63 protein-coding genes, 1 tRNA gene and 2 pseudogenes (2 of these 66 running past the window's edge) are annotated in these 52,030 nt (G+C 66.1%); 26 read left to right on the forward strand and 40 right to left on the reverse strand.

Annotation, left to right across the window (positions count from 1 at the left end):
- Positions 1 to 542: the 5' portion of a hypothetical protein gene (locus ACP696_RS02455; protein WP_426012600.1), read on the reverse strand. The gene continues 37 nt to the left of window position 1, outside the view; only the first 542 of its 579 coding nucleotides appear in the window; the start codon lies at positions 540 to 542; its stop codon lies beyond the left edge, outside the window.
- A gap of 257 nt (positions 543 to 799) precedes the next feature.
- Here ACP696_RS02455 and ACP696_RS02460 point away from each other — a divergent pair, with 257 nt between their 5' ends.
- From ACP696_RS02460 to ACP696_RS02470, 3 genes are all read left to right on the forward strand, one after another.
- A complete protein-coding gene (locus tag ACP696_RS02460) occupies positions 800 to 2,002 on the forward strand; it encodes a pyridoxal phosphate-dependent aminotransferase (RefSeq protein WP_426012602.1) in 1,203 nt (400 codons plus the stop codon).
- A 175-nt stretch (positions 2,003 to 2,177) separates the two neighbouring features.
- Positions 2,178 to 2,324, forward strand: a complete 147-nt coding sequence (locus tag ACP696_RS02465; protein WP_426012604.1) for a hypothetical protein — start codon at positions 2,178 to 2,180, stop codon at positions 2,322 to 2,324.
- 27 nt (positions 2,325 to 2,351) lie between these two features.
- Positions 2,352 to 2,612, forward strand: a complete 261-nt coding sequence (locus ACP696_RS02470) for a hypothetical protein (RefSeq protein ID WP_426012606.1) — start codon at positions 2,352 to 2,354, stop codon at positions 2,610 to 2,612.
- 95 nt (positions 2,613 to 2,707) lie between these two features.
- On the opposite strand, the gene ACP696_RS02475 is transcribed toward ACP696_RS02470, so the two are convergent.
- Both ACP696_RS02475 and ACP696_RS02480 read right to left on the reverse strand, forming a co-directional pair.
- Positions 2,708 to 3,361, reverse strand: coding sequence for a glutathione S-transferase family protein (locus ACP696_RS02475; RefSeq protein ID WP_426012608.1), 654 nt, complete (start codon positions 3,359 to 3,361; stop codon positions 2,708 to 2,710).
- A 74-nt stretch (positions 3,362 to 3,435) separates the two neighbouring features.
- Positions 3,436 to 3,672 carry a DUF2171 domain-containing protein gene (locus ACP696_RS02480; RefSeq protein WP_426012610.1) on the reverse strand — a complete coding sequence of 79 codons (237 nt, stop codon included), beginning with the start codon at positions 3,670 to 3,672 and terminating at the stop codon, positions 3,436 to 3,438.
- A 194-nt stretch (positions 3,673 to 3,866) separates the two neighbouring features.
- Here ACP696_RS02480 and ACP696_RS02485 point away from each other — a divergent pair, with 194 nt between their 5' ends.
- From ACP696_RS02485 to ACP696_RS02495, 3 genes are all read left to right on the forward strand, one after another.
- Positions 3,867 to 4,826: a DUF6807 family protein gene (locus tag ACP696_RS02485; RefSeq protein ID WP_426031717.1), complete on the forward strand. Its 960-nt coding sequence runs from the start codon at positions 3,867 to 3,869 to the stop codon at positions 4,824 to 4,826.
- A gap of 3 nt (positions 4,827 to 4,829) precedes the next feature.
- The gene (locus ACP696_RS02490) at positions 4,830 to 5,018 is read left to right on the forward strand and encodes a DUF4169 family protein (RefSeq protein ID WP_426012614.1); all 189 of its coding nucleotides are present in this window, start codon (positions 4,830 to 4,832) and stop codon (positions 5,016 to 5,018) included.
- A gap of 320 nt (positions 5,019 to 5,338) precedes the next feature.
- The gene (locus ACP696_RS02495) at positions 5,339 to 6,265 is read left to right on the forward strand and encodes a LysR substrate-binding domain-containing protein (RefSeq protein WP_426012616.1); all 927 of its coding nucleotides are present in this window, start codon (positions 5,339 to 5,341) and stop codon (positions 6,263 to 6,265) included.
- Positions 6,266 to 6,283: 18 nt separating this feature from the next.
- Here the strand turns inward: ACP696_RS02495 and ACP696_RS02500 are convergent, their stop codons facing one another.
- Positions 6,284 to 7,063, reverse strand: coding sequence for a Coq4 family protein (locus ACP696_RS02500; protein ID WP_426012618.1), 780 nt, complete (start codon positions 7,061 to 7,063; stop codon positions 6,284 to 6,286).
- Positions 7,064 to 7,173: 110 nt separating this feature from the next.
- Between ACP696_RS02500 and ACP696_RS02505 the strand changes: the two genes are divergently transcribed.
- Entirely contained in the window at positions 7,174 to 7,386 is a 213-nt protein-coding gene (locus tag ACP696_RS02505; protein ID WP_426012620.1) for a ribbon-helix-helix domain-containing protein, read from the forward strand.
- 105 nt (positions 7,387 to 7,491) lie between these two features.
- Here the strand turns inward: ACP696_RS02505 and ACP696_RS02510 are convergent, their stop codons facing one another.
- Both ACP696_RS02510 and ACP696_RS02515 read right to left on the reverse strand, forming a co-directional pair.
- Positions 7,492 to 7,740, reverse strand: a complete 249-nt coding sequence (locus ACP696_RS02510) for a hypothetical protein (protein WP_426012622.1) — start codon at positions 7,738 to 7,740, stop codon at positions 7,492 to 7,494.
- A 9-nt stretch (positions 7,741 to 7,749) separates the two neighbouring features.
- Positions 7,750 to 7,899 carry a hypothetical protein gene (locus tag ACP696_RS02515; protein WP_426012624.1) on the reverse strand — a complete coding sequence of 50 codons (150 nt, stop codon included), beginning with the start codon at positions 7,897 to 7,899 and terminating at the stop codon, positions 7,750 to 7,752.
- 210 nt (positions 7,900 to 8,109) lie between these two features.
- On the opposite strand from ACP696_RS02515, the pseudogene ACP696_RS02520 reads away from it, so the two are divergent.
- The 4 genes and pseudogenes from ACP696_RS02520 to ACP696_RS02535 form a co-directional block, all read left to right on the forward strand.
- Positions 8,110 to 8,457 (forward strand): annotated as a pseudogene (locus ACP696_RS02520) (type II toxin-antitoxin system RelE/ParE family toxin); the annotation flags it as partial.
- A complete protein-coding gene (locus tag ACP696_RS02525; RefSeq protein ID WP_426012625.1) occupies positions 8,438 to 8,758 on the forward strand; it encodes a helix-turn-helix domain-containing protein in 321 nt (106 codons plus the stop codon). The pseudogene ACP696_RS02520 and the gene ACP696_RS02525, both read left to right, overlap by 20 nt.
- A 77-nt stretch (positions 8,759 to 8,835) precedes the next feature.
- Positions 8,836 to 11,253: an ATP-dependent helicase gene (locus tag ACP696_RS02530; RefSeq protein WP_426012627.1), complete on the forward strand. Its 2,418-nt coding sequence runs from the start codon at positions 8,836 to 8,838 to the stop codon at positions 11,251 to 11,253.
- A gap of 38 nt (positions 11,254 to 11,291) precedes the next feature.
- Positions 11,292 to 11,837, forward strand: a complete 546-nt coding sequence (locus ACP696_RS02535; protein ID WP_426012628.1) for an MOSC domain-containing protein — start codon at positions 11,292 to 11,294, stop codon at positions 11,835 to 11,837.
- Positions 11,838 to 11,878: 41 nt separating this feature from the next.
- On the opposite strand, the pseudogene ACP696_RS02540 reads toward ACP696_RS02535, so the two are convergent.
- Both ACP696_RS02540 and ACP696_RS02545 read right to left on the reverse strand, forming a co-directional pair.
- A pseudogene (locus tag ACP696_RS02540) lies at positions 11,879 to 12,168 on the reverse strand (DUF1330 domain-containing protein).
- A 23-nt stretch (positions 12,169 to 12,191) separates the two neighbouring features.
- The gene (locus ACP696_RS02545) at positions 12,192 to 12,746 is read right to left on the reverse strand and encodes a sugar O-acetyltransferase (RefSeq protein WP_426012629.1); all 555 of its coding nucleotides are present in this window, start codon (positions 12,744 to 12,746) and stop codon (positions 12,192 to 12,194) included.
- Positions 12,747 to 13,056: 310 nt separating this feature from the next.
- Here ACP696_RS02545 and clpS point away from each other — a divergent pair, with 310 nt between their 5' ends.
- The 3 genes from clpS (at position 13,057) to ACP696_RS02560 (ending at position 16,346) form a co-directional block, all read left to right on the forward strand.
- Positions 13,057 to 13,386 (forward strand): ATP-dependent Clp protease adapter ClpS, encoded by a 330-nt coding sequence (gene clpS / locus ACP696_RS02550; RefSeq protein WP_426012631.1) that lies wholly within the window; start codon positions 13,057 to 13,059, stop codon positions 13,384 to 13,386.
- 12 nt (positions 13,387 to 13,398) lie between these two features.
- On the forward strand, positions 13,399 to 15,729 hold the full coding sequence (gene clpA, locus ACP696_RS02555) for an ATP-dependent Clp protease ATP-binding subunit ClpA (protein WP_426012633.1): 2,331 nt from the start codon (positions 13,399 to 13,401) through the stop codon (positions 15,727 to 15,729).
- A gap of 101 nt (positions 15,730 to 15,830) precedes the next feature.
- Positions 15,831 to 16,346, forward strand: a complete 516-nt coding sequence (locus tag ACP696_RS02560) for a hypothetical protein (RefSeq protein ID WP_426012634.1) — start codon at positions 15,831 to 15,833, stop codon at positions 16,344 to 16,346.
- Positions 16,347 to 16,363: 17 nt separating this feature from the next.
- Here ACP696_RS02560 and ACP696_RS02565 read toward each other — a convergent pair whose 3' ends face one another.
- Positions 16,364 to 16,795, reverse strand: coding sequence for an HIT family protein (locus ACP696_RS02565; protein ID WP_426012635.1), 432 nt, complete (start codon positions 16,793 to 16,795; stop codon positions 16,364 to 16,366).
- Positions 16,796 to 16,855: 60 nt separating this feature from the next.
- Here ACP696_RS02565 and ACP696_RS02570 point away from each other — a divergent pair, with 60 nt between their 5' ends.
- Together ACP696_RS02570 and ACP696_RS02575 are read left to right on the forward strand one after the other, a co-directional pair.
- The gene (locus ACP696_RS02570) at positions 16,856 to 17,431 is read left to right on the forward strand and encodes a DUF5655 domain-containing protein (protein WP_426012636.1); all 576 of its coding nucleotides are present in this window, start codon (positions 16,856 to 16,858) and stop codon (positions 17,429 to 17,431) included.
- A gap of 58 nt (positions 17,432 to 17,489) precedes the next feature.
- On the forward strand, positions 17,490 to 17,975 hold the full coding sequence (locus tag ACP696_RS02575) for a pyridoxamine 5'-phosphate oxidase family protein (RefSeq protein WP_426012638.1): 486 nt from the start codon (positions 17,490 to 17,492) through the stop codon (positions 17,973 to 17,975).
- A gap of 100 nt (positions 17,976 to 18,075) precedes the next feature.
- Here the strand turns inward: ACP696_RS02575 and ACP696_RS02580 are convergent, their stop codons facing one another.
- The 4 genes from ACP696_RS02580 to ACP696_RS02595 form a co-directional block, all read right to left on the reverse strand.
- Entirely contained in the window at positions 18,076 to 19,236 is a 1,161-nt protein-coding gene (locus ACP696_RS02580) for a GNAT family N-acetyltransferase (RefSeq protein WP_426043429.1), read from the reverse strand.
- Positions 19,233 to 20,006 (reverse strand): glycerophosphodiester phosphodiesterase, encoded by a 774-nt coding sequence (locus ACP696_RS02585; RefSeq protein ID WP_426043430.1) that lies wholly within the window; start codon positions 20,004 to 20,006, stop codon positions 19,233 to 19,235. The genes ACP696_RS02580 and ACP696_RS02585 overlap by 4 nt, the downstream gene beginning before the upstream one ends.
- Positions 20,006 to 20,464 (reverse strand): RidA family protein, encoded by a 459-nt coding sequence (locus ACP696_RS02590; protein ID WP_426043431.1) that lies wholly within the window; start codon positions 20,462 to 20,464, stop codon positions 20,006 to 20,008. The genes ACP696_RS02585 and ACP696_RS02590 overlap by 1 nt, the downstream gene beginning before the upstream one ends.
- Before the next feature lie 125 nt (positions 20,465 to 20,589).
- Positions 20,590 to 21,024: a phasin family protein gene (locus ACP696_RS02595; RefSeq protein WP_426031752.1), complete on the reverse strand. Its 435-nt coding sequence runs from the start codon at positions 21,022 to 21,024 to the stop codon at positions 20,590 to 20,592.
- A 296-nt stretch (positions 21,025 to 21,320) separates the two neighbouring features.
- Here ACP696_RS02595 and ACP696_RS02600 point away from each other — a divergent pair, with 296 nt between their 5' ends.
- Complete coding sequence (locus tag ACP696_RS02600) at positions 21,321 to 22,634, forward strand: serine hydrolase (RefSeq protein ID WP_426012647.1); 1,314 nt, start codon at positions 21,321 to 21,323, stop codon at positions 22,632 to 22,634.
- A gap of 109 nt (positions 22,635 to 22,743) precedes the next feature.
- Here the strand turns inward: ACP696_RS02600 and ACP696_RS02605 are convergent, their stop codons facing one another.
- Positions 22,744 to 23,166 carry a molecular chaperone DnaJ gene (locus ACP696_RS02605; protein ID WP_426012649.1) on the reverse strand — a complete coding sequence of 141 codons (423 nt, stop codon included), beginning with the start codon at positions 23,164 to 23,166 and terminating at the stop codon, positions 22,744 to 22,746.
- A 28-nt stretch (positions 23,167 to 23,194) separates the two neighbouring features.
- Positions 23,195 to 24,031, reverse strand: coding sequence for a division plane positioning ATPase MipZ (locus ACP696_RS02610; protein ID WP_426012650.1), 837 nt, complete (start codon positions 24,029 to 24,031; stop codon positions 23,195 to 23,197).
- Positions 24,032 to 24,212: 181 nt separating this feature from the next.
- On the opposite strand from ACP696_RS02610, the gene panC reads away from it, so the two are divergent.
- Entirely contained in the window at positions 24,213 to 25,073 is an 861-nt protein-coding gene (gene panC, locus ACP696_RS02615) for a pantoate--beta-alanine ligase (RefSeq protein ID WP_426012652.1), read from the forward strand.
- Between the two features lie 108 nt (positions 25,074 to 25,181).
- Here panC and ACP696_RS02620 read toward each other — a convergent pair whose 3' ends face one another.
- The 5 genes from ACP696_RS02620 to ACP696_RS02640 form a co-directional block, all read right to left on the reverse strand.
- On the reverse strand, positions 25,182 to 25,583 hold the full coding sequence (locus ACP696_RS02620; RefSeq protein WP_426012654.1) for a DUF1489 family protein: 402 nt from the start codon (positions 25,581 to 25,583) through the stop codon (positions 25,182 to 25,184).
- An 89-nt stretch (positions 25,584 to 25,672) separates the two neighbouring features.
- Complete coding sequence (locus ACP696_RS02625; RefSeq protein ID WP_426043432.1) at positions 25,673 to 27,646, reverse strand: biotin carboxylase N-terminal domain-containing protein; 1,974 nt, start codon at positions 27,644 to 27,646, stop codon at positions 25,673 to 25,675.
- Positions 27,647 to 27,694: 48 nt separating this feature from the next.
- Positions 27,695 to 28,534, reverse strand: coding sequence for an enoyl-CoA hydratase-related protein (locus ACP696_RS02630; protein WP_426012658.1), 840 nt, complete (start codon positions 28,532 to 28,534; stop codon positions 27,695 to 27,697).
- On the reverse strand, positions 28,531 to 29,073 hold the full coding sequence (locus ACP696_RS02635; RefSeq protein WP_426043433.1) for a GNAT family N-acetyltransferase: 543 nt from the start codon (positions 29,071 to 29,073) through the stop codon (positions 28,531 to 28,533). The genes ACP696_RS02630 and ACP696_RS02635 overlap by 4 nt, the downstream gene beginning before the upstream one ends.
- Before the next feature lie 2 nt (positions 29,074 to 29,075).
- Complete coding sequence (locus ACP696_RS02640) at positions 29,076 to 30,683, reverse strand: carboxyl transferase domain-containing protein (RefSeq protein WP_426043434.1); 1,608 nt, start codon at positions 30,681 to 30,683, stop codon at positions 29,076 to 29,078.
- Between the two features lie 112 nt (positions 30,684 to 30,795).
- On the opposite strand from ACP696_RS02640, the gene ACP696_RS02645 reads away from it, so the two are divergent.
- Positions 30,796 to 32,556, forward strand: coding sequence for a patatin-like phospholipase family protein (locus ACP696_RS02645; protein WP_426043505.1), 1,761 nt, complete (start codon positions 30,796 to 30,798; stop codon positions 32,554 to 32,556).
- Here the strand turns inward: ACP696_RS02645 and ACP696_RS02650 are convergent.
- Positions 32,537 to 33,313: a methyltransferase domain-containing protein gene (locus tag ACP696_RS02650; protein ID WP_426043435.1), complete on the reverse strand. Its 777-nt coding sequence runs from the start codon at positions 33,311 to 33,313 to the stop codon at positions 32,537 to 32,539. The two genes, ACP696_RS02645 and ACP696_RS02650, sit on opposite strands and share 20 nt — an antisense overlap.
- A gap of 139 nt (positions 33,314 to 33,452) precedes the next feature.
- On the opposite strand from ACP696_RS02650, the gene ACP696_RS02655 reads away from it, so the two are divergent.
- A complete protein-coding gene (locus tag ACP696_RS02655) occupies positions 33,453 to 33,578 on the forward strand; it encodes a hypothetical protein (protein WP_426012664.1) in 126 nt (41 codons plus the stop codon).
- A gap of 371 nt (positions 33,579 to 33,949) precedes the next feature.
- On the opposite strand, the gene ACP696_RS02660 is transcribed toward ACP696_RS02655, so the two are convergent.
- The 5 genes from ACP696_RS02660 to ACP696_RS02680 form a co-directional block, all read right to left on the reverse strand.
- Entirely contained in the window at positions 33,950 to 35,119 is a 1,170-nt protein-coding gene (locus ACP696_RS02660) for an isovaleryl-CoA dehydrogenase (protein ID WP_426012666.1), read from the reverse strand.
- Between the two features lie 80 nt (positions 35,120 to 35,199).
- Entirely contained in the window at positions 35,200 to 36,474 is a 1,275-nt protein-coding gene (gene spmX, locus ACP696_RS02665) for a lysozyme-family localization factor SpmX (protein ID WP_426012668.1), read from the reverse strand.
- A 139-nt stretch (positions 36,475 to 36,613) separates the two neighbouring features.
- Positions 36,614 to 38,068, reverse strand: coding sequence for a magnesium transporter (mgtE, locus tag ACP696_RS02670; protein ID WP_426012670.1), 1,455 nt, complete (start codon positions 38,066 to 38,068; stop codon positions 36,614 to 36,616).
- Positions 38,069 to 38,213: 145 nt separating this feature from the next.
- A tRNA-Leu gene (locus ACP696_RS02675) sits at positions 38,214 to 38,300 on the reverse strand.
- Positions 38,301 to 38,396: 96 nt separating this feature from the next.
- On the reverse strand, positions 38,397 to 38,702 hold the full coding sequence (locus ACP696_RS02680) for a FliM/FliN family flagellar motor switch protein (protein ID WP_426013252.1): 306 nt from the start codon (positions 38,700 to 38,702) through the stop codon (positions 38,397 to 38,399).
- A 16-nt stretch (positions 38,703 to 38,718) separates the two neighbouring features.
- Here ACP696_RS02680 and lipB point away from each other — a divergent pair, with 16 nt between their 5' ends.
- The gene (gene lipB / locus ACP696_RS02685) at positions 38,719 to 39,474 is read left to right on the forward strand and encodes a lipoyl(octanoyl) transferase LipB (protein ID WP_426012672.1); all 756 of its coding nucleotides are present in this window, start codon (positions 38,719 to 38,721) and stop codon (positions 39,472 to 39,474) included.
- Between the two features lie 99 nt (positions 39,475 to 39,573).
- Here the strand turns inward: lipB and ACP696_RS02690 are convergent, their stop codons facing one another.
- Genes ACP696_RS02690 through ACP696_RS02700 form a run of 3 tightly spaced genes read right to left on the reverse strand, consistent with a single transcriptional unit; the run spans position 39,574 to position 42,484 of the window.
- Entirely contained in the window at positions 39,574 to 39,978 is a 405-nt protein-coding gene (locus ACP696_RS02690) for a DUF805 domain-containing protein (protein WP_426012674.1), read from the reverse strand.
- 60 nt (positions 39,979 to 40,038) lie between these two features.
- A complete protein-coding gene (locus tag ACP696_RS02695) occupies positions 40,039 to 40,443 on the reverse strand; it encodes a DUF805 domain-containing protein (protein WP_426043436.1) in 405 nt (134 codons plus the stop codon).
- A 43-nt stretch (positions 40,444 to 40,486) separates the two neighbouring features.
- Positions 40,487 to 42,484, reverse strand: coding sequence for an acetyl-CoA carboxylase biotin carboxylase subunit (locus ACP696_RS02700; RefSeq protein ID WP_426012677.1), 1,998 nt, complete (start codon positions 42,482 to 42,484; stop codon positions 40,487 to 40,489).
- 216 nt (positions 42,485 to 42,700) lie between these two features.
- Here ACP696_RS02700 and ACP696_RS02705 point away from each other — a divergent pair, with 216 nt between their 5' ends.
- Complete coding sequence (locus ACP696_RS02705) at positions 42,701 to 43,204, forward strand: GlcG/HbpS family heme-binding protein (RefSeq protein WP_426012679.1); 504 nt, start codon at positions 42,701 to 42,703, stop codon at positions 43,202 to 43,204.
- A 6-nt stretch (positions 43,205 to 43,210) separates the two neighbouring features.
- Here ACP696_RS02705 and ACP696_RS02710 read toward each other — a convergent pair whose 3' ends face one another.
- Positions 43,211 to 43,786, reverse strand: a complete 576-nt coding sequence (locus tag ACP696_RS02710) for a DJ-1/PfpI family protein (protein ID WP_426012680.1) — start codon at positions 43,784 to 43,786, stop codon at positions 43,211 to 43,213.
- A gap of 97 nt (positions 43,787 to 43,883) precedes the next feature.
- Here ACP696_RS02710 and msrB point away from each other — a divergent pair, with 97 nt between their 5' ends.
- Positions 43,884 to 44,366: a peptide-methionine (R)-S-oxide reductase MsrB gene (gene msrB, locus ACP696_RS02715; RefSeq protein ID WP_426012682.1), complete on the forward strand. Its 483-nt coding sequence runs from the start codon at positions 43,884 to 43,886 to the stop codon at positions 44,364 to 44,366.
- Positions 44,367 to 44,466: 100 nt separating this feature from the next.
- Here the strand turns inward: msrB and ACP696_RS02720 are convergent, their stop codons facing one another.
- Both ACP696_RS02720 and ACP696_RS02725 read right to left on the reverse strand, forming a co-directional pair.
- Entirely contained in the window at positions 44,467 to 44,883 is a 417-nt protein-coding gene (locus ACP696_RS02720) for a hypothetical protein (protein WP_426012684.1), read from the reverse strand.
- 103 nt (positions 44,884 to 44,986) lie between these two features.
- The gene (locus tag ACP696_RS02725) at positions 44,987 to 45,373 is read right to left on the reverse strand and encodes a hypothetical protein (RefSeq protein WP_426012686.1); all 387 of its coding nucleotides are present in this window, start codon (positions 45,371 to 45,373) and stop codon (positions 44,987 to 44,989) included.
- 231 nt (positions 45,374 to 45,604) lie between these two features.
- On the opposite strand from ACP696_RS02725, the gene ACP696_RS02730 reads away from it, so the two are divergent.
- Positions 45,605 to 46,093 carry a hypothetical protein gene (locus ACP696_RS02730; RefSeq protein ID WP_426012688.1) on the forward strand — a complete coding sequence of 163 codons (489 nt, stop codon included), beginning with the start codon at positions 45,605 to 45,607 and terminating at the stop codon, positions 46,091 to 46,093.
- Here the strand turns inward: ACP696_RS02730 and ACP696_RS02735 are convergent.
- Positions 46,040 to 46,411: a (2Fe-2S) ferredoxin domain-containing protein gene (locus ACP696_RS02735; RefSeq protein ID WP_426012689.1), complete on the reverse strand. Its 372-nt coding sequence runs from the start codon at positions 46,409 to 46,411 to the stop codon at positions 46,040 to 46,042. The genes ACP696_RS02730 and ACP696_RS02735 overlap by 54 nt on opposite strands.
- Before the next feature lie 114 nt (positions 46,412 to 46,525).
- On the opposite strand from ACP696_RS02735, the gene ACP696_RS02740 reads away from it, so the two are divergent.
- Complete coding sequence (locus ACP696_RS02740; protein ID WP_426012691.1) at positions 46,526 to 46,858, forward strand: hypothetical protein; 333 nt, start codon at positions 46,526 to 46,528, stop codon at positions 46,856 to 46,858.
- Here ACP696_RS02740 and ACP696_RS02745 read toward each other — a convergent pair.
- On the reverse strand, positions 46,855 to 47,301 hold the full coding sequence (locus ACP696_RS02745) for an NUDIX domain-containing protein (protein WP_426012692.1): 447 nt from the start codon (positions 47,299 to 47,301) through the stop codon (positions 46,855 to 46,857). The two genes, ACP696_RS02740 and ACP696_RS02745, sit on opposite strands and share 4 nt — an antisense overlap.
- 4 nt (positions 47,302 to 47,305) lie before the next feature.
- Positions 47,306 to 48,337, reverse strand: coding sequence for a S1/P1 Nuclease (locus ACP696_RS02750; protein ID WP_426012693.1), 1,032 nt, complete (start codon positions 48,335 to 48,337; stop codon positions 47,306 to 47,308).
- Between the two features lie 369 nt (positions 48,338 to 48,706).
- On the opposite strand from ACP696_RS02750, the gene ACP696_RS02755 reads away from it, so the two are divergent.
- A complete protein-coding gene (locus ACP696_RS02755; protein ID WP_426043437.1) occupies positions 48,707 to 49,201 on the forward strand; it encodes a 3D domain-containing protein in 495 nt (164 codons plus the stop codon).
- 10 nt (positions 49,202 to 49,211) lie between these two features.
- Here ACP696_RS02755 and ACP696_RS02760 read toward each other — a convergent pair whose 3' ends face one another.
- The 5 genes from ACP696_RS02760 to ACP696_RS02780 all read right to left on the reverse strand — a co-directional run.
- On the reverse strand, positions 49,212 to 49,655 hold the full coding sequence (locus ACP696_RS02760) for a response regulator (RefSeq protein WP_426012696.1): 444 nt from the start codon (positions 49,653 to 49,655) through the stop codon (positions 49,212 to 49,214).
- Positions 49,655 to 50,038: a hypothetical protein gene (locus tag ACP696_RS02765; RefSeq protein ID WP_426012697.1), complete on the reverse strand. Its 384-nt coding sequence runs from the start codon at positions 50,036 to 50,038 to the stop codon at positions 49,655 to 49,657. Before ACP696_RS02765 ends, ACP696_RS02760 begins: the two co-directional genes overlap by 1 nt.
- Positions 50,039 to 50,157: 119 nt before the next feature.
- Complete coding sequence (locus ACP696_RS02770) at positions 50,158 to 50,916, reverse strand: phosphoadenylyl-sulfate reductase (RefSeq protein ID WP_426012699.1); 759 nt, start codon at positions 50,914 to 50,916, stop codon at positions 50,158 to 50,160.
- Complete coding sequence (locus ACP696_RS02775; protein WP_426012701.1) at positions 50,916 to 51,416, reverse strand: DUF934 domain-containing protein; 501 nt, start codon at positions 51,414 to 51,416, stop codon at positions 50,916 to 50,918. The genes ACP696_RS02770 and ACP696_RS02775 overlap by 1 nt, the downstream gene beginning before the upstream one ends.
- Positions 51,400 to 52,030 carry the final stretch of a nitrite/sulfite reductase gene (locus ACP696_RS02780; RefSeq protein ID WP_426012703.1) on the reverse strand. The gene runs 1,028 nt beyond the window's last position, so 631 of the gene's 1,659 nt are visible here — the last part of the coding sequence; its start codon lies beyond the right edge, outside the window — the gene reads right to left on this strand; the stop codon is at positions 51,400 to 51,402. Before ACP696_RS02780 ends, ACP696_RS02775 begins: the two co-directional genes overlap by 17 nt.

Raw genomic sequence — 52,030 nt, forward strand, 5'->3', positions numbered from 1 at the left:
TCCAGCACGAACAGCGGCCCCAGCACCAGGGTCTGTCTGGCGCCGGCCAGCTGTAGCGAGACGCTGGCCTGGCCCTTGTCGGCGTCGATCGTCGCTCGGCCGCGCGAGGTGTAGATCTTCCATTCGGAGCCGGTGATGGCGATCGGCGTGCCCTCGACGATGCCGCCCCAGGGCTCGGCCGCCTGCTGGATCCGCACCGCGCTGACCGTGCCCGAGGCCGGGCCGCCATCGACAGGTTCGGCCTTGGCGTAGAAGGCCACCATCAGCACGTCACCCTTGGTGATCTTGCCCTGCACCGCCTGGCTAGCCCCGATGGTCCAGGGCTTGTCCGGCGCTGCCGTGGCCACCTGCACCCGCAGGCCGCCGCCGCCCGCCACGGCCTTGTCCTTGACGTAGCTGTTCGTCTGGCCCGGACCGTAAAGGGTCCAGGACGTCGATGGCTTGTTGATCGCGTATTTCATGATGTCTTCGGCCGACGAGGCCGGCCGGACGGTCGCCAGGCCCAGGGCCGCGACGGCGGCCAGCAGTACGATCTTGCTCATGGTGTTTCCCCCTTCTGCGACGTCATGCGCCGCGTGGCCGCCCGTGGTCGGGCGATAGGTCGTTTGCTCCCCCGGGCCGCCCGCCATGCGCGACGGCCTCGTTATGATGATAGCGGTACCGCTAGTGTCCTGCCGACGCAAGAACCCCGGTTTTCGGCGTCATGCCGCGTTGCGCCGCGGCAAGCGGGGGCGTAAAGACCGCCGCAATCCTGAAACCGGTCTTTCGAGTCCACGTCCTCCCAGGGGAGTCCTGAACTATGTCGCTCGAGTCCGCCGCCCTGCGGCGCATCGCCCCTTCGGCCACCATCGCCATCAGCGCCAAGGCGCGCGCCCTGAAGGCCGCCGGTCGCGACATCATCGCCCTATCGGCGGGCGAGCCGGACTTCGACACCCCCGATAACATCAAGGAAGCCGGAATCGCGGCGATCCGCGCCGGCAAAACCAAGTACACCGACCCCGACGGCATGCCCGAGCTGAAGGCCGCGATCTGCGCCAAGTTCAAGCGCGAGAACGGCCTGGACTACAAGCCAAGCCAGGTTCACGTCGCGCCGGGTGGCAAGCCGGTGATCTACAACGCCCTGGTCGCCACTCTGGACCCGGGCGACGAGGTGATCATCCCCGCCCCCTACTGGGTGTCTTATCCCGACATGACCCTGCTGGCCGGCGGCACGCCGGTGGCCGTGGAGACTACCGCCGAGAGCGGCTTCAAGATCACGCCGTCCGCCCTGGAAGCGGCGATCACGCCCCGCTCCAAGTGGCTGATCATCAACAGCCCGTCCAACCCCTCGGGCGGCGCCTATACTCGCGCCGAGCTGCAGGCCATCGCCGACGTACTGCTGCGCCATCCGCAGGTCTGGGTGCTGACCGACGACATGTACGAGCACCTGGTGTTCGACGACTTCGAATTCACCACCATCGCCCAGGTTGAGCCCAGGCTCTATGACCGCACCCTGACGATGAACGGTGTGTCCAAGGCCTATGCCATGACCGGTTGGCGGATCGGCTATGCGGCCGGTCCCGAGCCGTTGATCAAGGCCATGGCCAAGATGATCAGCCAGACGACCTCGAACCCCTCGTCCATATCGCAATGGGCGGCGCTGGAGGCCCTGAACGGCACGCAGGACTTCATCAAGCCGCACGCCAAGCTGTTCCAGGAACGTCGCGACCTGGTGGTGTCGATGCTGAACCAGGCGGCCGGTTTGCACTGCCCGACCCCGGAAGGCGCGTTCTACGTCTATCCGTCCTGCGCCGGCCTGATCGGCAAGACCGCGCCCAACGGCAAGGTTATCGAGAGCGACGAGGACTTCGCCGTCGAACTGCTGGAGACCGAAGGCGTGGCCGTGGTCCACGGCGCGGCGTTCGGCCTGTCGCCGTTTTTCCGCATCAGCTACGCCACCGCCAACGACGTTCTGGAAGACGCCTGCACGCGCATCCAGCGCTTCTGCGGCAATCTGAAATAGGCTCCAGGCGATTTGGGGATGCACACCCACCGCGCTGCGCAAGCGGTCGGCTAAACGCCTTGTTATGAGCGTGCATCCCCGCCTGTTCCACGTCATCGCGTAAAAATCGCAACCCTTTGCTCGCGAACCGCGCTAACGGTCCGCGTCGCACGTCTGTGACAAAGGAGGTCGCCGCATGGCCCGTACGCCTAACTATTCTTTCGAACGTCAAGAGCGCGAGCGCCTGAAGGCCAAGAAGGCCGCCGAAAAGGCCGCTCAGAAGGCCGCCGAGAAGGCCGCGCAAAATCCCGACGAGTCCCCTCGGACCCCGACTGACGACTAATGTCCGACGACCAGTGAAAGACGGCCTATGCCCAGTTCTACCGCGTTCAACCATGAAACCGTCGTCCTCGACGGCGAGCACTTCAGCGACTGCGAATTCCGCGACTGCCGTCTGACCTTCGCTGGCGGCAAGGCCCCGGTGTTCGACAACTGCAAGATCGTGGACTGCGAGTGGAAGTTCGAGGGCGCGGCCGAACATACCCTGGCGCACCTCAAGGCCGTCTGGAACGCCGGCGGCAAGGCCCCGGTGCAGGCGATGATCAAGGACATCACCGGCGGCGGGCGCTGATCACCGCCGCTTGTTCTTGGAGGACCTGAATGCCAGGGGCGGTCCAGCGGGACCGCCCTTTCTTGTCGACAGGTCCGCAAAGCCAAGGCCGACGGTTATTCCCTAGGCTCATCGTCGATCCAGTCCGTCAGTCCTTCACGCGCGTGCACCTCGCGCAGGGACGGCATGGCGCGCATCCCCGCCAGGTAGCGGGCGATGTTGGGCCACATGGTCGCGGGCCTGGGCATGTTGCGCGACCAGCGCATCAGCATGGTCGCCAGGAAGTCGACGGTCGATAGCCGCTCGCCCAACATGTAGGGGCCTGGCTGGGCCGCCAGGTGGGCGTCGATGCGGTCCCAGATCGCCGCCAGTCGCGCTGCGGCATTGGCCGTCACCGCTTCCGTCGCAGCCTCTCCAGCCGGCTCATGCGGATAGAACCAGGCCCGGAAGCCCGGCATCGCGGTATTGGCCAGATACACCATCCACTGCAGCCAGGCCGCGCGCTCTGGCGCGCCCACCGCCGGGGCCAGGCCCCGATCGGGATGACGCTCGGCCAGGAGCATCAGGATCGCCGCCACCTCGCAGACCGGCGCGCCATCGACGATCAGGGTCGGCACCACGCCGCTGGGATTGAGCTTCAAATAGTCGGGGCTTTTCTGCACGCCCGTGGCCGTGTCGATCAGCGTCAGCTCAAACGACACGGCCATCTCGATCAGCATCCAGTGCGCCGCCAAGCTGGCCGTGCTGGGACAGTAGTAGAGCCGATACATGCGAAAATCCCTCACCCGAGACGGGCGAGGGATCGTTCAGAGCAGCCGAGCTGTCAATCGCCGTGCGATGAACGTCAGTGCTTCTCGCGCCACTGGGCCTTGGCGTCGTCCTGGGTCAGCGAAAGATGCACGGCGTCTTCGTCGATATGGTCGATCCAGCTGATCGGGATCAGGTGGTGCTTGAACCCGCCGCCAAGATCCAGCTTGGCCAGCTCGATCTCGTCGCCGAGCACATGGTCCACGCGACCGACATGCCCGCCGTCCGAGCCGACGACTTCCAGATGTTCGCGGATTTGCGAGATGTCGATCATGGTGGTTCTCCGATGGATGAAAACGTTCGGAGAGCCAACGGGCCAACGGGCCACGGGGTTTCACGAAGCTCTTGCGAGGCGCGAATGTTCTTTACATGTTCTGCTCAAGGGTGAGGTTGGCTGTTCAGCGTGAAGCTTTGCGACCGTGGCTATCCTTGGCTATCAGTCGTCACCCGTCCGATGAGGAATGACAGATGATCAGACCGCTCGCCGCCGCGTTGCTGCTGATACTGACTGGCGCGGCGACTGCCTCGGCCCAGACGGCGTCGGAGGCCGTCGCGAGCGCTCCTGCCCCCGTCGCCGCTGCGTCGGTCGCGCCCCTGCCCCGAGTCGACGCGGTGTTCGCCCCCGACGGCGTCACCCTGACGGACGGCGGCAAGAGCGTGCTGTTCTACCGCACCGCGCCCGCCGATCCGCACGAGTCGGGCCGCTTGAACTATGTCCACCCGATCTGGGCGCCCGACGGAGCCGTGCTGACGGAGGATCGGCCCGCCGACCACCTGCACCAGCGCGGCGCCTTCTGGAGTTGGCATCAGGTCATCGTCGACGGCAAGAATGTCGCCGACGGCTGGTTCATGAAAGGGCTGACCTTCAATGTCCGCGAAAAGCGTTTCAAGGGCGACAGCGCGGGTGGCGGGACGCTGCTGGTCAATGCCGACTGGATCGTCAGTTCCGGACCCGAGGTGGCCTATGTGGCGCGCGAGACCACCAAGGTACGGGTGTATCCGCTGAAGAGCGGCGCTCGGCGCATCGATTTCGACACGGTGATCACCGCGCGGTCCAAAACCCTGGCCTTGGGCGGCAGCGACGACGACAAGGGCTATGGCGGGTTCTCGATCCGGTTGGTCAAGCCCGACCGCTTGGCCTTCGGCTCGAACGGCAAGGCCGTGGCGCCGGCGGTCGGGCCCGTCGAGGCCGGCAAGGCCATGGGCTTCGCCTGGACGCCGGGCGGCGGGGCTCCGGCCTGGACCGTGGGCCTGGCCTGCAAAGCCAACGGCGCGCCGATCACCCGCTGGATCCTTCGCAAGGAGCTGTCGATGCAGAACTGCGTCTTCCCCGGTCGCGCGCCCTTCGTCCTCAAGCAGGGCCAGACCTTGCGCCTGCAATCTACCCTCATCCTGCGGCCAGCGACGCCTCCCAAGAAGAAGGGCTGAGCCTTGGCCGAGATCCTCAACCTCAATCAGGCCCGCAAGGTCAGGGCCAAGACAAACGCCAAGACCCAGGCCGTCGAGAACCGCGCCAAGTTCGGCCGCACCAAGGGCGAAAAGGTCGCCGAGGCGGCGCTAGCCGAGAAGCTCAGGCGTGATTTGGACGGGGCCAAGCGGGACGGCCAAGACGAGGACTGAGGGGTCGCCGGGGAGACGGGGAAGCGAGCCGTCTCAGGGACCAGTTCCTTAGCGAGGAGCCAGATACCGCATGGGCTTGGGCGGCGTCGGGTTCTGAACGGCGCTTTCCGCGGAGCCGGCCATCCGCCGCGACGTCCTGGCTCGCCGAAATGCCGCCGCTAGATGCTGCAGCGCCAGCACCCAACCAAAGCTAGTTTCCTTATGGGTCTTGATCGCTTCGTCCATCATCGTCGCCTTCCCTGCGCTGCGATGACTGGAAAATCGCGTTTTTGCCATTGGATGACAAACGGGGCCTCCTTGGGTAAACATAAGCCTTACTTATGTCAGACATCCTCGCCACCTTGCCGCTCAGCGCGATCCGGATCTTCGAAGCGGCCGCGCGCCTGAAGAGCTTTACCAAGGCCGCCGACGAGTTGGGCGTCAGCCAGGCCGCCGTCAGCTGGCAGGTCAAGGCGCTGGAGCAGCGCCTGGATCAGTTGCTGTTCACCCGCCTACCCCGCGAGGTCTTGCTGACCCCCGCCGGCGAGCGACTGTCGCGGGCCGCGACCGAGGCCATGGCGATCCTGCGCATGGCGCTGTCGGACCTGATCGATACGGGCGAGGGCGTGCTGTCGATCACCACCGTCCAGAGCCTGGGCGCCCAATGGCTCGCCCCACGCCTGGGCGGCTTCCAGGTGGCCCACGCCAAGCTGGCCGTACGGCTGGAGACCTCCAGCCGCGTCGTAGATCTGCAGCGCGAGAGCGTCGATCTGGCCCTTCGCGGCGGACGGGGTCAGTGGCCTGGCCTGGAGAGCCACTTCCTGGCGCCATCGATCCAGACCGCCCTGTGCACACCCACGTTCCTGGCGCGGATCGGCGGCCTGGCCACGCCGGCCGACCTCGTCGACGCCCCGCGCATCGGCTCGGCGGCCGAGTGGGCGACCTGGTTTGACGCGGCGGGCGTGGCCCCCTGCGACACGCGCGTCGCGCCGCGCCTGATGGCCGACGCCCAGGCGCTGGAAGTGGCCTCGGCTCTGGCCGAGCAAGGCGTGGCCCTAGGCTCGCCGATCTTCTACGCCCAGGACATCGCCCAGGGCCGCCTCGTCGCGCCCTTCGATGTCGTCGCGCAGTATGGCGGCGGCTATTGGATCACCTATCCCGCCGAACGCCGCCGGGTGCGCAAGATCGCCGCCTTCCGCGACTGGATCCTGGCCCAGGCGGCTGGGGACCCATTGATCGCGCGGTATCAACATCTAGGCGGCGCCTGAGCGCGCCCTGCCCGTCGCTTATTGCGGCGTGAAGCGATCGCGATAGTGCGCCGGGATGGCTTGATAGACCGTGTTTGGCCCGACCTTCAGCAGCTTGCGGGCCTCGTCGAGCGGCAGGGCGAAAAGAGCCGGATAGTCCACCTCCGGCAGCCACGCCGCCGCGCGGCCGTTGCGCCAGGCCTCGCGCACGGCCTTGCGATAGGGCTGACCGGTCTTCTGCTTGGTGAACTGGCGTGCGCCGGCCAGGGCGATGAGGGCGAAGCCCAGATTGCGGGTCTGGGCGTAGGAGAAGGCCACCACGCAGACCTCGCCCAGCGAGTCGGTGCCGTAGCCGGTCAGCACATGCCAGACGTCGTGCACGTCGCGCATGCGCCGGCCGTACCAGGCCAGGGGGTGCGGAGCGTCGATGTCGCCATCGACGACCTTGCGGCTCTCATTGGCCAAGCCCTCGGCGGTCAAGCCGCGCGGCGCGATGAAGTCGCGATAGCCCGCGCCCACCGTGCCGGGCCCGAACTGCGCGAGCCAGCTCTTGTCCGACAGGCGTTCGGCGAACTCTTCACGTTCATAGGCGATGCGGCCTCCCTGCGCCGTGCGCATAAGGCGCCGATAGCCCTCGACCACCGACGTGCCGGAGAGGGCGCGCATGATCTCGAACACCTGGGCGGTGTCTTCCTTGTCGGCGATCAGGCGCCGTACGGCCCTGAGCGCCCGCAAAGGCTGCACCTGGAAGGTGTCGCGTTGGCGCCGAACCGGCTGCCGAGTGTTTTGATCATCGAGGGCTTGCGTGGCGGTGATCATGAGGCATGCTCCGGCTGAACCCCATAAAGATGACATTGCGTCATTTTTAATCAAGGGGGTTCGGCGATCCCCGCTACGCGAATATTTACTGGCGAGATGGGACGGGCGAGATGGGCAGTCTGAAAAAGCGTTCGATCAACCTGGCCGGTCACGCCACCTCGCTGGCGCTGGAGCCGGAGTTCTGGGCCGTGCTGCAGAGCGCCGCGGCGGCCAACGCGACCAGTATCGCCGGCCTGATCCAGCGCATCGACGCCGGACGCGGCGAGCGGCCCCTGGCTTCGGCCTGCCGGGTCTATGCCTTGCAGTATGGGCAGGCCCACTAGGCCAGGGCATTTTTCGAGCGAAGTGGTTCCGGTTCGCGTGAAGAAAAATGCGTCAAAACGAAAGATTAGAGCTCACGGCCTGACGCAGTCAGGTCGGGAAGTGCTCTAGGTCTCTGCCTTGAGCCCAGGCCCCGGCAACGGGGAAGGCTGCGGATCGGGCATCGGTATACGCGGCAGGCGTGGCAAACCGGGCGCGGCGGGCATTCGCAGCACGATGTCGTTCGATCGAATTGCCAGCAAACCCGTGCGCCAGCTGCTCCACACCAGGGCGACGACGAAAAGCAGGACGACCACCAAGGCCAGTCCTGCCCATCCGATCAGCTGGAGTGGCTGTCCGTTGCGATGACGCGCCATGGCCTGCTTCTACTTCGGCGCGTCCGGAACCTTGGGCGCGTCCAGCTGCGGTGCGGAGACATTGATATCAACGCTCTTCTTGTGGCTCACCCCGCCCGTGAAGACGAAATAGGCGATCACCGCCACCACGACCACCAAAGCGCCGATGATGAACGCCATTCCGGCGTTGCCGCCCCCGCTCGTATTACCTTCAGCCACTTGATCTCTCCGTGAATTGTCGTCCCGCCGAACAAACGGCAGGCGCCAGTCGTGGTTCCGACACGTGGCGCGCACCGAAGGATTCCCGTTTTGGTCTCGCTTCCAACAGGTAGCACTTAGTGCTATATTTTCATGATGACTGAGACCAATTAAGTCAGGCGGGTCTTCAAGACGGCTTGGTTCACCGGGGCGGCCAAAAAGGCGCTGATCAAGGACGACGAGCTTTGCGCGGCAGCGTCAGCGGCCGAGGCGGGCCAAGCCGATGATCTGGGCGGCGGGGTGTTCAAGAAGCGCCTCGACAAGAACCGTAGCCGCAGCATCATCCTGGCCAAAGGTCGAAGGTATTGGGTTTACGCCTATCTGTTCGCCAAGAAGGACAGGGCCAATATCGACGACGACGAATTGAAGGCCTTTCGCAAGCTGGCCGACCCCCACGCCGAAAAGACCGACGTGGAGATCGACAGGGAGCTAGAGGCCAAGGTGATTGTGGAGATCTGTCATGACCAAGCGCAAGTTTAAGAGCGACGCCTTCGAGGCGATCCATGACAACGTCGCCGGGATGTATCGGGCCGGCACGATCAACAAGGCCACGATGCGCGACTTCGACGCCACCTGCCTGACCACGCCGCCGATGATCGAGCCCGCGCAGATCAAGCAGCTTCGCGAAAGCAACCATGTCAGCCAGCCGGTCTTCGCCCGCTATCTCAATACCAGCGAAAGCACGGTTGAGAAGTGGGAGGCCGGCGCCAAGAAGCCCAGCGGCGCGGCGCTCAAGTTGCTGGCGATTGTGCAAAAGCACGGGCTGCAGATTTTGGCCTAACCGGCAGACTTGGTAACCCCTGCGACATCTCCGGCCCGAGGGCTTAAGCCGGGCGAAGTTTGTGCTACATATGTTCCATGTCTTCCGTCTTCGACTCGTACCCGCCCGCCCCCCCGTCCGCCGACGACTTCCCCGGCGACCTGCCCGCCCCGCGCATCTCCGACCTGGCCCGCCCGCGCGGACCGGAGCGCCCGGTCGCGAACTATTTCGAAGGGCTGAACCCCGAACAGCGGGCCGCTGTCGAGGCCACCGAAGGCCCCGTCCTGGTGCTCGCGGGCGCTGGCACCGGCAAAACCCGGGTGCTAACCACCCGCTTGGCTCACATCCTGGCGACGGGCCGGGCGCGGCCTTGGGAGCTGCTGGTCGTCACCTTCACCAACAAGGCGGCGAAGGAGATGCGCGAGCGGATCACCCACATCATCGGCGACGAGGCCGAGGGCCTGCGCTGGCTGGGCACTTTCCACTCGGTGGCCGCCCAGATCCTGCGCCGCCACGCCGAGCTGGTGGGCATGAAGTCCAGCTACACGATCATCGACAATGACGACCAGGAACGGCTGCTCAAGCAGCTGATCGAGGCCGACAATATCGACGCCAAGCGCTGGACGCCGCGCATCCTGGCCGGACTGATCGACCAGTGGAAGAACCGCGGCTGGACCCCTGACCGCGTGCCGGCCAGCGAGGCCGGCGAGTTCGCCAACGGCAAGGGTATCGCGCTGTACCGGCAATACCAGGAGCGGCTGCGCATCCTGAACGCCTGCGACTTCGGCGACCTGCTGCTGCACAACATCACCATCTTCACTAGCCATCCCGACGTGCTGGCCGATTTCCAACGCCGCTTCCAGTACGTGATGGTCGACGAATACCAGGACACCAATGTCGCCCAATATCTGTGGCTGCGGCTGCTGGCCCAGGGCCGACAGAACGTCTGCTGCGTGGGCGATGACGACCAGTCGATCTATGGCTGGCGCGGGGCCGAGGTCGACAACATCCTGCGCTTCGAGCGCGACTTCCCGGGCGCCAAGGTGGTCAAGCTGGAGCGCAACTACCGCTCCACCGAACACATCCTGGCGGCGGCGGCCGGCCTGATCAACACCAACAAGAGCCGGCTGGGCAAGACGCTGTGGACCGAGATCCAGGGCGGCGAAAAGGTCAAGGTCAGCGGCGTCTGGGACGGCGAGGCCGAGAGCCGGATGGTCGCCGATGCGATCGAGACCGCGAAGAAGGCGGGCCGAAAATACGCCCAGATGGCCATCCTCGTGCGCGCCTCGTTCCAGATGCGGGCCTTCGAAGAGCGCTTCGTGATGCTGCAGATCCCTTACAAGGTGGTCGGCGGCCCGCGGTTCTTCGAACGGGCCGAGATCCGCGACGCCCACGCCTATCTGCGCCTGATCCAGTCTCCCGACGACGACCTGGCCTTCGAGCGAATCGTCAACACCCCCAAGCGCGGCATCGGCGACACCTCGGTGACCAAGCTGCTGCAGATCGCCCGGCGGGAGGGCATTTCGACGGTTGACGCCGCTCGGGTCATCATTGGCAGCGACGACCTGCCGGCCCGCACCCGCACGGCCCTGAGCAATTTCCTGCGCGACCTGGACCGTTGGCGCGCCCTGGCCAGCACCACGCCGCACCAGCGGGTGCTGGAGGCCGTGCTGGAGGAGAGCGGCTATACCGACGCCCTGCGGCTGGACAAGGGTCCGACCAGCCAGACGCGGTTGGAGAACCTCAAGGAGCTTGTCCAGTCGATGAGCGCCTTCGACACGCTGGAGGCCTATCTTGAGCACGTGTCGCTGGTCATGGACCTGGACAAGGGCGCTGGCGACGACGCGGTCTGGATCATGACTCTGCACTCGGCCAAGGGGCTGGAGTTCCCGCTGGTCTTCCTGCCCGGCTGGGAGGAAGGCGTTTTCCCCAGCCAGCGCAGCATGGACGACAAGGGCGAGAAGGGCCTCGAGGAAGAGCGCCGCTTGGCCTATGTGGGCATCACCCGGGCCCGCGAGGAGGCGCGGATCAGCTTCGTGGCCAACCGCCAGGTCTATGGCCGCTGGACCAGCCAACTGCCGTCGCGCTTTGTCGACGAACTGCCCCTGGCCCACGTCGATGCCGCGTCCGAGACCGGCTATTACGGCGGCGGCCCTGGCATGCAGCAGACCGTGGCCTCGCGCTGGGACGAACCTTCCAACACCTTCAGCGCCGGAAGCTATGACAGCCCCGGCTGGAAGCGGGCGCAGGAGCGCACGTCGGGCTTCGGCGAGAAGAACACGCCGACCTGGCGGGCCGGCGGCTCGGCCGCTCGCTCGGCGCCCATCGAGGGCGAGGGCCGGCTTGTGGCGGTCTCGGCCAGTTCGGCGGCCAGCGACCACAAGCGGGGAGACCGGGTGTTCCACGTCAAGTTCGGCTACGGCAAGGTGACTGCGGTCGAGGGCAACAAGCTCAGCGTGTCGTTCGACAAGGCCGGCGACAAGAAGGTGATCGACAGCTTCGTGGAGAAGGCGTGAGGACCGGGCCGTGAGGACCGGGGCGTGAGGACCGGGGCGTGAGCGGCGGCCTCAACCCCGCCTCTCCCCTCGCCCGCCTGATGGCCGGCGCGATCCGGCCCGGTCACGTGATGTGGCTCGGCGCGCGACCGGCGCGCCACGCGCCGTTGGTCGCGTTGGACGCGGCGGAGATCACCCGCGAGACAGGGTTGGTCGGCGATCACTACAACGGCCGACCGAACACCGACGGCAAGGGCGGTAAGCGCCAAGTCACCCTGATCCAGGCCGAGGACCTGGCGGCCATCGCCAGCTATCTGGATCGCGACGTCACCCCCCAGCATCTGCGGCGCAACATCGTGGTTGAGGGGATCAACCTGCGCGCCCTGAAGAACCGGCGTTTCCAGGTTGGCGAGGTCGTGCTGGAAGACACCGGCGACTGCCATCCCTGCAGCCGCATGGAAGAGATCCTCGGCCCCGGAGGCTACAACGCGGTGCGTGGACACGGTGGAATCACCGCGCGGGTGATCACCGGCGGCCTGGTGCGGCTGGGTGACCCCGTGAGGGTAGTGGAAACGCCGCTGCCTCTGTTCGACGCCGCCCCGTAATCCACGCATCCGGCGAAGCCAAGGTGTAGGAAGCCGAGACCTCAGTCACACCCATCGACCAGCACCAGCCGGCCATCGGTGGCGCCGTGGCGCAAGGCAAAGAGCGACTTGGCATCGGGGTCGTCGAGAAAGGCCTGGGCCGCCTCGCGTGAAGGGAATCGAGGATGACCATTCGCTCGGGCCTCCAGTCACCTTCGACGACCGTCGGTTCGGCGCCCTGCACGACGTATCGGCCGCCGTGCTTGTCAATGAACGCTGGGATCGCGGCGACGTAGGGCATGAACGCCGCGACGTCGCGAATGGAAAAGTCGAGCACCAGATAGGCCTTCATCGTGTCCCTCCCGCCGCGCCGTCCTACCCGCGAACCCGCGCCGGATTACCCACCACCGTCGCGCCGGTCGAAACGTCGCGGGTGACCACGCTGCCGGCGCCAATGATGGCGTCGTCGCCGATGGTCACCCCCGGCAGGATGATCGCCCCGCCCCCGATCCAGACGTTTTGGCCGATCACCACGGGTTTTGAGTACTCGATGCCCGTAAGACGCTCCACCGGATCGCGGGGGTGCTCGGCGGTGTAGATCTGGACGTTCGGCCCGATCGTTGTCCTGGCCCCGATCGTCACGGTGGTCACGTCGAGGATCACGCAGTTGAAATTGAGGAACGCGCCTTCGCCGATGCTGATGTTGCAGCCGTAGTCGCAGTGGAACGGTGGGCGGATGATGCAGTGGTCGCCGACATGGGCGAACAGTTCGCGCAACAGGGCGTGGCGTCGACCGACCGGCAGGTCCAGAGCGTTGTATCGCCCCATCCAGGCCACCGCCGTTTCGTGGTCGGCCATGATCTCCGGGTCCATCGGACTGTAGAGATCGCCGGCCAGCATCCGCTGCTTCTGAGTACGAAGATCGGTCACGCTAGGGAACTCCTGACTTCAATTCTCCATGCCAGACGATGCGGCGATCGCAAACCTTCACGTTTGGCCTTCGAGCTTCACTGAGTCGGCCTTCTCGCCCCTTGCGCACCCCAAACCCCGCCCCCATTTCGGCTCCTCGCGACCGGCGACCTTCGGGCGGGGTCGCCACTATCCCAACTGAGAAGCCGTTTTGCGCGGCGCCCCTGTGTTAAAGCGGCGCAGCCGCGCGGCAGCCCCTTCCAATGCTGCCGCGTTTCCATATCTAATCCATGTAAGGCGGGTGGTTCGGCTCGCCGGGAGAAAGCGGTCGATGGCCGAGCGAAAGCAAGGCGGACAGAACAACGGCGCGGGTTCTTCGGTAATCACGGAAGTGAAGCCGAAGACGCAGAAGCCTTCGCTGTATCGCGTATTGATCTTGAACGACGACTACACACCTATGGAGTTCGTCGTTTACGTACTTGAACGTTTTTTCAATAAGTCGCGCGAAGATGCGACCCGGATCATGCTGCATGTTCATCAGCATGGCGTCGGCGTTTGCGGCGTTTTCACTTACGAAGTTGCCGAGACCAAGGTCGCCCAGGTGATCGACTCGGCAAGCAGGCATCAGCACCCACTGCAGTGCACCATGGAAAAGGACTGAGGAGCCCTCCCCTTGCCCTCTTTTTCGCGCCCACTCGAAGAATCCCTGCATCGCGCCGTCGCTTACGCCAACCAGCGCAAGCACGAGTACGCAACGCTTGAACACCTGCTGCTGTCGCTCACCGACGACGACGACGCGGCCGGGGTCATGCGAGCCTGCGATGTCGACCTCAATGCTCTGAAGAAGAGCCTCGTCAACTATCTCGATGTCGAATTGGCCTCTCTGGTCGTCGACGACGAGGACGATGCAAAGCCCACCGCGGGTTTCCAGCGCGTGATCCAACGCGCGGTGATCCACGTCCAGTCCTCCGGTCGCGAGGAAGTCACCGGCGCCAATGTGCTGGTGGCGATCTTCTCGGAACGCGAGAGCCACGCCGCCTACTTCCTGCAAGAGCAGGACATGACCCGCTACGACGCGGTGAACTTCATCGCCCACGGCATCGCCAAGAAGGCCGGGTCGTCCGAGCCGAAGACGGCCAAGGGCGCAACGGTCGAGGAAGACGTCGAGAAGCCCAACGCCAAGACCGGCGGCGAGGCCCTCGAAGCCTATTGTGTCGACCTCAACGAAAAGGCCCGCCAAGGCAAGGTCGATCCGCTGATCGGCCGCGCCAATGAAGTCGAACGCGCGATCCAGATCCTCTGCCGGCGCACCAAGAACAACCCGCTGCTGGTGGGCGAACCCGGCGTCGGTAAGACCGCCATCGCCGAGGGCCTGGCCCGAAAGATCATCACGGGGCAGGTTCCGGAAGTCCTGGCGGGCGCCACCATCTTCTCGCTCGACATGGGCGCGCTGCTGGCCGGCACACGCTATCGCGGCGACTTCGAGGAACGCGTCAAGCAGGTGGTCAAGGAACTGGAGAACCATCCCAACGCGGTGCTGTTCATCGACGAGATCCACACGGTGATCGGCGCGGGCGCTACTTCGGGCGGGGCCATGGACGCCTCCAACCTGCTCAAGCCCGCCCTCGCCTCCGGCTCGCTGCGCTGCATGGGCTCGACCACCTACAAGGAGTTCCGCCAGCACTTTGAGAAGGATCGGGCTCTGGTTCGCCGCTTCCAGAAGATCGACGTCAACGAGCCGACGGTGGAAGACACCATCAAGATCCTCAAGGGCCTGAAGATCTACTACGAGGACTTCCACAAGCTGAAATACACCAACGAGGCCCTGAAGGTCGCGGTGGAGCTGTCGGCCAAGTATATCACCGACCGCAAGCTACCCGACAAGGCGATCGACGTGATCGACGAGGCGGGCGCCGGCCAGATGCTGCTGCCGGAGGGCCGTCGCAAGAAGGTCCTGGGCGTCAAGGAGATCGAGGCCGTCGTGGCCAAGATCGCCCGCATCCCGCCGAAATCGGTGTCCAAGTCCGACACCGAGTCGCTGCGAGAGCTGGAAACCGACCTGAAGCGCACCGTGTTCGGCCAGGACGAGGCCATCAAGCAGCTGTCGTCGGCCATGAAACTGGCTCGAGCGGGTCTGCGCGATCCCGAAAAGCCGATCGGCAGCTATCTGTTCAGTGGCCCGACCGGCGTCGGCAAGACCGAAGCGGCCAAGCAGCTCGCCCAGACGCTCGGGATCGAGATGATCCGCTTCGACATGTCGGAATATATGGAACGCCATACCGTCAGTCGGCTGATCGGGGCTCCCCCCGGCTATGTCGGCTACGATCAGGGCGGTCAGCTGACCGACGCCGTTGACCAGCACCCGCACGCCGTGGTGCTGCTGGATGAGATCGAGAAGGCGCACCAGGACGTCTACAACATCCTGCTCCAGGTCATGGACCACGGGGTGCTGACCGACAGCAACGGCAAGAAAGTCGATTTCAGGAACGTCATCCTGATCATGACCACCAATGCCGGCGCTTCGGATGCTCAGCGCCAATCGATCGGTTTCGGCCGCGACAAGGTGCAAGGCGAGGAAGAGGCTGCCCTCAAGCGCCTGTTCACCCCGGAATTCCGCAACCGCCTCGACGCCGTGGTGGCCTTCAAGCCGCTGACGCCCGAGATCATCCGGATGGTCGTGCAGAAGTTCGTCATGCAGATGGAGGCCCAACTGGCCGACCGGAACGTGACGATCTCGCTGAGCGACGACGCGGCCGACTGGCTGGCCAAGAACGGCTTCGACGAGCTCTACGGCGCCCGCCCCCTGGGCCGGGTCATCCAGGAGCACATCAAGAAGCCGCTGGCCGACGACATCCTGTTCGGGCGTCTGGTCCGAGGGGGCCATGTCAAGGTGGTGCTCAAGGACAGCAAGATCGACTTCGAGATCGAGAGCAATCCGGAGAAACCCGCCAAGGGCTCCAAGGTCGCCGACGAGGACGAGGCCGAACCGGCCCTGGCCGAATAGGCAAAACGACAGCGAGAGGCCCGGAGCGATCCGGGCCTCTTTGCTTTTGAGCTCGCGAATGAAGACTGTACAAAACAGGAACGCTCGGATAGCTTGAGTTCGTGAACCCGGCTTTCGACACGCTCACCGCCTCGGAATGCCTTCGTGACGCGGGGCTGGAAGAGCGCGCGGCGGAAGCGATCGTGGGGCTTGTGCAGTCGGCGGCGCACTTTCCAGACATTAGCTGCTTGGCGACCAAGGTCGATGTCGCGAACATGGCGACCAAAACGGACATCGCCGACATGGCGACGAAGGCTGACCTCGCGAACATCGCGACGAAGGCCGACATCGCCGACATGGCGACCAAGGCTGACCTCGCGAACATGGTGACGAAGGCTGACATCGCAGACATGGCGACGAAGGCCGACATCGTAGATATGGCGAAGAAGGGTGACGTCGCCGAATTGGCGCACACGACCAGGATGGACAGCCAAGCCTTGAAGGCGGACCTGGCCATAACCAAAAACCAGATACTGGCCGAGCTAAACGACAAGCTCCGCTTCCAAAGCTTCGCGTTGATGGGAGGCGTGACGGCGATCGTCGGCTTGGCTACGGCGATTATCAAGTTAGGCCCCTAGCCGAGCGGCCGATCCCGTCAGAGCGCCGCCGAGATCTTCTCGGCCACGGCCTTCAGGTCCTCCACATCGGCCATCCCCTCGCCGTGCCGGCCCAAAGCCTCGCCGTCGTAGCGCGGAATGATGTGGAAATGCAGGTGGAAGACGGTCTGGCCGGCCGACGCGCCGTTGAACTGGGTGACCACCACACCGTCGGGCTTCAGGGCCGTGGTCACGGCCTGGGTCACCTTCTGCACCGCGCCGATCAACCGGCCCAGGGTCTTGGTCTCGGCCTCGAGGATGTTGCGGGCCTGGCTGGTCTTGGAAATCACCAGCACATGGCCGCGCGACTGCGGAAAGACGTCCATGAAGGCCAGGACCTGGTCGTCCTCGAACACCTTGACCGCCGGGATCTCGCCCCGAACGATCTTGGCGAAAATGTTGTCTGTGTCGTAGCTTCCGTGAAGGCTCATGGCGGTCTCCTGTCTCAAGTGCAGGTCGTAGCAAACCCCGGGGGAGGCGCAAGCATGGGCATGAGCACCGAGACCCTCGCCGAGCGCCAGAAGAAGTGGTTCGCCTCGGTCAAGGAAGGCCTGGCGCGCGACACCGGCAAGAGTCTTGCCGACCGGGTGGCGGTCGCCAGAACCTGCCCGGAGACCAGCCCCCGCGCCCGCCTGGCATGGATGAAGCACCACCACGGCCTGGGCCAGAACCGGGCCAGCTTTGTGATGTCCGAAGCCTTTCCGGAGGCCAACAGGATCGGCGAGGACGTCGGCGCGCAGCGCGCGGCTCTATGGAGCGATCCCGCCTCCACCGCGATCCTCGAAGCCCTGGGAAAGGTCGTCGCCGACTTGCCAGGCCTGATCACGGGCCAGCGCGAGGCCTTCACCGCCTGGTCGCGCGGCTTCCAGTTCGCCGCGGCCAAGCCGGCCAGGGGCGGCGTGGTGATGCTGGGCCTGGCCGCAGCGCCGGATGCTTCACCTCGCCTCATCCCACCCAAGAACGAAGGCTGGTCCGAACGGTTAAAGGCCAAGCTCGTCCTCGCCGCGCCGTCCGAGGTCGATGAGGATCTTAAGGGGCTGCTGAAGGCCGCCTGGGAAAATTCCTGAAGCCTTTCGAGGAACGGTCGCCGCGCCCCTTCGTTGGCTAGCGAACGGAGGAACGTCCATGTCCAATGAAGCTGAAATCGTCACCAAGTTCTGGAAGTCGCTGAAGTCCGACAGGACGGCCATGGTCGGCCTGATGGGGGTCGAAGGCGGCCGGGCTCAGCCCATGACCGCGCAAACCGAAAGTGACGAGGGCGGTCCGATCTGGTTCTTCAGCTCGTCGGAGACCGACCTCGTCTCGGCCTTGACGACCAAGAGCCGGGCCGATCTGCATTTCGTGTCCAAGGGCCACGACCTGTTCGCCTCGGTCGAGGGCGACCTGGAGATCGACACCGATCGCGCCACCATCGACCGACTGTGGAATCCTTTCGTCGCCGCCTGGTTCGAGGGCCAGGACGATCCCAAGATCCGCCTGCTACGCTTCGACGCCGGTCAAGGTCAGATCTGGTTGAACGAGCATAGCCTGTTCGCGGGCGTCAAGATGCTGCTCGGGCGCGACCCGAAGGCCGACTACAAGGACAAGGTCGCCGCGACCAATCTGGGCTAGCGCATTTTTCGAGCGAAGTGGTTCCGGTTCGCGTGAAGAAAAATGCGTCAAAACAAAAGATTAGAGCTCACGGCCTGACGCAGTCAGGTCGGGAAATGCTCTAGCGTTCTTCGCGGAACGGCGAGAATTCTTCGGTCAGCATCTCGATCTCGGCGCTGACCGCCTCGCGCTCCCGCTCCAGATAGCGCGCCACCGGCTCGCGCAGGGCGGGGTCGGCGATCCAGTGGGCGGAATAGACCGGGCTGGGCATATAGCCCCGCGCGATCTTGTGCTGCCCCTGGGCGCCGGCCTCGACGCGCGGCAGGCCAAGGCGAATGCCGTGCTCGATGGCCTGATAGTAGCACAGCTCGAAATGCAGGAACGGCACGTCCTCGGCGCAGCCCCAGTGGCGGCCGTAGAGGCAATCGCCGCCGATCAGGTTCAAGGCGCCGGCGATCCACGGACCGCCGGGACGGCGCGCCATGATCAGTAAGACCTTGTCGGCCATTCGTTCGCCCAGCAGCGAATAGAAGGCCCGGTTCAGATAGGGCCGGCCCCACTTGCGGCCGCCGGTGTCCATGTAGAAGCCGAAGAATGCGTCCCAGTGATCCTCGGTCAGCGCGTCTCCGGTCAGAGCGACAATCTCCAGGCCGGCCTGGGCGTCACGCCGTTCGCGGCGAATGGTCTTGCGGCGATTGGACGACAATGCCGCCAGGAAGTCGTCGAAGGTGGCATAGCCGTTGTTGTACCAGTGATATTGCTGGTCCTGCCGCAGCAGCATGCCGCGCTGGCCCATCCAGGCCCACTCATCGGCCTTCGGAAACGTCACGTGCAGGGACGACGCCTCGAGCCGGTCGCATAGGGTCAGGGCCCCGCCCAGCAGGGCCGAGCGGCCATCGTCTATATCGATATCCGGCCGGACGATCAGCCGCGGCCCGGTGACCGGCGAGAACGGCGCCGAACACTGCAGTTTGGGGTAGTAGCGCCCCCCGGCCCGCTCGTAGGCGTCGGCCCAGCTGTGGTCGAAGACATATTCGCCTTGGCTGTGGGACTTCAGATAGAGCGGCATGACCGCCGCGACACGGCCGTCCTCGTCCAGCACGCTGAGATGATGCGGCGCCCAGCCGGTGCGATCGACGGCGCAGCCGCTCTCTTCCAGGGCGTGGAGGAAATCGAAGCTGACAAACGGATCGCCGCACGGCCCGGCGCAGGCGTCCCAGGCCTCGCGGCCGATCTCGACGATGCGCCGATGGATGCGCACCTCCGCCTTGACGGCTGTCACGCGGCGAAACCCTCGAAGATCATGTTGTCGCAATGGTCGCTGACGCTGTCCCACTGCTCAGCCGAGCGCACGGTCCAGGCAATGATCGGCATGCCCTTGGCCCGCAGCAGATCGGCGCGTGGACTGGGCAACATGTCCATGCCTAAGGCCAGGAAGTCGGGCCGGGCGATCTCGACATGCTCCAGCGCCGCGAGCGACTTGCGCATTTCCGGGGCCAGCCTGCGGGCGCTCTCGTCGGCCCAGCCGTAGCTGTCCAAGCCCCGCAGGATCTGCGGTTGGTGCTCGGCGAACCAGGCATGGGAATAGGGATTGAAGCCGATCACGGCTGTCGGGCCGTTGTGGTCGAGCAGGATGTCGGAGACCCGCTTTTCGAGCTCGCCTACCTCACCGAACGGGGTCTTGAGCTCGATATAGACCATGGCCCGGTGGCCTATCACCGTCAGGGCGTCCGCCAGGCTGGGAATGGTCTCATCCGTGCCCGACAGCGTCAGTCGTTCCAGGTCAGCAGCGGTATGATCCCGCAGCTTGCCCACCGCGCCTGTCAGTCGCTCCAGGTGGTCGTCATGAAAGACCACCACGTGATTGTCGGCGGTCAGTTGCACGTCCAGCTCGATGGCGTAGCCGCCGGCGCAGGCGGCCTGAAAGGCGGCTAGCGAATTTTCCGGCGAGCCGCCCGGCGTCCACAGGCCCCGATGCGCGATGGCCGGTTCGAACAGCCGCTCCCAGGCCTCGCCGAACGCCTGGGCTTCGGGTCTTGGCCGGGCGCGCATCAGAACACCTCGACCACGGCGTCAACTTCGACCGAGAAGCCCAGCGGCAACCTGTAGACCCCCACCGCCGAGCGAGCGTGGCGTCCGGCGTCGCCAAACACCTCGACCATAAGGTCCGAGCAGCCGTTGATGACCTTGGGGATGTCGGTGAAGTCCTGGCTGACCTGGACGAAGCCGCCCAGCTTGACCACTCGCTTCACTCGGTCCAGATCACCGGTGGCGAGCTTCATCTGGGCCAGCAGATTGATACCGCAAAGCCGCGCGCCTTGCTGGGCCGTTTCGAGATCGACGTCGGTCCCCACCGTGCCCTTGAGGCCGCCATTGGCGTCGAGCGAGATCTGGCCGGAGATGTGGATCAGGTTCCCGGTCTGGACGAACGGAACATAGTTGGCCACCGGAGCGACCGGTTGCGGCAGCACGATTCCCAGCTCCGCCAGACGCTCTTCGACCTTCGACATCATACGCTCCAAAGACTGGAGCCCATGCTTAGCGCCGCACGCTGACAGGACAAGAAAAAAGGCCCGAACCGTTCCCGGTCCGGGCCTCTTGAGCTGCGTTTTTAATGACCCGAAGGCCAGAAGGTTTAGCGCGCGGCTTGCAGCTTTTCGACTGTGGCGGTGACGCGTTCGTTCAGCGGCTTGACCGAGTCCTTGATCGAGGCCGAGACGATCTCCGAAGCCTTGCTCATCTGGGCGATGTAGGCTTCCAGGGCCGACTTGGCCCAAGCGGTTTGCAGCTCGACGGCTTCTTGGACGCTCTTGGCGCCGGCCAGCGACTTTGCGGCGGCCACTTGATCTTCGGCGGCCTTCTTCGAATAGGCGAAGGCTTGGGCGCCGAGGGCTTCAGCGCCCTTGGTGGCGGCGGTTACCGAGGCGACGACAGCTTCCAGGTTTTTCTTCGACTGGGTGTTGGCGTCGGCCAGGGCGGCCAGGGACTTTTCCACGCCATCCTTGAACGCTTGGTTCGAGGCGGTGCTGAATTGCTCAGCGGTGTTCTTCAAGGTTTCGGCGGCGGCCATGGGGGAGCTCCTGGCAAAGGGCGGGGCACGATCAGGACCGACGATCCCGCCCATGCATTTGGGACAACGCCGGTGTGTCATGTTGCAGTGCAGCAGTCAAGATTTTTGTGCAGCGCACCATTACGTAACGGAAACAATCGCCAGCGGGCTGAAGCTTCGCTGCAACGCCTTGAAAAGATCCATGTCCGCGGCGAAATCGCTCACCAGTTGTTTACTTTGGCGTAAGGCGGCAACGCGCATGTTAGGGTACGCGTGTGGCGGTGCGGAACCGCTCAGTTCAGACGGACGCATTGATCATGTTCGCCAAGCTTAAGTCCGCCCGTTCTGTTCTCGCCGCCGCTGGCCTTGCCAGCGCGCTGCTGTGCGGTCTGGTCGCCCCGAACACGGCTGCGGCCCAGATCCCGTATCTGCAACTCAACACCGCCGAGCCAAAATACGCGGCGATCGTGATCGACGCCAATTCCGGCGAAATGCTTTATGATAAAAGGGCTGACAGCCCCCGCTACCCCGCGTCGGTCACCAAGGTGATGACGCTTTACCTCACCTTCGAGGCGCTTAGCGAAGGCCGCCTGAAGCTCACCGACCGAGTGCCAATCTCCTCGCACGCCGCCGCTCAGGCGCCGACCAAACTGGGTCTGCCCGTCGGCGACAGTGTCAGCGTGGACGAAGCGATTCGCGCCATGGCCGTGAAGTCGGCCAACGACGTCGCCGTCGCCATGTCCGAACGAATCGGCGGCAGCGAAGGCCGCTTCGCTGCTCTGATGACCTTGCGTGGTCAGGAATTGGGAATGCGCAACAGCCGGTTCGTCAACGCCTCGGGCCTTCCCGACAGCCGCCAGATCAGCACCGCCCGTGACTTGGCGATCCTGGCCCGGGCCACGATGCGCGACTTCCCGCAGTACTATTCCTACTTCAGCATCACCGGCTTCAATTTCCGGGGGAACTACATCCGCGGCCACAACCGGCTGCTGACCAGCATGCCTGGCTTCGACGGCCTGAAGACCGGCTACACGAACGCTTCTGGTTACAACCTCGCCGGGTCGGCCGTGAAGGATGGACGGCGACTGATCGCCGTGGTCCTGGGCGGATCCTCGACCGCCTGGCGCGACAACAACATGGAAGACCTGTTGACCACGGGCTTCGACGTGATGAAGCGTCGTTCGCGCGGCGAACGCACGACCATCGCCGCCAACCTGTACGAAGACGAGCCGACCGGCCCGATCATGCGTCCCTCCTCCGAAGAGGGCGACGGCGACCAGGCCGGCCTGAAGATCGTGCTCACCGACAATCCGCGCGCCGCGCCGCCGATGAAGGTCTCGCCGACCCTGCGTCAGGCCCAGGCCAGCGCCAAACCCGCCCCCAGCAAGACCAAGGGCGGGTGGGGCGTGCAGGTTGGAGCCTTCCAATCCAAGGCCTTGGCCCGCGAGCAGATCTCGCTGGTTCGCTCGCGCTTCGCCAGGTTCGTCGCCGATGCCGAAGGCGCGGTCGAGGGCGCGGCGGGCGGGGCGTTCCGCGCTCAATTCCAGGGCCTGAGCGCGGACGCCGCCCGCGGCGCCTGTCAGGCGATCACCGCCAAGCGTCAGCCGTGCATGGTCCTGTCGCCGCGCTAGAGCATTTTCGAGCGAAGCGGTTCCGGTTCGCGTGAAGAAAAATGCGTCAAAACAGAAGATTAGAGCTCACGGCCTGACGCAGTCAGGTCGGGAAATGCTCTAGGGCGGACTATTTTCCGCCAAGCAACCGATCTCGCGCGGCGTTGAGCTGGGCGGCGAGACCCGCCGTGCCGCCCTTGTCCGGATGGGCCAAGCGCATCAGGCGGGCATATGCCGCCTGGACCTCCGCCTTGGACGCCTGGGGTCCTACGCCGAGGATCGAGCGCGCCTCGCTCAGGCTGACATCCGATTTCGCGACGACCTTGCGGATGATCGGTCGCTGCCTGGCTGTGGTCGCCGTCCAGATGCCGATCACCAGAAGGACGATGCAGACTTCCCAGGCCTGGCGGACGCCGGCATAACCCGCGCCGGCGAATGAGACGATGGCCAAGGCCCCTGCCCCCACGCGCCAACCATCCCCCTTCAAGAGGCGCGAGGCGCGACCCGACAGGATGAACAGCAACAGCAGGCCGCCTAGCAGCAGATAGAACATTCAGCGTCTGTCCCGACGCCGCCCCGACTTACTGGGCGGCGAGCAGAGTTTCCCCGGAAAAGGCCGACAGGCCAAGGGAATGCATCAGGGCCCGCAATTCCTGGCGCGCGGCCAGATGCTGCAACGACACCGGCACCGGACGCACCTGGGGCGACAGGTCGGCGATGGTCAGGCCGAACGGAAACAGTTCGCGATAGATCACCCGGTCGCGCAGACCTGGACCCATGCGGAAGCCGACGCGCTTTGAGAGCGCGGTCAGGCGATCCTCGACGCGCTTGCGGTTGCGGGCCTCGGTGGTGGCCAGGCGGTTGCGCAGCACCACCCAGTCCAGCGCCTGGCGCTGACCCGACAGGGCGCGGGCCTTGCGAGCTTCCCACACCGTCAGCGAATAGAGGCTGGGCTTTTGCAGTTCCATGGTCACCGGATCGATGTGACCCAGCATGTCGAAATCGACGAAACTGTCGTTCATCGGGGTGACGATCAGGTCGGCCAGGCCGTGGGCCATGCGCGATATGGCGGTGTCGCCGCCTGGGGTGTCGATCAGCACGAAGTCGGCGGCGTCGCGCGCGGCGACGAAGGCGGCCTCGAACTTCTCGACCTGATCGGTTTCCGGGCCGGCCGCCAGGGCGATGTCATCCTCGCTCAGGCGTTGCTGGATGGGCATGGGCAGGGTCACGCCATTGGCGGCGACCCAGGCCTGGCGATTTTCGAAAAACCGCATCGTCGAGCACTGGCGCAGGTCCAGGTCCATCAACGCCACCTTGGCGCCGCCATACAGCAAGGCAGTGGCCAGATGCACGGCGATCGTGGACTTGCCCGCCCCGCCCTTCTCGTTGCCGACGACGATGACGCGCGGCTCGGCCATGGCTGTCTTTCCTTCTTTCCGCCCGACTCGGCGACTCTTAGCGAAAGATTAACATGCAAGAGACGCCCTGAGAGGGTTGGACGTCAATCCACGGCCCGCTTCCCTGTGGACCCATTGTCGCAGGTGGACGCTTGAGGCCCTGTCCTTCATAAGCCAACGCCTGTTCGTCCAGGAGTTCGCCGTGTCTGATCCGGCCCCGAAAATCGTCCGCACCGTCGCCGACCTTCGTGCCGAGGTGCGGGGCTGGAAGACGGCCGGAGATCGCGTGGCGCTGATCCCGACCATGGGTGCGCTTCATGACGGCCACTTGTCGCTGATCAGGCTGGGCCAGCAACACGCCCAGCGGACCGTGGCCAGCGTCTTCGTCAATCCCAAGCAATTCGCGCCGCACGAAGACTTCGACTCGTACCCGCGCGGCGAGGCTCGCGACGCCGAACTGCTGGCCGCCGCTGGCTGCGACCTGCTGTTTGCGCCCGGCGTCGACGAGATGTACGCCCCAGGCTTCTCGACAACGATCAACCTGACGGGCGTCTCCGAACCCCTTGAAGGCGCTGCGAGGCCTCAGTTCTTCGGCGGCGTGGCTACGGTCGTCGCCAAGCTGCTGATCCAGAGCCAAGCCGACATCGCCCTGTTCGGCGAAAAGGACTACCAACAACTCCAGGTCATCAAGCGGGTGGTGCGCGACCTGGACCTGCCCGTCGAAATCATCGGCGCCCCGACCGCGCGGGCTGCGGACGGCCTGGCCCTCTCCTCGCGCAACGCCTATCTCAGCCCCGAGGAACGCGCCGCCGCCGTCACCCTTCCCACCGCCCTCAAGGCCGCCGCCGAGGCTGTCGCCGCCGGCGGCCGGATCGACGACGCCGAGGCCGTTGGCAAGACCGCGCTGATCAACGCCGGCTTCCGCCAGATCGACTATTTTGACGTCCGTGAGGCCAGCGGTCTGTCGCGCCTGGGTCCCGGCCCGATCGGCGACGCCCAGGGCCGCATCCTGGTCGCCGCCTGGTTAGGCAAGACCCGGCTGATCGACAACATCGCTGTCTAGAGCATTTCCCGACCTGACTGCGTCAGGCCGGGAGCTCTAATCTTTTGTTTTGACACATTTTTCTTCACGCGAACCGGAACCACTTCGCTCGAAAACTGCTCTAGAGTCCTACCAGGCGCCCAGTTCGCGCAGTTGTCGCGCCAGGTCGGCCGGCATCTCGGCTGCCTCGCCCTCAGTGAGGTCCGGCGGGATGTCGGCGTGCTGCAGGTAGCGCCAGCCCTGGAACGGCCGTCGCGGGGTCGGGGCGACGCGCACGAGGTTGCGATCGACGGTGACCTCGCAGCGCGAGGCCGGGCCTTCGCCGATCGTGTCGATGGCCAGGATCGTCTGGCGGCACAGGATCTGGCCCTTGATCACCCGGTACAGCGAACCGCCCTCCAGCACCTCGTCGACCCGCTTGGGCGTCATGCGGGTTTGCATGATCCAGGGCCTGGCGGCGTCGGTGTGCCAGGCGACGAGGTCGTCGATGGTGTCGCAACCGACGACCAGCTTGATAATGTGCAGAGGCATGGCGGGTACTTAGGGCGCGCGCCGCGCCGAGGAAAGAGCCGACGTGGATGCGATGGAGGACATGCCCATGGGCATGTCCTCGTCTGTTCCTAGGACGCTACGGCCAGCGCGGGCTCCAGTCGCGCCAGCACCACGCCCTCGCTGACCTGGCCGCCGGCGATGGCTGACAGTTCGGCCACCACCCCGTCGAACGGGGCGGCCAGGGCGTGCTCCATCTTCATGGCCTCGAGGGTCAGCAGGGTCTGGCCCTTGGTGACCGTCTGCCCGGCCTCGACGTCCACCGAGACGATCTTGCCCGGCATCGGCGACAGGATCGCGCCGTCCGAGGCCGAAACGTGAGCCGCCCCGACCTTCGGCGTGAAGTCGAACTCACGAACGTCGCCGCCTTCAAAGACATAGAGCGGGTCATCGCCGAACGCCGAAGGCAGAACGTCGACGTCGTCGAGCGGCCGGCCGTCCTCGACCGTGATGTCCCACGACCAGTCGTCGCCCGCACCACCAGCGAGGGCCACCCGCAGCGGCACGACCTTGCCGTCCACCGACATCGGCAGGTCCATGGCCGCCCGAGGCGCGTTCATACGAAAGCCCGATAGGCGCGACGGCCCTCCGTTCCAGACGTCGGCCTTGGGCGTGTCGGCCTCCATGAAGGCCTCCAGCCGTTGGCCGATCGCCGCCAGGGTCGGCGCGTCGGAGAAGTTTCGCGCCGTCAGTTCCTCCAGCCGGGCCTCGATGAAGCCGGTATCGACGTCGCCCGCGATGAAGTCGGGATGGCTGGCGCACTTGGCCAGGAAGGCGGCGTTGGTCTTGACCGGATAGACCTCGACCAGCCGGCAGGCCTCGGCCAGGCGCGCCGCGGCGTCCTCGCGATCGACACCATGGGCGATCAGCTTGGCGATCATCGGGTCGTAGAACGGCGTGACCTCGCCGCCCTCCTCCACAGCGCTGTCGACCCGCACGTCACCCTCCGGCAAGCGGAAATGGATCAGCGGACCGGTCGAGGGTAAGAAGCCCGTGGCCGGGTTTTCGGCATAGAGGCGGGCCTCCATGGCCCAGCCGTCGAGCACGATCTCGTGCTGCTCCAGCGGCAATGGCTCGCCCGAGGCTACCAGAAGCTGCCATTCTACCAAGTCCTGGCCGGTGACCATCTCGGTGACCGGGTGCTCGACCTGGAGCCGGGTGTTCATCTCCATGAACCAGATTCGGTCGGCGCGCAGGCCGTCCGAGGCGTCTGCGATGAACTCCACCGTGCCGGCTCCCACATAGCCGACGGCCTGGGCCGCCTTGACCGCCGCGTTGCAGACGGCGGCGCGGGTGGCCTCGTCCATGCCGGGGGCCGGGGCCTCCTCGATGACCTTCTGGTGGCGGCGCTGCAGCGAACAATCGCGCTCGAACAGGTGGACGACATTGCCGTGGCTGTCGCCGAACACCTGCACCTCGATGTGACGGGGCCGGGTGACGTATTTCTCCAGCAACACGCGGTCGTCGCCGAAGCTGGCCGACGCCTCGCGTTGGCAGGAGGCCAGCAGGGCGGCGAAGTCCTCGGCGCGTTCGACCTTGCGCATGCCCTTGCCGCCCCCGCCGGCGACGGCCTTGATCAGCACCGGGAAGCCAATCTTGGCCGCCTCTTCCGCCAAACGCGGGGCGGACTGGTCCTCGCCCAGATAGCCGGGCGTGGTCGGCACGCCCGCCGCGATCATCACCTTCTTGGCGGCGTCCTTCAGGCCCATGGCGCGGATGGCGTTAGGCGGCGGGCCGATCCAGATCAGGCCCGCGTCGATCACCGCCTGGGCGAAGTCGGCGTTCTCGGAGAGGAAGCCGTAGCCGGGGTGGATGGCCTCGGCGCCAGATTGCCGGGCGGCGGCCAGGATCTTTTCGGGGACCAGATAGCTTTCTCGCGCCGGCGCCGGGCCAATCAGGATCGCCATGTCGGCCTCCATTACGAATGGCGCCTCGGCGTCGGCTTCCGAATAGACCGCGATGGTCCGCACGCCCAGCTCGCGGGCGGTGCGGATGATGCGGCGGGCGATCTCGCCGCGGTTGGCGATCAGAACGGAAGAGATCAACGGTGAAATCCTAGATCTGCGCCAGGGAGGGGTCGAACAAGTTTCGGACTAGATGGTCCAGGAGGGCTTACGGCGTTCCAGAAACGCGCGCACGCCTTCTTGACCTTCGTCGGACACACGCCTCCGCGCGATGCGTTTTGCCGTCTCGTCGATCAGGCCCCGGTCGATCTTTTGGCCGACAAGGTCGTTGACCAGCGCCTTGGCGTCGGCGATCGCGCCGGGCGCGCAGGCGGCGACCTCTTCGATCAGGGCCTCCTGGGCGGCTTCCAATCCGGCGGCGTCATCAAACACTTCGTCGACCAGACCGTAGCTCCACGCGGCGTCGGCGTCGAATACCCGGCCGGTGGCGAACAGCAGCTTGGCGGTGCGCGGACCCAGGGCGGCGATCACATAGGGACTGATGGTGGCCGGGGTCAGGCCCAACTTGACCTCGGAAAAGGCGAACCGGGCGTCGGCCGTGGCCAGGGCGTGATCGCAAGCGGCGACCAAGCCCGCGCCGCCGCCGAACGCAGGCCCCTCGACCAGGGCCACGGTCAGGGCCGGGATGTCGTGCAGGGCCTTGAGCATGTGCGCCAGTTCCAGCGCGTCGGCCCGGTTGTCGTCCTCGCTCCACTCCGCGGCGGCGCGCATCCATTCCAGGTCGGCCCCGGCGCTGAACGCTCCCCCCACGCCGCGCAGGAAGACGATCCGCACCCCTTCGGCGCCGTGAAGGGTCTCGAAGGCCTCGCGCAGGGCGGCGATCGTCGCCGCGTCAAAGGCGTTCTTCTTGGCCGGCCGATTGATCCAGACGGTCACCGCCCCGCCCGCCGTCGAGTCCAGATGGACCAGCGGGCTCATGGTGTCGGTGTCGAGAACCTCGACGATCGGATCGGCGATGGGATTGGTCATAGGTCTTGGCCTTCCTGAGGTCTGGCTAAGCAATACATCACATGCGGTCGCAGCGGATGGTCGTCGGCCAGGGTCGGATGATCGAAATCCCGGCCCTCGTCGCGGGAAAAGCCCAGCCGCCGCATCACCGCCTGGGATCGAACGTTCGAGCGCGCCGTAAAGGCCACGATCTCGTCGATCGGCAGGCGCGCGAAGCCGTCGGCAAGGATTGCGGGCATCACGGTCGAAACCAGGCCACGGCCCACCGCGTCCGTCCTCAATCGCCACATCGCCTCGACGCCGTCGAACTTCCAATCGTCGTCCAGGACATGCAGCCCCGCCGCCCCCACGGCCTCGCCCGCCTCATTCAACACCGCCCAAACGCCCCAGCCTTTGTCCGCAAGCCCGGACGCCACCCGCTCGAAGGTCGCGCGGCTTTTCTCCGCGCTCATCCTGCCGCCCAGCCAATGGGCGATCAACGGATCCTGGTTCAGCGCTTCCCAAGCCGGGAACAGCGCCTCGCTCCAGGGCAGCAGGTGGGGGTGCGGGGTGTGGGCCATGGCTACATTCGGAACACGCCGAACGTCGTCTCCGGGATCGGGGCGTTCAACGAAGCCGAGATCGCCAGGCCCAGCACGTCGCGGGTCTGGGCCGGGTCGATGATGCCGTCGTCCCACAGGCGGGCGGTGGCGTGGTAGGGATCGCCCTCTTCCTCGTAGCGGGCGCGGATCGGCGCCTTGAAGGCTTCCTCGTCCTCGGCCGCCCAGGTCTCGCCCTTGGCCTCCATTCCGTCGCGCCTGATCGTGGAAAGGACGCTGGCGGCCTGCTCGCCGCCCATCACCGAGATGCGGCTGTTGGGCCAGGTGAACAGGAAGCGCGGGCTGTAGGCCCGACCACACATGCCGTAATTTCCCGCTCCGAAGGACCCGCCGATCAGGACGGTGAACTTGGGCACTTCGGCGCAGGCCACCGCCGTGACCAGCTTGGCGCCGTCCTTGGCGATGCCGCCGGCCTCGTACTTGCCGCCGACCATGAAGCCCGAGATGTTCTGCAGGAACACCAGCGGGATCTTGCGCTTGCAGGCCAGCTCGATGAAGTGCGCGCCCTTGACGGCGCTCTCACTGAACAGCACGCCGTTATTGGCCAGGATCGCCACCGGCATGCCCCAGATCCGGGCGAAGCCGCAGACCAGGGTCGTACCGTACAGCGCCTTGAACTCGTCGAACGCGCTGCCGTCGACGATGCGGGCGATCACTTCGCGCACATCGTAGGGCGCGCGAACGTCGGTCGGGACGACACCGTAGAGCTCGGCCGGGTCATGCAGCGGCGGCTTGGCGTCGTGGATCTCGGTCTCGACGCGCTTGGTGTTATTGAGGTTGGCGACGATCGAACGGACGATCTCCAGCGCGTGCTCGTCGTCATTGGCCACATGGTCCACCACGCCCGACCGACGGCCGTGGGTGTCGGCCCCGCCCAGTTCCTCGGCGCTGATGATCTCGCCCGTGGCGGCCTTCACCAGCGGCGGGCCGGCCAGGAAGATGGTGCCTTGGCCCCGAACGATCACCGTCTCGTCGCTCATGGCCGGCACATAGGCGCCGCCGGCCGTGCACGAGCCCATGACGCAGGCGATCTGGGCGATGCCCTGGGCGCTCATCCGGGCCTGGTTGAAGAAGATGCGGCCGAAGTGATCGCGATCGGGAAACACCTCGGCCTGGTGGGGCAGGTTCGCGCCGCCGCTGTCGACCAGATAGACACATGGCAGGCGGTTCTGGGCCGCGATTTCCTGGGCGCGCAGGTGCTTTTTCACGGTCATCGGGAAATAGGCGCCGCCCTTCACGGTGGCGTCATTGGCGACGATCATCACCTCGCGACCCGACACCCGGCCGATGCCGGTGATGATGCCGGCCCCGGGGGCCTCGCCATTATAGAGGTCGCAGGCCGCCAATTGGCCGATCTCCAGGAACGGCGAGCCGGGGTCCAGCAGCCGCTCGACACGCTGGCGCGGCAGCAGCTTGCCGCGCGCCGTGTGCCGGGTCCGTGCGCTTTCCGGACCGCCCAGAGCCGCGACCGCGACCCTTGCGCGCAGGGTCTGAACGAGGTCGCGGTTGTGCGCGGCGTTTTTGGCGAACAACACGCCGTTTTTGTCGATACCCGTGTTCATCTTCGGCATTAGCGAGGCATAGCCTTTTCCGTTTCCCACTGAAAGCCGCAGTTTTTGACCTTCGATGGTCAAGTTCCGCGGTTCAAGTTAGCGTCCTACCGTGGTCACCCTGCCCGACTTCATGGCCGATACGGCCCTCGCCCGGCTCTTCGCGCAAGAACATCGCGAAGGCGACGCCGCCTGGTTCTCCCTTCCAGGCGGCGCGACACTGTACGCGCCTGGCGAGGCGGCGGACTATCTCTACTTCGTGCGCACCGGCCGGCTTGGCGCGTTTCGGCGCGAGGAAGGTCAGGAGACCCAGTTCCTGGGGGTGATCCGGCCTGGCGAACCGGCCGGCGAGATGTCGATGATCGCCGGCGCGCCCCACTCGGCCAACCTGGTCGCCCTGCGCGATTCGGAGATCCTGGCCCTGCCCCGCGCCGCTTTCTTCGAGGCGGTTGAGCGCGACCCCGAGGTGATGATCGAGCTGTCGCGGCTGATGATCCGCCGGGCCCGCAACGCCGGCGCCCACGCCTCGATCGGCGATCCGTCGGTCTATGGCTTCATCGCAGTGGAGCCGGGCAAGCTGATCCGACCGATCATCGACCGCATCGCCCACGCCGTCGAGACCCTGGGCTATTCGGTCACCGTCGAAGGCGCCGAATCCTTGCTGGCCCCGACCGAGTGGTTCAGCAGCGTCGAGCGCCGGCACGACTTCGTGCTGTACGTGGCCGAGGCCCACGAGACCGCCTGGAAGCATGTGGTGGGCCGGCAGGTGGACCGCCTGTTCCGCGTCGGCCAGGGCGATCGCGCCCCGCCGCCGGTGATCCCCTCCTACGCTTCCGGCCCGCTGCAGGACCAGCGGCTGGTCGACCTGATCCTGCTTCAGCCGGCCAGCGTGACCCACCCCAAGGGCTCGGCGGAGTGGCTCGACGCCACCCAGGCCGCGCGACTGTTCCATCTGCGCGAGAACGGCATGGCCGACGTGCAGCGCCTAGCGCGGGTGCTGACCGGCCAGTCGGTGGGCCTGGTGCTGTCCGGCGGCGGCGCCCGCGCCTATGCCCATATCGGCGCCATCCAGGCTCTGCGCGAGCGCGGCGTTCCGATCGACTTTGTCGGCGGCGCGTCGATGGGGGCCGTGGTCGCCGCCGGCCTGGCCATGGGCTGGGACGACGGCGAGATGGAGACCCGCATCCGCAAGGCCTTCGTCGAGACCAGCCCGCTGGACGACATTGCCTTCCCGCTGGTGGCCATGACCCGCGGCCTGAAGGTCAAGGCGCGGCTGGGGGAGCATTTCGACGCGATCGAGATCGCCGACCTGTGGCTGCCGTTCTTTTGCGTCTCGTCGAACCTGACCTCGGGCTCCTACCACCTGCACCGCCAAGGCGTTCTGCAGGACGCCCTGCGCGCCTCGATCTCCCTCCCCGGCGTGCTTCCGCCGGTGGCCATGGGCAATTCGGTGCTGGTCGACGGGGCGGTGATGAAGAACTTCCCGGCCGACGTGATGCGGGCCTTCCATCTGGGTCCCATTGTCGGGGTCGACGTCACGCGGGGCCGCAGCATCACCGCCGAGGACGTCGATCTCCCGGCCTCGCTGTGGACCTGGTTCTGGTCGGGCGAGTGGCGCAAGGGGCCGCCGATCGTCGCCCTGCTGATGCGGGCCGCCACGGTCTCGACCGGCCGCGACCTGACCGCCAGCCGCGAGGCGTCCGACGTGCTGATCACCCCGAAGCTCGACAAGATCGACATCCGCGACTGGCGGGCCTTCGAGCCTGCGGTAACGGCCGGCAAGACCGCCGCGGCCATGGTCCTGGACAGTGTGGCCAAGCCGGTCACCGAACTGCGCCGCCGCCCCAGCCTCGCCGACTTGGCCCGCGCGCCGGTCAGTAGCGCTGGGCGATGATGAACAGTCGAGGGAACGGGAACAGGGTCACGCCGTCGTCGCGGCGCGGATAGTCGACCGCCAGCCGCGCGCGCCAAGTCGCCAGGAACGCCGCGCGCTCGGCCGGATCGCTCAGGGCCTCCAGATAGGGCTTGAGGCTGGTCCCCGACGTCCAATCGATGAGGGGGTCTTCCCCGCCCAGCGCGTGGACATAGGTGGTCACCCAGATGTCGAGGTCAGCGCTGAGCGAAGACAACCAGTCATGATAGGACCGTGGATCGGCCTCGGACCGCACCGGCGCCAGTGCACCGAGTCGATCCGCCCACGGCCCGTCTCGCGCCACCTCGCGCAGGCTGCGCCGCCAGCCGTCGTCGGCCACCACCGGGATCTGGCAGGCCAGGACGCCGCCCGGGGCCAGCAGACCCATCAGCCGTGGGAACAGCGTCTCGTGGCCCTCGAGCCATTGCAGGGCGGCGTTTGTAAAGATCAGGTCGGGCGCGACGTCGGGCGCGAAGGTGGCGATGTCGCCAAGCACCCAGTCGATGTCGCCGCGCATCGCCTGGCCGCGCGCCAGCATTTCCGGACTGGAATCCAGGCCATGCACCTTGGCCCGAGGATGCCGGGCGGCCAACAAGGTCGCGTGCTCGCCCGTGCCGCAGCCCAGGTCCCAGATCTCCTGCGGATCCAAGTCGCGCGGTATCTGCAGCATCAGGTCCAGGGCCGGACGATCGCGATAGGCCTTGTAGCGTTGATAGACGTCGGGGTCCCAGGTCGGCATCCGCGCTCCACGGTCAAGCTGCGACAATCGGTCCGCTCATTTGCACCAAATGGTCGCTTTTGTCGCATAGGTCCGGAACCTGACCGTGCCTATGTTCAGTTAAGGCGCAGATCCTGGCGCCACGGGAAGGAAAACCGAAATGAACCGCGCCGTCGCACTCGCCGCCAAAGCCCCCTCTTTGAACGTTCAGCGCGCGGGCATGCTGGTTCTCAACACCGGTTTTTGGACCTTCGTCATCCTGGTCGGGCGAGCCCTCTACGCCTGATCGGTGACGCAGACCCGGGTCGCGCATTCCCCCCTTTGCGCGACCCGGGGGTACCCTTTTCGAGCACGGCCCGCCCCCGACACGCTGTCGCGATATTCCCCCTTTGCAGGACGGCCGATCGGCGCCCATATTCCTATCGTGTTGTTCAACATCTGAAAGGAGGTGACCAGTGTCTCATTGTCTCCAACCGAGGTCGCGAGTGACCTGGAGCCTGAAGAACGAGGTTTCCAACTGAGGGCGTTGCACGCCTAAGGTTCGAGTCACGCCGCGATGCGGCTACGACGATGGAGGGCTGTCTCGAGTAATCGGGACGGCCCTTTTTCATTCCCGGATGCGGACGGGACAGGCCCATTGGCCTGTCCCGTCCGCATTCACGCCCCGACCAGTTCCCGCCCGATCAGGAACCGCCGGATCTCGTTGGTGCCCGCGCCGATGTCGTACAGCTTGGCGTCGCGCACCAGCCGCTCCACCGGCCATTCCTTGGTGTAACCCGCCCCACCCAGGGCCTGAACAGCCTCCAGCGACACCTTCACCGCGTTTTCAGACGCCATCAGGATCGCCCCCGCCGCGTCGAACCGCGTGGTCTTGCCGGCGTCGCAGGCCCGCGCCACGGCATAGACATAGGCCCGGGCCGAGTTGAGGGCCACGTACATGTCGGCCACCTTGCCCTGCATCAGCTGGAACGAGCCGATCGCCTGGCCAAACTGCTTGCGGTCGCGGACATAGGGCAGCACCACGTCCAGGCAGGCCTGCATGATGCCTAGAGGCCCGCCCGAAAGCACGGCGCGCTCGTAGTCCAGGCCGCTCATCAACACGCCGACGCCGCCGCCCACCGGGCCCATGACGTTCTCTTCCGGGACCTCGCAGTCCTCAAAGACCAACTCGGCGGTGTCGCTGCCCCGCATGCCCATCTTGTCGAGCTTATTGCTGACGCTGAAGCCCTTCATGTCCTTTTCGATCAGGAAGGCCGTGATTCGTCGCGAGCCCTCTTGTCCATTGGCGGTCTTGGCATAGACCACCAGGGTGTCGGCATGCGGGGCGTTGGTGATCCAGAATTTCGTGCCGTTCAGCACGTAGCGATCGCCGACCAACTCGGCCTTCAACTTCATCGACACCACGTCCGATCCCGAACCGGCCTCGCTCATGGCCAGCGCGCCGACATGCTCGCCGCTGATCAGCTTGGGCAGGTAGCGCGTCTTCTGCTCCGGCGTGCCCCAGCGGCGGATCTGGTTGACGCAGAGATTCGAGTGGGCGCCGTAGCTTAGCCCCACCGAGGCAGAGGCGCGGCTGACCTCCTCCATGGCGATCACGTGCTCGAGATAGCCCAGGCCCAGGCCGCCAAACTCTTCTTCAACGGTGATCCCGTGCAAGCCTAGGTCGCCCATCGGGACCCACAGTTCGCGTGGGAAGCTGTTGGTCTGGTCGATCCTGGCCGCGATCGGCGCGATGTGGTCGGCCGCGAAGCGGGCGGTGGTGTCTCGGATCGCGTCGGCCGTCTCGCCCAGCGCGAAGTCCATCGAAGGTGAGGTTTGGTTCGTCATGGGGCGAACACATAGCACAAACGCCCGCAGATCAAGCAGACCTGCGGGCGTTCATGCTCTCGGTGCGAGGGATCGAGGGTCTAGTCTTCGTTCTCGAGATCGGGATCGCCCAGGCGTCGCATCAGCAGATAGGCCGAGGTGGCGAAGCAGATCATGCCGATCACGCTGGCGGCCCAGCCGAACATCTTGATGGGCGACAGGCCCTCATTGGCCCCGACGCTGAGGTTCCACAGGATACCACCGCCAAACAGCGCCAGGCCGAGCAGGCCCAGGCTGACCAGCAGGCTAACCCCGCCAAAGGCGTGCGGCTGAGCTTCCGCGAACGGCACGTCCTGCGGTTCGAGGTCGACCTCGGCGCTGGTCGAGAAGCCGCCCAGATTGAACACCGAGCCGCCGACGCGCACCCTGGGGGGCTCGAACAGGTTTGGCTCGGCAACGAGCGGCGCCTCGGGGAGCGGCGCCTCGGGCTCCGGCGGCGGCGCAAAGACCGGCTCGGCCGCGGGCTCTTCCGATGTCAGCTGGAATGGCGCGGGCCCGGGCTCGGCCAGGAGGGGCTCTGCGGGCTTCTGATAGAGCACGGCCGACAGCTGGCCAGAGGCGGCCACAGGCGGCTCGGGCAGAACCAGGTCCTGGCTGGGCAAGGCGGCGGCGATCGCCGCGGCCTCGTCGGGCAGGATGGCTTCCAGCCGGGCGCCGACTGCGGCGGCGGCCTGCTCGCTGGCGCTGGGCCGCGACTCCTTGGTCAGCAGGACGGGCGAAGCGTCCTCGCGGTGGGCGACGGCGCGGTCGCCCTCCAGGGAGGTGGTGATAGCGGCCGGAGTTTGGGCAGGGATCAGGGCGCCGGCGTCATGGTCGACCTTGGGCCGCAGCACCGAGCTTGGCGCGGCCACCCAGTTGCCGTCGGTCGGCGTCAGGAACAGCGTCTTCTCGGCCGAGCGGCGGCGCACCAAGGCGTCGATGACGATCCGTTCGCCCTCGAAATCGGCCTTGCGCCACATCTCCATCGCGCCGGCGGCCTGCAACAGCGCGCCCTCGTTAAGCCGACGCAGCACGCCCGAATGGACGAAGTTGTCGGTGCCGATATTGAAGGCGAAACAGGCCAGGGCGTCGAACTGGTTCTGGTTCAGCGGGGTGTAGACGTTCTCGTTCACCGCATGGGCCACGGTGATCAGGTCATAAAGCAGCAGAGCTTCGGCGTCCTGTTCCGAGACAGAGGCGCCAGCTCGGGCGGTCAGGGTGTGGCCATAGCCCAGCGTCCAGCGCCCGTCGGGCAGCTGCGCGGCTTTCATCCGGTAACCCTCGAACCTCTTGATGAGATCGACGGCGGCGCGGGAGACCTGATAACGCGGTTTCATCGCCAGAGATGACCCAGTTTGAGACAGACGCGGATGCGTTCGAGAGACTCCGCGCAAGATGGGCGCCGTTCTTCAGCGCCATCCCTGCACTGCCGCTTGGGTCCCGACTTTCGTCGGTAAGAGCAGCTTGTAGGGGGCGCTAGTGCAACAACAGCGCCGCGATCAGCAGCACCGCGAAGAAGCCGGTGAAGTCGGTCAAGAAGGTGACGAAGATCGACGACGACACGGCTGGGTCGCGTCCCATCTTGGCCAGGGCCAGCGGCGCCAGGATGCCGCCGACCGCCGCGGTGAAGATATTGGTGATCAGGGCCAGGCCGACGATGATCGCTAGCTTACCGTGGTGGTCCTTCGGGCCAAAGAACAGGTAGGTCGCCCCGCCCATCACCACGGCCAGGGTAAAGCCGTTGACCAGGCCGACGCCGAGTTCCCGCAGGATGATCCGGCGAGCGTTGGCGGTGGTCAGCTCCTTGCTGGCCAGGGCCCGCACGGCCACCGCCAGGGTCTGGGTGCCGGCGTTGCCGCCGAGCGACGAGACGATCGGCATCAGGATGGCCAGGGCCACCAGCTGGGCGATCTCGTCCTGGAATACCGCCACGCCGCTGACGGCGATGGTGGCGGTGATCAGGTTGAGCAGCAACCACGGCAGGCGGGCCTTGACGATATCGACCACGGTGGCGTCACGCCCCGCGTCGCTCACGCCGGCCAGGGCCAGGATGTCTTCTTCCGCTTCTTCGCGGATGACCCCAACGATGTCATCGACGGTGATCTGGCCCACCAGCCGTCCGCCGGCCTCGACCACCGGGGCGCTGATCAGGTGGTACTTGTCGAAGATGTAGGCCACCTCCTCCTGGTCCATGTCGACGGTGATCTCGGTCACAGCCTCCATGATCTCGGCCAGGGGGGTCTCCAGCTTGCTGGTCAGCAGCAGGCTGATCGGCAGGGCGCCGACCGGGGTGAACGACGGGTCCACCACATAGACGTCGAAAAACAGCTCCGGCAGGTGGTCGCCCGACACCCGGACATGGTCGATGGTCTGGCCCACGGTCCAGAACTGCGGCGCGGCCAGGAACTCGCGCTGCATCAGGCGGCCGGCCGTTTCGTCCTCGTAGGACAGGCTGGTCTCGATGGCGGCGCGGTCGCCCTCGTCCATGGCGGCCAGCACCTGGGCGCGCTTGCCGGCGTCCAGGTCGTCGATGACGTCGGCGGCGTCGTCAGAGTCCAGCTCCTCCAGCGCCCTCGCCAGGGTCGCCGACGGCGTGGCCTCCAGCACCTCCTCGCGCAGATTGTCGTCCAGTTCGGCGATGATCTCGCCCAGCCATTCCGGGTCGAGGACCGGGATCACCTCTTCGCGGTAGGCGGCCGACAGGAAGCCCATCAGGTCGGCGACGTCGGCCGGCTCCAGCGCGTGGACCAGCTCGCGCAGACGAGCCGTGTCGCCGCGGTCGGCCGCGTCGATGACCATCTCGACATATTCGGGATTGAGGGCGTAGTCGTCGCCAAGGGCGAGGTCTTCGAGATCCTCGACCGCTTCCGGTTCTGGGATCAGCAGGTTGTGACGCGCCTCGTCGGTCAGGTCGACAGTTTCCCGGGTCATGGGCGTCTCCTGAACTGTAAGCGTTGCGTCCTGCGGGTTATTCCGAAGTTGCGAGAAGGGCAAACCCCTTCTCCAGAAATGGGTAGAGCGCGCCCAGCGAGTCGGAAACCGATTTCGCCAAGCGCGCTCTAGGCCTTTGTCCACCTGGTGCGGTCGAGAAGACTCGAACTTCCACGCCCTTTCGGGCACAGCGACCTCAACGCTGCGCGTCTACCAATTCCGCCACGACCGCTCATGGTGAGGCGCGGCAGGTAGCAAACTGAGTTTGATTTGGAAAGAGCGGAGTTTGCACATAGCGAACAAAGCGCCCTTCGCCATGGGCTGGGTCTCAGGCCCCGCCGGCCATGTAGTCGTAGACGTCGGCGGCGCGGGTCACCTGGATGGCGATGCGGTCGTCGCTGATCTGGATTTCGCCCCGGGCGATGGGGTGGTTGTTGGCCAGGATCCAGACCTCGTCATTGGTCTTGGCGTCCAGCGGGATTACCGCGCCGCGGCCCATGCGCAGCAGCTGCTGCATCGGCAGGATCGAGCGCCCCAGAAGAACCGAGATCTCGATATTGACGGCGTTGACCTGGCTCACGAAGTAAGTCCCTGGAAGACACGCGCGGCCATGGTTGGTCGCGTTGCACCTGATGCAAGTCTAAGGCCGCATGCTTGATCGCCCGTTAAGCCTTGAAAATAACGACCTTCCGCTGCTCGGCCATCCGGACGGCGTCCCTGTCGGCTGGGCGGTTTCGACCGGGTACGTGCCTTACCCGGCAGCCGTTGCCGCCATGGAGGCCCGCGCCGCCGCCATCGCCGACGGCACGGCGGGCGAACTGGTGTGGCTGCTGGAGCATCCGCCACTCTACACGGCCGGGGTTTCATCCAAGCCGGCCGACCTGATCGCCGCCGATCGCTTTCCGGTGTTCGCCAGCGGTCGGGGCGGGCAATACACCTATCACGGCCCCGGCCAGCGAGTAGCCTATGTGATGCTGGACTTGACGAAACGCGGCCGAGACGTCCGCGCCTTCGTGCAAGCTCTGGAGGCCTGGATCATCGACGCCCTGGCCGCCTTCGCCGTCACCGGCGAGATGCGCGAGGGCCGGGTCGGCGTTTGGGTCGAGCGCAAGGGTCCCGGCTGGTCGCGTGACGACAAGATCGCGGCGATCGGCGTCAAGCTGCGCAAGTGGGTCAGCTTTCACGGGATCAGCCTGAACGTCGAGCCGGACCTGGAGCATTTCTCCGGCATCGTGCCGTGCGGCCAGACCGAGCACGGGGTCACGAGCCTGGTGGATCTAGGCCTGCCTGTGACCATGGACGAGGCGGATGAAGCGCTGCGGGCCAGCTTTACGCGGGTGTTCGGGGCGGCGGAGGATTCTCCCTCTCCCCTTGCGGGAGAAGGTGGCGGCGAAGCCGACGGATGAGGGTCGCGCTGACCTGTCCGCTTGCGGCCGATCCGCCTTTCGACCCCTCATCCGACCCCGCTCCGCGAGGCCACCTTCCCCCGCAAGGGGAGCAAGGATTTAGACCGCGACCACCGGTTTCAGCGGGTTAGGTCCATACCGATTGGCGCCCTCCTCGCCGGGCATGACGCCCAGCTCGATGATGGTCCACAGCACGACGCCGGCGAACAGGAAGTCCCAGAAGTGTTTGGGCGTCGGCCAGACGGCCACCAACGAGAGCAGGACCAGCGCCGCCCACCAGCCCGACCGACCTCGGTCATGCAGCCGCTTGGAGAACACGCAGGTCGCGACGAACAGCAGCGGCGGGTAGATCAGCCACCCGGTCAAGAGGTGGGTGGTCGTGCCCGTCGCCTCATAGACGACAGCGAAGGTCAGCAGCGCCGCCGACACCATCAGGAACCGCCCGCGCGCCAGCCGGCCCGAGGCCGACAGGAAGAGGTCCCACCATTCCGCGCGATCGTTCATGCTGGTCCCAGCGACTCTCAAGGCTCCAAACCTAAGCCGCGCAATGTTCCGGCGGAAGGCCTAGGCGAAGATCTCGGCGAGTTTGCTATCGGTCTCGCCGCCAATGCCCTTGGGCGATTTTCCATAGCGGTTACGCCCTTGCGTGCCGTCCAAGAAACCCAACTCGATAAAACCCCAGATCCAACCGACGACCGGCACAAGCCAGAAAAACACCACCCAACCACCGCCCTTGTTGCGATCATGGCAGCGCTTTAGCGCTAGAGCGATGCCAATCCACAACTGCGGAATGTAGAGGACGTACTGAACGACCCTCGTAGGACCACTGCCCTTTTCGTAGTCACCAAATATCGCGAACGACACCAAGGTGATGACGACGATGATTACAGTGAACCCAATGTTGATGAGCCAGTAATCGCGGCGGCGCAATCGGCCCTCGAAGCCAAACACCTTCTGCATCATTGTCATCGAATCGCCCCCTCAAGCTCTACCTTGGCGCACACAAACACGCCTAGGCGAACTCCACCAGCACCTCATCGGCGGCCACCGGGTCGCCGCTCTTGGCGTTGACCGCCTTGACCACGCCGTCGCGCTCGGCGCGGATGATGTTCTGCATCTTCATGGCCTCCAGCACGCAGACAATCTCGCCCTCGCGGACGGTCTGGCCCAGGGCGACGTCCATGCTGACCACCAGTCCCGGCATCGGCGACAGCACCAGCTTGGAGGTGTCGGCGGCCTGCTTCTCGGGCAACTTGTCGTGCAGTTCGGCGCTGCGCGGGGTCAGGACCAGCACCTTGGCCTTGGCGGCGCGATGGCGGATCACGAAGCCCTCGGCCGCCGGCGTCACCTGGACGGTGAAGGCCTTGCCGTCGAGCTTGCCGTGGAACACCGGCTTGCCGGGACGCCAGTCGAGGGTCTCCAACACGATCGCGCGGCCCTCGTCCGGCAGCTCCACATTGAGCGACGCGCCCTCTCCCGACAGCCTGACCCGTCGCTTGGCGTGGCCCACCGCGACGATCCACTCGGTGCGGACGGGATTGCTGAGCCCGGCCCCCGTCGTGCGAGACCGGGCCGCGTAGACCCGCTGCATGGCCGCGCCGACGGCGGTCAGCACGTCAGCCTGCTCCGGCGTCGGTTCCACGCCTTTGAAGCCGTCGGGGAACTCGTCCTTGATGTAGTTGGTCGAGATGACGCCCGAGCGGTAGCGCTCCTGGTCCATCACCGCCGCCAGGAACGGGATGTTCTGCCCCAGGCCCTCGATATGGAAGTCCTCCAGCGCCCGCCCCATGCCGTCGATGGCCGCCAGGCGAGTGGGCGCCCAGGTGCAGAGCTTGGAGATCATCGGGTCGTAATACATCGAGATCTCGTCGCCCTCGCGCACCCCGCCGTCGTTTCGGACGGTGTAACCCTCATGCTCGCCCTCCTCCGGAGGGTCGTAGCGAACGAGACGGCCGATGCTGGGCAGGAACTTGCGGTAGGGGTCCTCGGCATAGATGCGGCTCTCGATGGCCCAGCCGTTGATCTTCAAATCATCCTGGGTGAAGGCCAGCGCCTCGCCCCAGGCGGAGCGGATCATTTGCTCGACCAGATCCAGGCCGGTGATCAGCTCGGTGACCGGATGCTCGACCTGCAGGCGGGTGTTCATCTCCAGGAAGTAGAAGCTCTTGTCCTGGCCCACCACGAACTCCACGGTCCCGGCGCTGTCGTAGTTCACGGCCTTGGCGAGGGCCACGGCCTGGGCGCCCATGGCGGCGCGGGTGGCTTCGTCGAGCAAGGGCGACGGCGCCTCCTCGATGACCTTCTGATTGCGCCGCTGGATCGAGCATTCGCGTTCGAACAGGTGGACCACGTGACCGTGCTTGTCGCCCAGCACCTGGATCTCGATGTGGCGCGGGCTCTCGATGAACTTCTCGATGAAGATCCGGTCGTCGCCGAAACCGGCCTTGGCTTCGGCGCGGACGGCCGGGAAGCCCTCCTCGACGTCCTGGCGGTTCCAGGCGACGCGGATGCCCTTGCCGCCGCCGCCGGCCGAGGCCTTGATCATCACGGGATAGCCGACCTGCTCGGAAATGATCACCGCATGGGTCACATCGGCGATCTCGCCGATATGGCCCGGCACGCAGGACACCCCGGCCGCCTCGGCGAACTTCTTGCTTTCGATCTTGTCGCCCATCGCCGAGATGGCGCCGGGGTTGGGACCAATGAACACCACGCCTTCGTCGGCGCAGCGCTGGGCGAAGCTGGCGTTCTCCGACAGGAAGCCAAAGCCCGGATGAACGGCCTCGGCGCCGGCCTGCTTGCAGGCGGCGATGATCTTGTCGGCCACCAGATAGGACTGGTTGGCGGGCGCGGGGCCGATGTGCACGGTCTCGTCGGCCATCTCGACGGCCAGGCTATCGGCGTCGGCGTCGGAATAGACCACCACTGTCTTGATGCCCATCCGGCGGCAGGTCTTGATCACCCGCACCGCGATCTCGCCCCGGTTGGCGATCAGCAGCTTCTTGAACATCCGGCCGTCCCCTACGCGCTTGTCATTGTCTTGTTGGACACCGGACTAGCAGGCCGCTCGCGGTTTGCAACGGCGCCGCAGCGTGACATGGTTCATGACACCGGTTTCCAATGGCGACCGCAACGAAGACCGATGCGCGGCGCCTGGACTGTTGTTCGCATTCGCAACATGAGGCCCACCGCCGCGATCGCACGCCACTTCAGAGGAAACGACCCAATGCTCCGTTCCACGCTTGCCACGCTCGCCCTGGCCGTCGCTCTGATGGCCGGGCCCGCCTTGGCCCAAACCGCGCCCGCCCCGGTTCCCGCCGCGCCGCCGGCCCCGCCCTACGGCCGGTCGGTGACCCTGGCCGAAGCCAAGGTCGCCGTGGCCGCCGCCGAGGCCGAGGCCCGCAAGCAGGGCTGGTTCATGGTCATCGTCGTGGTTGAACCCAACGGCGCCCTGGTGATGAGCGAAAAGATGGATGGGGCGCAGTACGGATCGAACGACGTCGCCCGCCGTAAGGCCGAGACCAGCGCAAACTTCCGCCGACCGACATCCTACTTCCAGGAGGCGGTGAAGGGCGGCACGCTGAACGCCATCTTCACCGGCGCCCTGGCGATCGAGGGCGGCGAACTGCTGATCGTCGATGGCAAGATCCTGGGAGCCATCGGCGCTTCGGGCGGCTCGGGCGCCCAGGACGGCCTAATCGCCAGGGCCGGCGCCGCGGCGGTCAAATAGGCCGGCCTAGTCCACGAATTCCTTGGCGAACATGGCCACATATTCGTCGTGCTTGTCCCCGGCTTCGGGGGCCACGAGGCGGGCGATCGCGGCGCTGAAGGTCACGGGCGCCAGGCCGGACGCGGTGACCAGCCGGCCGTCGGTCACGGCCTTGGCGCTGTCGACATAGCCGCCCGACCCGGCATAGTCCGGGGCCTGCTGGGCCAGCCAGTCTCCGCCGTTCGAGGTGTGCGCCTTACCGGTCAGCAGGCCCGCCCGGGCGGCGGCCACCGTGCCGGCGCAGATCGCGCCAATGATCTTGCCGTCGGCATAGGCTTGGCGCAGCAGGCTGAAGAAGGCCTCGTCGTGATATTCGACCCAGGCGTCCGAGCCGATCAGCAGCAGCACGTCGGCGTCGGCCAGCACCGGATCGGAGAACTTGTAGTCCGACGCCGCCAACACGCCGCCGATCGAGGTCTGCGGTTCGCCGTCAGGCGTGGCGACCTCGATCTGGACACCATTATATTCACGCAGAGCGGCCAGCACGGGGCCAGCCTCCCAATCGGCCCAGCCCGGTTGCAGGAATGCGACGGCGATGGTCATGGCGGAGTCCTCATCATGGTTCGAGACGAACGCGGTAGGTGATTCTGGGCTCCGTCGCCTCTATCGGACGCGCCCTCGAGCCCCTAAATTGTAGCGCATGACAGACATAGCCACCCTCTCCGCCACCGGTTTCGATCTAACTCCGCCGACCGAGCCCGAGCGCCAGCGCCTGGAGGCCGACCTGACCGCCGAGGAAGCCCGCGTCCTGCTGAACCACGGCACCGAGGCCCCGTTCTGCGGCGGCCTGCTTGGCGAGAAGAACCCCGGCGTCTATTGCTGCCGCGAGTGCGGCCTGCCGCTGTTCGAGTACAAGACCAAGTTCGAGAGCGGCACGGGCTGGCCGAGCTTCTACGCGCCGTTCGACGAAGCTCACGTCAAGGAGGTGCGCGACACCGCCTATGGCATGGTGCGGATCGAGACGCTGTGCGCCCGCTGCGACAGCCACCAGGGCCACGTCTTCCCGGACGGCCCGGCCCCCACGCGTCTGCGCTATTGCATCAATTCGGTATCGTTGCAGTTCGTGAGGAGCGGCGAGCCCCTGCCCGACCCGCTAAATCGCGGGGACAAGGTTTCAGGCTAGAGCATTTTTCGAGCGAAGTGGTTCCGGTTCGCACGAAGAAAAATGCGTCAAAACAAAAGACTAGAGCTCACGGCCTGACGCAGTCAGCTCGGGAAATGCTCTAGCGCGAAACCGCGTTGCCGCCCTCGGTGACCATGAGGACGCTGTAGGTCAGGTAGCCGCGCTCGACCATCCGCCGCATGGCTTCATAAACCTCGGCCAGTTCTTCGTAGGCGGCGCGGAGGGCCGAGAGCCGCACGGTCTGCTCGGGCGTGATCGCGACGCCGCCCTCAGTCATGGCCACCGCTTCGGCAACCCAGCGGGCACGCGCCGCGGCGGCGGCGACGGCCAGGCGCTGGAACTTGCCGGAGTCGCTCTTATCGAGCACCTGGGCGATCACCGCGCTGTTGGAGGCGAAGGCCGTGTAGTCGATCTGCTCCAGGTGGCCGCGCAGGCGGCGCTGGGTTTGGGGATCGGTATCCTGCGGTTCGAAATGGTCGTGCGAACGGCGAAAACTGTTGCTGACGGTCGAGGACATGGCGACCTCCCTGAACTGTCCGTCTTGCCCAAGGTGTTTGGGAGGCGAACCTGGACGTCAGCATGCGCGCCACGCCTTAACGCCGGATTGAAGCGGACAGCCGTCAGTCGGGCGTGAAGATGCCCTGCAGGCCGACGATCATGGCGATGACGCCGAACACCGCCAGCACCAGGCCCGATCCCTGCGATCCGCTGGCCGGCAGGTCGCGCCCCGCGAAACGTCCGGCCCGCAGGCGATCCCACAGCAGCAACACGCCCACGGCGATCGCGACGATCTCGAAGTGGAACACGTGCGGCCCGCTGATCAGGTGGACGAGCAGGAAATAGCCGCCGCAAACCAAGGCCACGATGCCGACGATCCAGCGGAAAGGCGACAGTCGGTCGGCGAACCGTCCGAAGTCGTCGCCGGCCTTGGGGATCAGCGCCAGCAGGCCGATGGCCAGCATGAAACCGCCGAGGATGTTGGAGAGGTCGAGGAGGAGCGCGATCATGGCTGTGAAATGCCCGTCCAGTTCTGGCGTTCCACGCCACGCCGACCGCCGGACCCTTGGCCGGCGATCGTCCATAATCGCGGTGTAACGTCGAGACCCACGCTAGCGCAGGAATCTTCAATACTTTTGCCTCGCGGCGCCGCAGATGCCGAATGGTCGCGAGGCTTTCCGACCCGGCGGTCGCCAACAACACTTAACGCGCCCTTCACTGGAACTGAAAAATGGCGAACCATGATCTTGGGCGTGTCTACGGCGACCTTCACCCTGATTCACGTGATCATCAGCCTGATCGGCATCGCCGCGGGCTTGGTCGCCCTGGGCGGCATGCTAATCAACCGGCGGCTGCCCGGCTGGACGACCGGCTTTCTGGCCACCACCGCCCTGACCAGCGTCACGGGCTTCTTCTTCCATTCCAAGGCCATCGGTCCGCCGCGCATCGTCGGCGTAATCTCATTGGTGGTCCTGGCGATTGCGTTCTGGGCACTCTACGGCAGCAAGCTGGTCGGCGCCTGGCGACCGATCTATGTGATCACCGCGACCATCGCCCTCTATCTCAACGTCTTCGTCGGCGTGGCTCAGTCGTTCCGGAAGATCCCGCCGCTGCACGTCCTGGCCCCGGCCGGAACCGAGCCGCCCTTCGCCATCGCCCAGGGGGCTAGCCTGATCCTACTCGGCGGGCTGGGCTTCTTGGCGGTGAAGCGCTTCCGGCCGGTCTCCTAGGGCCGCCGCGTCCAGCCCCAGTCGCTGCGCCACCACCGCCGTCGACGCCCCGCGCGGAACCACGACCCAGTCGCCCGGGTTGGAGGCTAGCACGGCCACCACGGCGTTCTTGGGACAGACGTCGAAGCAACCGACTTCGACGACGCCCGCGCGGGCCTTGCGGCCTTTGCCGGCGATGGATTTTCGCAGCGCCTTGGCCAGGCGCTGATCGCCGTTGTCGCCGAACCCGCCGTCGAGTTTCTTCGAACATTTGCGGCAGACCAGGACCACTTCGGTCCAGTCGGAACGGGCGCGCTTGAACGGCCTATCGTGGCTCACGGAGGTCCTGCCTGACTGGAGCCATGGCTCCGCTCACGCAGATGGGACGCGCCCGGCGGATGGCAAGGCCTCGCCAAGCTGCTAGAGACCGCCGCTGCAAGCAGGAGGCTCGCCATGGTCCGCACTCTGAAAGCTAAGTTGGCCGCGCCGCCATCGAAGATTGATCCCGTCGCCAAGGCCGACCAGGACTGGTTCGACGCCCACGAGGGCCGCGCGTTTCGCCTGCGCGATCCGGCCCCGCTGGAGTTCAGGGACCCGCTGGGCGAACCCGGCGAGGGCTTCTCGTGGCGCGTGCTGGTCGTGAAGCTGGCCGACGGCAATCGCCTACGCCTGCCGGTTTCGCTGGCCTGGGACCTGCACAACGATCACGCCAAGGACGTGCACTTGCGGACGATCTTCGACCAGGTGGCGCCGGAAAAGGCCAAGGCGATGCTGGCGAAAGGCTAGCCCCGCCGCAGCCAGGCCGCCACGGCCCAGGCGTGCCCGTCATGCCGCAGCGCCACCACGGCGTCGCGGGGATCAAGCCACACCAGCGTGTGGTCGTCCTCGACCTTGAGGTCCGGCCGCTCGGCCACGACCGTCACCGCGTACACCCCGCCGAAGTTGCGCAGCGGCTGGCCGTTGGACTTGATGAACGGCTGGCTGATCTCGACCACGCGGCGGCCGACCTCGACCACCAGGCCAGTCTCCTCGCCGAACTCGCGCACGATCGCGGCGGGCTCATCCTCACCGCCATCGACCGCTCCGCCGGGCAGATCGAAATAGGGCGGCTGGCCGGGCTTGCGCACCTCGACCAGGGCGATCTTGCCGTGGGCGCCCTCGGCGATGCCGAAGGCGGCCCAACGGTTCTTGTAGTCCAGCGCCGCGTCGGGCGCGTCGAACGCCAGCAAGCGATCAGTCCTTGCCGTACAGGTCGATCCAAGGATCGGCCTTGCCCGACACCACGTCGGCGACGGTGGTCTCGGGGCGATAACCGATCTTGCCATTGGCGCTGGCCTTCCAGGCATCGACGACCAGGTCGCGCAGCTCGGTGGCGCCAGCCGCCAGCCGCTCGTCGACCAGGGCCTTGGCGCGCGGGTCGGTGGCGACCATGCCGCCGGCCTTTTCTAGCTGATACAACGGCTCGACCAGACTGAAGGTCTTGGTCAGATAGGCCACGGTGCGAGTCTCGACCGCGCAGGCGCAATCGACATAGGCCGGCACCAGCTTCTTGACGTCGGCTTTGACGGCCAAGGCCTTGACCAGCGGCCCCTCGAAATCGCCATGGGTGGCCCGGCTCTGGGTGTAGCCGTTCGGGTTGGGGTAATCGCCCCAGCCGTTGTAGTGCACGCTCAGATGCAGGGGTTGGCTGCCGTCACCCACATAGTGGGCCCAGACGCCGAGGTCGCGGATCACCAACTCCTCGCGGCGCTTCAGGTCGGCGACGTAGTAGGCGCGCTTGGTCTTGTCCTTCTCGGTCTTGGAGACTGCCTTGAGGATGCGCCAGTAGGTGAAGTCCTTCGCCAGCTGCTGGTAACCGTCAATGATCGTGTAGGGCAGGTAGCCGGCGTTCCAGCTGTCGTGGCCTGCCAGGGCCAGGGCCTTCTCATAGTCGGCTCGGGTAAGCGGCAGGGTCTCGACCGAGAATTTCGGCCCGCCATACATCTTGCCTTCATCGTCAAGGTCCAGGAAATGGGCCGCGTCGCGATCTGTGTCGTGGACCTTGCCCGAGCCCTTCCAGCGGTCCGGCTCGCGGGCATACTCGCCGATGGCGGCCACGGCGGCGGGCGTGCTCAGGAACGCCGGCACGTCGCCGGGCAGGCTCTCGGCGGCGACCACCCCGACCATGCGGTGGCCCCAAGCCCCCCAGGCCAGGGCCGTTGGCGCGGGCGCGGCGATCAGGGCCACGACGGCCAGGCTGACGGACAGACGGACGGACGACTTCATGCGCGCTCCACGGAACTGACGGGCCCGACGACGCGAGGACGGGTCGATCCGAGCGACTCACTCGGCCAGAAAGCTGACCTGAGAGGCGTCTGACCGTGCCCATCCAGCGGGCGACTCGGGTTTAAGACACCCGCGCGCCCTTCGCTAGCGCCGGCTTGTCACGAACGGCAAGCGCCAGCACGAAGGCCCTTGTGAGGCCAGGCTTTGCGCGTCTTGCGGAACTGATTTCAACCCTGCGCGCTGCGCGCCGCCCCTGTCGCGAAACGTGCGCAGCGACCATCGGTCACCCCTGGATGGGTTGTCACGGGGCTGTGACCTTAGTACTTAGGCCGCCGACCGACACTCTACGCCGATAAGAGGAACTCCTCGATGCGACGCACGCTTGCGGGATTTCTGGCCGCTGCTCTGGCCATGTCCATCGCCCTCCCTGCCTCCGCCGGCGAACCCGAACAGCGCAGCGATCCGCTGGGCGACCTGATCACCGGGGCCCTGACGGGGTCCGTGCCAGGCTCGGTGGAATACCGAATGAAGGCCACGCTCTATCATGCGGGCGCCAAGGGCATCCGCGCGCTGGACAGCCTGGGCTGCAAGGTCGTGGCGATGCGCACCCTGGCGGTCGACAAGAGCGTGATCCCCCGCCGCACCGTGGTGTTCATCAAGGAAACCGTCGGCCTGCCGATGCCCAACGGCGCCAAGCATGACGGTTATTGGTACGCGTCCGACATCGGCGGCGCGATCAAGGGCAACAAGCTGGACCTGTTCAGCGGCCAGGGCGCGTCTTCGATGAAGCCCCTGATGAACCTGAACCTGGCGACCCTCTCGGTGACCAAGGTCGGCGAGTTCAAGGGCTGCCCGCCAGGATAGGCGGAGCAAATCAGTTAAAGAACTCGGTGGAGGCTGGCGCCGCTGAAACGGCCGCGCGGGTTGACGCGCTGGCTATACCGGGCGCGGGCTTCAGCATCTTGGCCACGCGATCGAGCAAATCGGCGCCACTGAACGGTTTCACCACGCAGGTGCGCACCCCCAGGGTGGCGGCGCGTCGAATATCCTCGACCCCCAGCCGCTTGCCGATCAGCAGCGTTGGACAGGGCGGTCGCAAGCGATCGTGCTGCAGGATCGTCAACAGTTTGAAAGCGTCGATATCGAGGATCCCCAAGTCGAGCACGAACGCCGCCGGCCGCATGTTGCGGATGATTTCCAAGGCCCCCGTGCCGCTGCGCGCCGACAACGGATGGTAACCCGCGACGTCCAGGCGGATTTGCAGCATCTCCGAAACCGCGCGGTCGCTGTCTGCGATGAGGATCCGGGCAACTGACATCAGAAGAGATCCAAGTCTCCGGCGTCGTCGCCGTCGTTCAATCCCGCTTCTTCCCCGCCGAACGAGGTCGTCATACGATCGGCCAAGGCGCCCAGCGTGATGCTCTTGAGCGCTGCGGTGACGCCGATCGTTTCTCGGGCCTCGACGGTCTGGCTGAGCCCCCGCGCGAAGGTCGAAAGGCCCGTCAGGTGCTGGCTGAGAAGGTCCACAGCCTGGACCCCCTCAAGCAGTTGCTCGCGGTGCTCGGGCGGAACTGTCATCAGCAACTTGCCGATCAGTGTGTCGAGAAAGATGCAGCGGGCGCCGGCCAATTCCAGCTCCCAAGACAGGACGTCGAATGTCGTGGCGACATCCGAATGAAGTTCAGTGGTCGCCGCTGACAAGATCGTTTCCCCCCAACCTTCGTGAAGGTAGGGGCACGACGGATAACGGCGGCTTAACCCTCCGCGGCTGAGCCTGCGTCCAAACTGCGCGGGGCAAGCCCGGAAGGCGCTAGAAGGCGCTAGATCCCCTCGCCCACGTTCGGCGCGGCGCCTGGGGCGCGAGCGACGTGGATACCGCACTCGGTCTTGTCCTGGCCCGCCCAGCGACCGGCGCGGACATCGGCGTTGGGGTCATCGACCGCCTTGGTGCAAGGCCAGCAGCCCACCGACGGGAAGCCCTGCGAGACCAGCGGGTGGGCCGGCAACCGATACTCGTCGACATAGGCGTCGAGCTCGGCCTTGCCCCAGTTGGCCAGGGGGTTGAACTTGATCTGGCCCTCGGCCTGCTCGACGACGGCGAGGCGCAGGCGGTCGCCGCCGTGGAAGCGCTTGCGGCCGGTGATCCAGCCGTCAAATTCGCCCAGGGCGCGGTCCAGCGGCAGCACCTTGCGGATGTGGCAGCAGGCGTCGGTATCGGTGCGCCACAGGTCGGACTTCGGATCGGTGACCGCCAGGTCGGCGAAGGCCGGGCGCAGGTCGCGCACCTGGGTCAAGCCCAGCTGAGCGGCCAGGCCCTTGCGATAGTCCAGGGTCTGGCCAAACAGCATGCCGGTGTCGAGGAACAGCACCGGGATGTCCTTGGACACCTGGCTGGCCAGGTGCAGCAGCACCGCAGACTCGGCCCCGAACGAACTGACCAGGGCCAGCCTGTCGCCGAAGGTTTCGAAGGCCTTGCGCAGGATGGTCAGCGGATGGGCGTCGCGCAGTTCGGCGTCCAGCCGTGCCACCAAGGTGGCGGTGCTGGAGGTCGGCTCGGCCACGGCTTGGTCATAGGCCATCACACACCCCGTTCCTCGAACGCCACCAGCCGGTCGTCGGCGGCGCGCTGATAGACATGGCGGAAGCGGTGGGCCGCCTTGGTCCAGGCCTCCGGCGTCGCCCCGTCATTGGGTTCGAAGGCGTCGAAGCCGCAGCGGACCATGAAGCCGGCCTGCTCCTGCAGCACGTCGCCCACGGCCCGAACCTCGCCCGTGAAGCCCAGCCGCTCGCGCAACAGGCGGGCCGAGGTATAGGCGCGGCCGTCACGGTATTTCGGAAAGGCCAGGGCCACCACCGCCAGGCGCGGCAGGTCATAGGCCAGGGCCTCGACCTCCTGGTCGGACTCGATGCGCACGCCGATCCGGCGACTATTGGACAGCAGAATCTCGCCCTCGGCCTGGAAGCGGGCCAAGGAAAGGATCACGTCGCCCTCGGGGATGGCCTCTTCGTCGGCGACGTGAGTGAAGCCGTCCTCGGCCCATTGGGCCGTGGCGCCGGCCAGCCTAATCAACCTGGGCATAGACCGCCTCCTTGAAGGGTTCGAGGCCGACGCGGCGATAGGTGTCGAGGAAGCGCTCCTCGCCGGTACGGATCGCCAGATAGACCTCGACCAGGGACTCGATGGCCGGGGCCACCTTGTCGGCCGACAGGCCGGGGCCCAGGATCTTGCCGATCGAGGCGTCCTCCGCCCCCGATCCGCCGAGCGAGAGCTGGTAGAATTCCTCGCCCTTCTTGTCGACGCCCAGGATGCCGATATGGGCCACGTGGTGATGGCCGCAGGCGTTGATGCAGCCGCTGATCTTGATCTTCAGCTCGCCGATCTTCTCGGCGCGATCGGGGTCGGCGAACTTGCGGGCTATGTCCTGGGCGATCGGGATGGCGCGGGCGTTGGCCAGGGCGCAGTAGTCCAGGCCCGGACAGGCGATGATGTCGCTGGCCAGGTCGATATTGGCCGTCGCCAGGCCGTGCTTTTCCAGCATGGCGTGGACCACGGGCAGGTCGTCCAGCCTGACGTGCGGCAAGACCAGGTTCTGGGCGTGGGTGACGCGCAGATCGTCCAGGCTGTAGCGTTCGGCCAGGTCGGCGACGACCTCCAACTGATCCGCGGTGGCGTCGCCTGGCGTCTGGCCGATG

It is taken from the genome of Caulobacter sp. DWR3-1-2 (assembly GCF_049896225.1).
Lineage (GTDB): Bacteria > Pseudomonadota > Alphaproteobacteria > Caulobacterales > Caulobacteraceae > Caulobacter.

Excerpts from the sequence above, each read along its gene's own strand:
- ACP696_RS02460 (WP_426012602.1), top strand. The coding sequence starts at position 800 with ATGTCGCTCGAGTCCGCCGCCCTGCGGCGCATCGCCCCTTCGGCCACC.
- ACP696_RS02465 (WP_426012604.1), top strand. The coding sequence starts at position 2,178 with ATGGCCCGTACGCCTAACTATTCTTTCGAACGTCAAGAGCGCGAGCGC.
- ACP696_RS02470 (WP_426012606.1), top strand. The coding sequence starts at position 2,352 with ATGCCCAGTTCTACCGCGTTCAACCATGAAACCGTCGTCCTCGACGGC.
- ACP696_RS02475 (WP_426012608.1), bottom strand. The coding sequence starts at position 3,361 with ATGTATCGGCTCTACTACTGTCCCAGCACGGCCAGCTTGGCGGCGCAC.
- ACP696_RS02480 (WP_426012610.1), bottom strand. The coding sequence starts at position 3,672 with ATGATCGACATCTCGCAAATCCGCGAACATCTGGAAGTCGTCGGCTCG.
- ACP696_RS02485 (WP_426031717.1), top strand. The coding sequence starts at position 3,867 with ATGATCAGACCGCTCGCCGCCGCGTTGCTGCTGATACTGACTGGCGCG.
- ACP696_RS02495 (WP_426012616.1), top strand. The coding sequence starts at position 5,339 with ATGTCAGACATCCTCGCCACCTTGCCGCTCAGCGCGATCCGGATCTTC.
- ACP696_RS02500 (WP_426012618.1), bottom strand. The coding sequence starts at position 7,063 with ATGATCACCGCCACGCAAGCCCTCGATGATCAAAACACTCGGCAGCCG.
- ACP696_RS02505 (WP_426012620.1), top strand. The coding sequence starts at position 7,174 with ATGGGCAGTCTGAAAAAGCGTTCGATCAACCTGGCCGGTCACGCCACC.
- ACP696_RS02510 (WP_426012622.1), bottom strand. The coding sequence starts at position 7,740 with ATGGCGCGTCATCGCAACGGACAGCCACTCCAGCTGATCGGATGGGCA.
- ACP696_RS02515 (WP_426012624.1), bottom strand. The coding sequence starts at position 7,899 with ATGGCGTTCATCATCGGCGCTTTGGTGGTCGTGGTGGCGGTGATCGCC.
- ACP696_RS02525 (WP_426012625.1), top strand. The coding sequence starts at position 8,438 with ATGACCAAGCGCAAGTTTAAGAGCGACGCCTTCGAGGCGATCCATGAC.
- ACP696_RS02530 (WP_426012627.1), top strand. The coding sequence starts at position 8,836 with ATGTCTTCCGTCTTCGACTCGTACCCGCCCGCCCCCCCGTCCGCCGAC.
- clpS (WP_426012631.1), top strand. The coding sequence starts at position 13,057 with ATGGCCGAGCGAAAGCAAGGCGGACAGAACAACGGCGCGGGTTCTTCG.
- ACP696_RS02565 (WP_426012635.1), bottom strand. The coding sequence starts at position 16,795 with ATGAGCCTTCACGGAAGCTACGACACAGACAACATTTTCGCCAAGATC.
- ACP696_RS02570 (WP_426012636.1), top strand. The coding sequence starts at position 16,856 with ATGAGCACCGAGACCCTCGCCGAGCGCCAGAAGAAGTGGTTCGCCTCG.
- ACP696_RS02575 (WP_426012638.1), top strand. The coding sequence starts at position 17,490 with ATGTCCAATGAAGCTGAAATCGTCACCAAGTTCTGGAAGTCGCTGAAG.
- ACP696_RS02585 (WP_426043430.1), bottom strand. The coding sequence starts at position 20,006 with ATGCGCGCCCGGCCAAGACCCGAAGCCCAGGCGTTCGGCGAGGCCTGG.
- ACP696_RS02590 (WP_426043431.1), bottom strand. The coding sequence starts at position 20,464 with ATGTCGAAGGTCGAAGAGCGTCTGGCGGAGCTGGGAATCGTGCTGCCG.
- ACP696_RS02595 (WP_426031752.1), bottom strand. The coding sequence starts at position 21,024 with ATGGCCGCCGCCGAAACCTTGAAGAACACCGCTGAGCAATTCAGCACC.
- ACP696_RS02600 (WP_426012647.1), top strand. The coding sequence starts at position 21,321 with ATGTTCGCCAAGCTTAAGTCCGCCCGTTCTGTTCTCGCCGCCGCTGGC.
- ACP696_RS02605 (WP_426012649.1), bottom strand. The coding sequence starts at position 23,166 with ATGTTCTATCTGCTGCTAGGCGGCCTGCTGTTGCTGTTCATCCTGTCG.
- ACP696_RS02610 (WP_426012650.1), bottom strand. The coding sequence starts at position 24,031 with ATGGCCGAGCCGCGCGTCATCGTCGTCGGCAACGAGAAGGGCGGGGCG.
- ACP696_RS02620 (WP_426012654.1), bottom strand. The coding sequence starts at position 25,583 with ATGCCTCTGCACATTATCAAGCTGGTCGTCGGTTGCGACACCATCGAC.
- ACP696_RS02630 (WP_426012658.1), bottom strand. The coding sequence starts at position 28,534 with ATGACCAATCCCATCGCCGATCCGATCGTCGAGGTTCTCGACACCGAC.
- ACP696_RS02635 (WP_426043433.1), bottom strand. The coding sequence starts at position 29,073 with ATGGCCCACACCCCGCACCCCCACCTGCTGCCCTGGAGCGAGGCGCTG.
- ACP696_RS02640 (WP_426043434.1), bottom strand. The coding sequence starts at position 30,683 with ATGCCGAAGATGAACACGGGTATCGACAAAAACGGCGTGTTGTTCGCC.
- ACP696_RS02645 (WP_426043505.1), top strand. The coding sequence starts at position 30,796 with ATGGCCGATACGGCCCTCGCCCGGCTCTTCGCGCAAGAACATCGCGAA.
- ACP696_RS02650 (WP_426043435.1), bottom strand. The coding sequence starts at position 33,313 with ATGCCGACCTGGGACCCCGACGTCTATCAACGCTACAAGGCCTATCGC.
- ACP696_RS02655 (WP_426012664.1), top strand. The coding sequence starts at position 33,453 with ATGAACCGCGCCGTCGCACTCGCCGCCAAAGCCCCCTCTTTGAACGTT.
- ACP696_RS02660 (WP_426012666.1), bottom strand. The coding sequence starts at position 35,119 with ATGACGAACCAAACCTCACCTTCGATGGACTTCGCGCTGGGCGAGACG.
- spmX (WP_426012668.1), bottom strand. The coding sequence starts at position 36,474 with ATGAAACCGCGTTATCAGGTCTCCCGCGCCGCCGTCGATCTCATCAAG.
- mgtE (WP_426012670.1), bottom strand. The coding sequence starts at position 38,068 with ATGACCCGGGAAACTGTCGACCTGACCGACGAGGCGCGTCACAACCTG.
- lipB (WP_426012672.1), top strand. The coding sequence starts at position 38,719 with ATGCTTGATCGCCCGTTAAGCCTTGAAAATAACGACCTTCCGCTGCTC.
- ACP696_RS02690 (WP_426012674.1), bottom strand. The coding sequence starts at position 39,978 with ATGAACGATCGCGCGGAATGGTGGGACCTCTTCCTGTCGGCCTCGGGC.
- ACP696_RS02695 (WP_426043436.1), bottom strand. The coding sequence starts at position 40,443 with ATGACAATGATGCAGAAGGTGTTTGGCTTCGAGGGCCGATTGCGCCGC.
- ACP696_RS02700 (WP_426012677.1), bottom strand. The coding sequence starts at position 42,484 with ATGTTCAAGAAGCTGCTGATCGCCAACCGGGGCGAGATCGCGGTGCGG.
- ACP696_RS02705 (WP_426012679.1), top strand. The coding sequence starts at position 42,701 with ATGCTCCGTTCCACGCTTGCCACGCTCGCCCTGGCCGTCGCTCTGATG.
- ACP696_RS02710 (WP_426012680.1), bottom strand. The coding sequence starts at position 43,786 with ATGACCATCGCCGTCGCATTCCTGCAACCGGGCTGGGCCGATTGGGAG.
- msrB (WP_426012682.1), top strand. The coding sequence starts at position 43,884 with ATGACAGACATAGCCACCCTCTCCGCCACCGGTTTCGATCTAACTCCG.
- ACP696_RS02720 (WP_426012684.1), bottom strand. The coding sequence starts at position 44,883 with ATGTCCTCGACCGTCAGCAACAGTTTTCGCCGTTCGCACGACCATTTC.
- ACP696_RS02725 (WP_426012686.1), bottom strand. The coding sequence starts at position 45,373 with ATGATCGCGCTCCTCCTCGACCTCTCCAACATCCTCGGCGGTTTCATG.
- ACP696_RS02730 (WP_426012688.1), top strand. The coding sequence starts at position 45,605 with ATGATCTTGGGCGTGTCTACGGCGACCTTCACCCTGATTCACGTGATC.
- ACP696_RS02740 (WP_426012691.1), top strand. The coding sequence starts at position 46,526 with ATGGTCCGCACTCTGAAAGCTAAGTTGGCCGCGCCGCCATCGAAGATT.
- ACP696_RS02750 (WP_426012693.1), bottom strand. The coding sequence starts at position 48,337 with ATGAAGTCGTCCGTCCGTCTGTCCGTCAGCCTGGCCGTCGTGGCCCTG.
- ACP696_RS02755 (WP_426043437.1), top strand. The coding sequence starts at position 48,707 with ATGCGACGCACGCTTGCGGGATTTCTGGCCGCTGCTCTGGCCATGTCC.
- ACP696_RS02760 (WP_426012696.1), bottom strand. The coding sequence starts at position 49,655 with ATGTCAGTTGCCCGGATCCTCATCGCAGACAGCGACCGCGCGGTTTCG.
- ACP696_RS02770 (WP_426012699.1), bottom strand. The coding sequence starts at position 50,916 with ATGGCCTATGACCAAGCCGTGGCCGAGCCGACCTCCAGCACCGCCACC.
- ACP696_RS02775 (WP_426012701.1), bottom strand. The coding sequence starts at position 51,416 with ATGCCCAGGTTGATTAGGCTGGCCGGCGCCACGGCCCAATGGGCCGAG.